Genomic DNA, 57,671 nt, shown 5'->3' with positions numbered 1-57,671 from the left:
GTAGCGTAGGGATAGTCTTGTTCCCCGACGATGGCGCAGATCCACAAGCGTTGCTGCGTAACGCTGACACGGCTATGTACCATGCCAAAAGCCAGGGCGCAAACCGCTATTTATTTTTTAATGACTCAATGAACAAGCAGGCGGTTAAACGGTTACAGCTAGAAAATTTAATCCGTCACGGCTTAAAAGAGGATCATTTTGTTGTTTACTACCAACCCAAAATGGATATTCTCAGTGGACAGCTTGTTGGCATGGAAGCACTGGTACGATTTATTACACCAAAAGGCGGTATTATAAGCCCGGCCAACTTCATTCCTGTGGCCGAAGAAACCGGCCAAATTATTGAGATTGGCGAAGTCGTTCTACGTAAAGCGTGTCTTGCGGTTAAAAGCTGGATTGATCAAGGTTTATTTCAGGGACGGGTAGCGGTTAATTTATCTTCACGCCAGTTTAGTTTGCCTTTTTTATGTGAACTAATTGATGATACTCTGCAGCAAACAGAGCTCCCTTCCTACCATTTGGAACTGGAAATAACTGAAGGAACAGTTATGCAATCGCCACCTCAAGCCATTGAGGTAATGAAAAAACTAAGGGCACGAGGCATTCATCTTGCCATGGACGATTTTGGAACTGGCTATTCCTCATTAGCTTACCTAAAGCAATTTCCGCTTAATACTCTTAAAATTGACAAAGCCTTTATCGACGATATGAACACCGCTCGTGGTCGTAATATGGTAGATACCATCATGACGATAGCGCACAACCTGAGCTTGAGTGTGGTTGCCGAAGGGGTTGAACTTGAAACCCAGCTTGAGATACTGCGTAAACTGCGCTGTGACGTAATACAGGGCTATTACTACAGTAAGCCCCTATCAGAAGATGGGTTTAAACAATTTTTGCTTGAGCAGAAGCACAAGCGCACTAAACTCACCGCAGTTCCAGCCTCCAGTTAGTGTTTGCAGACTCGCACTAACAAAAAAGCCCCTGTCAGAGGGGCTTTAAGCTAGTTAGTCGGAGTCTGTTTCGACGTAAGAAAAATCGTCACTGCCATCAGCAATACGTTTCTTACCAAACACGGTATGAAACTTACGCTTCTCCGCCAATCGCTGTTTATACTTCATCCAGGTTTTTTCAAACGCTGAAGTAGCAGGCTCTTCGCCTTTACACACTGCAATGAAACGTTGCTCTTCATCATTCACTGGCGCACGTTTACCCTGCTCCAGATCCTGCATTGCCACCCCATGTTTCTCTAGCATGTTGCCTTCTGCCAGAGTAAAGCGCCCGGACCGCGTAAATCCTTTTGGGAAATTACCGTCATCGAAAAAGCGACGGTTAGCGACAAAACTTTGCTGCATCACTTTTTTCCTCTAATCTCGTTGAATATCAAGCCAGCCTGTTTAAACTGTGCGGAGTATGGTTAACAAAATTACTGTCGTAAAACAAAAATTTTTTATCGACACCATAAATTTATAAAAGGATTCGATTTGGATACCGAACTGCTTAAGACCTTTATTGAAGTTCAACGCACACGACATTTTGGTAAAGCCGCTGAAAATCTTTATTTAACTCAGTCTGCCGTTAGCTTTCGCATCCGTCAGCTGGAACAACAGCTAGGTGTTAACTTGTTTAGCCGCTATCGCAATAACATACAGCTAACGGCGTCAGGCGAGCGCCTATTGCCTCATGCTGAAGCTATGTTGACCGCGTTGCAGCGTGCAAAGCAGGAGGTTGCTGTTAGCGCAGAACAGGCTATACAGTTGTCTATAGCTGCAACAGCGAATGTTTGGGATGCCTTTTTACTACAAGGCTTTATTAACATTCAGCACGCCTTACCGGGCCTTTCGTGGCGCGCTGAGTCGATGGGTAAAGATCAAATAGCAAGACAAGTATTAGAGCGTCATCTGGATTTAGCCTTGCTATTTGATGCCCCTAAAGTAGATGAAATGCAGATTGAAAAGCTGGGAGATATCAAGCTGCTTCCCGTAACGACCTTTAATGACACCAGCGCAAAATCGGCAATGCAACGCCAATATATTCTGGTTGACTGGGGCACTGCATTTGACATTCAACATGCCCGGTTTTTCCCTGAACTACCACCGCCCTATTTGCGAACTGGCAGTGCCCGTATCGCGCTTGAACTAATGCAGCACAGTGGTGGTTCTGCTTATCTACCTGATACTATGGTACACAGCTTGCTGGCAGATAAAAGTTTAACGCTGATTAACGATGCTCCCGTGATGACACGGGAGCTTTTCGCCATTTCTTTACCTAAAGCCGCTCAGCGAAATCAAATTAGTGATATCGTCACACAATTGCGCACAGCGCTGCAAACTAGCGGTAAATCAGGGGCGGAATAGTACCGTATTTCCGGCACGTATTTTGCGCAATTGTAGCTGTTTATGGCTGTTAAACAGCGGTAATAACAATGGACCCGTGATAAGCGCTGCCAGCGCCCATTTCATGGCTTTCATACCACTACGTAACGCTGCAATATAGATCCCTGCGGCGGTGATCAGCCACAAGACAGGTAACACTAGCACTTATTAGCTCCTTCAATACAACAAGGGCGCTATTATAGCGCCCTTGTTAAGCAAATATTGTTAACTTTTGGTTGTTTTTCGACCGTGATTACTGTCAGTTATAAAAGCGTTGCTTCTGTTCTGCCATGGTCACCAACAATGCCGCCGGGCTAAAACGAGGACCAAAACGACTTTCTAAATTGCGTAATTGCGCCACCAGATTGTCTGCACCCAACTGATCAATATATCGGAAAGGCCCGCCCAGAAACGGTGGGAAACCAATGCCGAAAATAGCCCCGATATCACCATCGCGAGGTGAAGCAATAATCCCCTCTTCTAAGGTACGCACAGCTTCATTTAACATTTGCACGATGCAGCGACTGCTAATTTCGTCAGTATTAAGCTTCGGAGCTGGCGTTAGTGATAAAACACCATAAACAGATTCGTCGACCTGCTTTTTGCCTTTTGCCGCATTTTTGCCATACAGATAAAAGCCTTTTTCAGTTTTTTTACCTTTTCGGCCATCTGCCAGTAATTTGTCAAAAGCCGCCGGCGCCACAAAACGCTCTCCCAGCTCGTGCGCCAGAATAGGTGATATTTTGGCACCTACATCAATGCCTACCTCGTCAAGCAGGGTTATAGGGCCAACAGGGAAGCCAAATTTAACCAGCGCTTTGTCTATCTTTTCAACCGGCTCGCCTTCAAGCAAAATGTTAGCTGCTTCGTTCATATAAAGCGCTAAAATGCGGTTTACATAAAAGCCTGCACCGTCTTTAACTACAATGGGCGTTTTACCCTGCTTACGCGCAAAAGCAACCGTTGTAGCGATAGTTTGCTCAGATGTGGTGTCGTGTGCAATAACTTCCACCAATGGCATTTTGTCTACCGGTGAAAAGTAATGCAGACCAATTACATTCTCAGGACGAGTTGCTTTGGCCGCAATTTGGTTAATTGGTAATGAACTGGTATTACTTGCAAAAATTGTGCTGTCATGACAATGTTGCTCAATGTCAGATACCATCTTCTGCTTTAAAGCTAAATCCTCAAACACTGCCTCAACCACAATATCTGCATCATGAAAACCACTGTAATCTGTGGTGCCGGTGATGCGTAGTAGCTGTTTTTGCATCTCAGCTTTGCTGATGAAACGGCGTTTAAACTTTTTCTGCAACAGCGAATAGCTGTATTTCAGTGCGTTACTAATACCTTCTTCGCTAATATCTTTTATCCGCACCGGCACACCGGCTTTGGTCGCCGTAACATTAGCAATACCACCGCCCATTAAGCCGCCGCCTAATACTGCAGCTTTAGTCACCTTTTGCGGTTTAGTATCACCGGCACCCGTTTCTTTTTTCATCTGAGTTGTGGCAAAAAACAGGCTTCGTAACGCCGCTGATTCTTTAGTCATGCAAAGCTCACCAAAGGCTTTGGCTTCTGCTGCCAAACCCGCTTGCATACCGCTATCAACACCGGTTTTTATTACATCCAGAATTTTAATAGGCGCGGGATAATTGCCCTGTGTTTTCTTTAATGTTTGTTTACGAGCTTGGTTAAAAAGCACATTTCGACCAAACGGGGTGCGTTCCAGTACTTTACCCACTAAATTTAATGCGGGTTGCTCGCGCACAATTTTGCCTTTTAAGGCACGTTGCACTGCCGCATCAAGCAAAATACTCTGTGGCACCACTTCATCTACCAAACCTGCTTTTTTGGCCTGACTTGCACGCAGTTGCTTGCCAGTTAAAATCATGTCTAAGGCTTTTTGTAAACCCACTAAGCGCGGCAAACGCTGCGTGCCACCGCTACCGGGTAACAAACCCAGCTGCACCTCAGGTAATCCCATTACGGTTTTGCTGTCAGAGGTTGCAACCCGCGCATGACATGCCATCGCCAGCTCTAAACCGCCGCCTAAACAAGGCCCATGAATGGCTGCTACCAGCGGGATTTTTAGCTGTTCTAGCTGATCAAACATCTGCTGGCCCATTCGGCCAATGGCTTCAGCTTCGGCTGCCGTATGGCAAGCATCCAACATGGAAATATCAGCGCCGGCAATAAAAGAATCCGCTTTACCGCTAATAAATACCAACCCCTTAAGTTGTGTATTGGCGTTAATCTCACTGAGTAGACTACTTATTTCATCAGCAAAGGCGGCTTTTAATATATTCATCGATTCGCCAGCGATATCCATGGTAATAACACCAATTTGATCATCGCGAATTTGCAAACTAAAACTGTTCGTTGTCATTATTCTGTCTCCACAATCATAGCTGCACCTAAACCACCTGCAGCACACGCCGTGGTTAATCCAACTCCGCCACCACGACGTTTTAATTCATTTATTGTTTGTACAATCAAACGTGTACCAGTTGCTGCAAACGGGTGTCCATAGGCTAACGACCCGCCCTGCACGTTAAATTTGGTCATATCAATATCACCAATCGCATTGCTTCGGCCCAGTTTCTGTTCAGCAAACTTTTTACTGGCAAACATTTTTACGTTTGCCAGAGTTTGCGCTGCAAAAGCCTCATGCATCTCTATTAAGGTTAAATCGTTAAGTGACATTCCAGCGCGGTCAAGCGCAATAGGCGTCGCATACGATGGGCCCATTAACATATCATCGTAAACATCGATAGCAGCAAAAGCGTAGCTGCGGATATAACCCAGCGGTGTGTAGCCTAATGCTTTTGCCCGGCTTTCTGTCATCATTAGTACTGCTGATGCACCATCGGTTAATGGCGTAGCGTTTGCTGCAGTAACACTGCCGTGGGCCCGGTCAAACACCGGTTTTAACTTGGCATAAGACTCAAGTTTTGACTCTTGCCGAATATTGTTGTCGATGGCTAAAAAGCGACCATAAGGTTCAACATGCGCTGTCATCACTTCCGCTTGCATTACACCACTTTGCCAGGCCTGTGCCGCCAACGTGTGTGAGCGATGCGCCAGTGCATCTTGATCCGCCCGGCTTATACCGTGACTTTTTGCCATCTGCTCTGCCGTATCTCCCATCGACAACCCTGTGCTGTATTCAGCAACTGCCGGAGGCACCGGCAGCAGGTCTTTCAAACCCAGACGACGAAAAATGGCCAGCTTTTGACCAAAAGTACGCGCTTTGTTTAAGTCAACCAGCGCCCGGGCCAACCTTTTGCTTACACCAATGGGTAACACCGAGCTTGAATCTGCCCCACCAGCAACGCCAATTTGCGTAATACCCGCCATCATTGACTCTGCTACACTCACCACCGATTGAAAACTGGTCGCACAGGCCCGGGTAACACTGTACGCATCAGTATGAACATTCATACCCGTGCCAAGCACAATTTCACGCGCGATGTTTGGTGCTTCAGGCATTTGCACAACCTGCCCATACACCAATTGTTCAACAAGCTTGACGTCAAGCTCACTGCGGATCAGTAACTCGTTGACCACCAATTTGCCTAAGTCCAGCGCAGAAACACCATGAAATTCTGTCGCTTGTTTAGCAAATGGCGTACGCAGACCAGAGACAATCGCGATTCGATCTCCCTGACGAGTTGTAAGATTGATTGGCGAGCTCATAGTGTTCCTCTTGTTATCAGCATCACAGGTCTGACCTGTATGGTATCAGTCGATTGTAACGACAGTCGTTAAAAATTAAAACACTTGTTTTAATGCAAACGGAACCTTATTTAAGATATAACGTCATAGCCTAGCTTGTTTTACAGGCTTGTGGTTATAAAACAATCAATGAAACCAACTAATTAAGACTGATAACATTATGGTGAATGCATTTTCTGGTTTAAAAGCCTATCTAGATAGCCAGGTATTAGGTCAATCCGAACTTACAGAAGGCATACTTCTCGCGCTGTTGGCAAACGGTCACTTACTGGTAGAGGGGCCTCCGGGCTTGGCCAAAACCCGTGCGGTAAATGCGCTGGCACATGGCGTAGAGGGGCAATTTCACCGCATTCAATTTACCCCGGATTTGTTACCCGCCGACTTAACTGGTACCGACATTTATCGTCCGGAAACCGGTAAGTTTGAGTTTCAAAGCGGCCCGTTATTTCACCATATTATTTTGGCTGATGAAATTAACCGAGCTCCAGCCAAAGTGCAGTCAGCCTTGCTTGAAGCGATGGCAGAAAAACAAGTTACTGTAGGGCGAAACACCTATGCCCTGCCAGAATTATTTTTGGTAATGGCAACACAAAACCCCTTAGAGCAAGAGGGTACTTACCCGCTACCAGAAGCGCAACTCGACCGGTTTTTGCTGCACCTGAAAGTGGATTATCCTGACGCAGAAACAGAGCTGGCTATATTGAAGCTAACACGTGGTGAAGCACTTGCCGGCACCACGACGAGTGTATCACCTATTAGTCAAGCTGATATCTTCGCCGCCCGAAAAGCGATATTGCAGCTGCACCTGGCAGACACGCTCGAACACTATATCGTGCAGCTTGTAATGGCCACCCGAAATGCCAAGGCGTATAGCGACAAACTGGCCAGCTGGATTGGTTACGGTGCAAGCCCCCGTGCCACTATTGCGGTAGAACGCTGTGCCCGTGCTAAAGCCTGGTTAGCAGGCAGAGATTTTGTTACGCCCGATGATATTCATGCTGTGTTTCACAATGCTCTGCGTCACCGCTTAATCTTAACTTATGCTGCTGAAGCAGAGGGCATTAGCACCGATGATGTGCTAACAGAAATTCTACGTTTGGTACCTTCTGCCTGATATGAGCCAGACGTTAACCCCCCAGCAGTGGCTGGAACAAAATGGCACCAATGGCTCAGCGCTCGGGCTGGCTGAACTGCTGTGGTACCAACGTTATACTAAGGTATTGGATTTAACCCCCGGCGTTGCTATCCACAACAAGCTAGCTGGCACCTACCTGGCAAAGACAAAAGGCCGTGGCATGGAGTTTGATGAGGTGCGCCATTACCAAAACGGTGATGATGTGCGCACCATCGACTGGCGTGTCACCGCCCGCACAGGCAAGGTGCACACCAAATTGTTTCGTGAAGAAAAAGAACGGCCGGTATTTATTCTTACCGATCTTGGTTCCAATATGCGTTTTGGCTCTGGTTTATTATTTAAATCAGTACAGGCGGCGCATTTAGCGGCGGTTATTGCCTGGCATGTTAAGCATCGTGGCGACAAGTTGGGTGGTTTGGTATTTAGCCAACATCAACATATCGAGCTAAAACCACAAAGCAGAAGCCATGGTGTGTTGCGTTATTTTCATGCCTTGACGCAAGTACATGAAGCACAATCTGGTGATAAAGGCCTTAACCTGAACGAAGCACTTAGCCAGTTAAGACGCTTAGTAAGACCTGGCAGTCTGGTACATATATTGTCTGATTTTAGCGACTTTAACGAAGACGGTTTAAGGCATATTCGGGCCATGCGTCAGCACAACGAGGTTAACTGTTGTACCCTAACGGACCCGCTTGAATTAATGCTGCCCGCAAATAGCCATGGCATTGCCGCCATCAGTGATGGCCAGCGTAAAGGCTTTATTGAGCTTGGCAATACAGCGTTAAAGCAGCGCTATGCGCAGCAGCAACTGCAAATGCAACAACAGTTAAAGCAGCACCTTAGCCAACTTGGTTGTAAATGGTTAGCCGTGAATGCTGCTGAACCGGTTTTAAGCCAACTAGAGAGAACCTGGCATGGCTGAAACACATTCTCCTTTGTCACAATTAGCCGATATTAGCGAGCCACCGCTAGCGTTAGGCTTTGCGTTTACGCCAATATGGTGGTTGCTAAGTCTGGTACTAATAACAGGCTTATTTTACGTCGCGCTTCGATTTTACCAACGCTGGCGTTTTTACGCCGCTAAACGACAAGCATTGCAGCTTTTAGAACAAGCCAGCGTTGAAAAAAATGCCGCATCAATGTTCAATCAGCTAATTAAACGCGTATTAGTGCATTATCAACCTGCGCATCCGGCACTTAGCTTGAACAGCAAACAATGGCAGCAATGGTTGGCGGCACAGCAAGAAATGCCACTACCCGACTTAACACGTTTATTGTATCAAGCTGACACCGACAGGGCTGGCACTGAGCAGTTTTATCAGTTTGCCAAAGTTTGGCTAACACACTACAACGCTAACGCCCCACTAGTAACACCACAAAAGGAGACCAGTAATGCTTGAATTTGGTTATCCCTGGTTGGCATTTCTGGTGTTTTTACCGCTATTGCTGCGGCTAAAACGGCGCGCAACGTCGGAAGCCACTTTAACCTTACCCGCACTGGCTAAACTAGCAACAACCTCGCCACAAACTCAGTATCGCGGCTTTACTCTACGCTCAATTCTGGCACTCTCCGTCTGGTTAATGCTGGTTTTGTCCGCCACGCAGCCTCGCTGGTTGGGTGAACCTATAACGTTACCGCAACAAGGCCGGGACCTAATGCTGGCGATGGATTTATCCGGTTCAATGGAAATAGCCGATATGCGCTATCAAGGTCAGCGCCTGGAACGACTAGATGCCGTAAAAATTGTGATTAGCGATTTTATCAAGCGCCGTCAGGGTGATCGCATCGGTTTGATTTTATTTGCCGATGCCGCTTATCAACAAACACCCCTAACGTTTGATTTAGTTACGGTTCAGAAAATGCTCGATGAAAGCGTGCTACGTTTGGTTGGAAGTCGCACTGCAATCGGCGAAGCCGTTGGTTTGGCCGTTAAAAGGCTAAACACCTACGATAGCTCGAACAAAGTACTCATCCTATTAAGTGACGGTGCCAACACGGCTGGCAACATTCAACCACTGGAAGCACTCCAGTTGGCCAAAGCTGCAGGGGTTAAAATTCATACTGTCGGCGTTGGTGCAGAACAAATGACCAATTCGCAGGATTTGGATGAGCGTTTGTTAACACATCTGGCTGAAGAAACTGGCGGTCGCTATTTTAGGGCGCGCGACCTTAACGAACTTAATGCAATTTATAAGTTAATTGACCAATTAGAACCTATAGAGCGCGATAGCGTAACGTACCGACCACAAACAAGCTTGCTACATTGGCCGTTGGCTTTGGCATTATTGTTGTCGTTCTTGCTCGCGTTACGCAGCATTGATTGGCGCGGAGCCTTTAAACATGCTGAGTGATTTTCATTTTCTACGCCCCCTGTGGCTATGCGCAGTAATACCGGCCTTGGCATTTGCTTTTATGCTGTATTTTTACCGTCGCGAACAAAGCCCATGGCATCATTTAATTGCACCTCATTTACACCATGCTTTGCTGGGTGGACAGCGACTGCTGAGAAAACAGCCGCTCGCGTTACCGTTAGTTCTGATCTGCTGGTTGGTAACAGCGCTTGCACTTGCGGGTCCCAGCTGGCAAAAATTGCCGCAACCTGCGTTTGCATTAAAAAAAGCCACTGTATTGGTGTTAGATATGTCGATGTCAATGCGCGCCACAGACATGGCACCGGACAGATTAACGCAAATGCAGTTTGCTGCATTAGATTTCGTCGCCCAGGCCAGCGAAGGTGAAATTGCACTACTGACGTTTGCCGGTGACGCCTTTATTATTACTCCGCTTACGGCAGATCCAAATAACATTCGCTTACTTATTTCAGATTTAGCACCTGAGATTATGCCGGTTCAGGGTTCAAATATGCTGGCGGCGTTGCAACAAGCTGATCAATTGCTAAAGCAAGCGGGTTATCCAAAGGGTGACGTGATTGTTATGACCGATGGTTTTGACGATAACAGTTACAGGGACATTCAAGACGTCATTAATAACTGGCCACACAGACTGTCAATTGTCGGATTTGGTACTGTGGAAGGCGCCCCGGTAAAATTGAAAAACAGCACGCTGCTAAAAAGTGCTACTGGTGCAGTTGTGATCCCTAAACTGCCACAAGCACAGCTGGCCGTGCTGGCCAAAAGTAGTGGTGGTATCTATGTGCAGGCAACTACTAACGACGATAGCGCAGAACAATTGCTGCAACTACCGCCTCTAATCGCACTTGATGAGGCAGACAAGCAACGTCAAATTCAGGGCGACCAATGGCATGATAACGCCATTTATTTAGTCTGGTTGTTGCTACCCTTAGTACTGCTTAACCAAAAATACAGCAGTTTATTGACCATTAGTGTATTGATGTTGCTGCCGCGCCCTGCCAATGCGGTAGAGTGGCGAGATCTTTGGCAAACAAAAGATCAACAAGCGCAACAAGATTACCGTGAAGGCGACTTTAGCGCTGCCGCAGAAAAATTTACAGACCCCTTATGGCAAGGTAACGCCGCGTATCGCAAAGGAGATTATGTTTCAGCAGAGCGCGATTTTAAGCGCGCATCAGAGCTTAATCCGTCAGTAGATGCACTGCACAATTTGGGTAATAGTCTGGTGCAGCAACAACGTTACAAAGAAGCTTTAGACGCTTACCAACAGGCGCTACAACTCGACAATACGTTTGCTCCGGCAAAACAAAATGCCGAACTGATGCAGCAATTACTGCAACAGCAAGAACAGCAGCAACAAAACAAACAACAGGGTGAAAACCAGCAATCTGAAGGCGACGAACAACAATCCGACAGCGAGTTTCAAAGTGAAAAAGATGCCGGTAGCGAAAATGAGGCCAATAATTCATCAGAGCAGCAACCATCTGAACAAGATCAAACATCCGCTGAAACAGCTGAATCTAAGCAGAATACAGAACAGCAAACTGCTGAAGAACAAGCAGCAAATGAATCGGATAAAAACATAGATGAAACCGCGCCGGATGAACATTTAAAAGCCGTCCATGAAGCGTGGCCCAATGCATCTGTTGAAGAACAACAACAATTGGATAGTTTACTGCGCAAAGTACAAGATGACCCTGCCCTGTTACTGCGCAGTAAAATGTATCAGGAGTATTTGAAGCGGCAACAACAGCGTTTGCCCAAAGGAGTTGATGAGCAATGGTAAAACGTGCACTACTGACAATAATCCTGTTGTTGAGTTTGCCCTTACAAGCGCTGACGACACTTAGCGCCAGTGTAGATAAAAACCCTGTTTTACAGAACGAAGCTCTGACACTCCAGATTATTGCTGACGATGCTGTTGCCGCTGATGCCCTTAGTTTTAGAGCACTGGAGCGAGATTTTACGGTAATGCTGCCATCAGTTAGCAGTAACAAAATGGATATAAATGGTCAAAAAAGCCAAAGTACAATCTGGCGCGTGGTATTACAACCCAAAACCAGTGGCGACATCACAATACCGGCCTTTACCTTTCAGGGTGCAAGCTCCGAGCCTATCAATTTAACCGTGCTCGATGCCGCAGCCAGCACACCATCGAACACGACACCTGAATTATTTTTAGAAGCAAGCATTTCTAATGACAAGATTTATATTCAACAGCTTAGCTACTATCAAGTAAGAATTTATTACAATGGCGATTTGCAACGAGGCTCGCTATCAGCACCAAAGTTAGACGGCGCTTCCATTGCAGAGCTTGGCCAGGATGTTGACGGTAGCGAGTTAGTAAATGGTATTCGCTATCGTACTTTCACCCGGCGTTATGCAATTAAACCTCAGCACAGTGGTAATTTTACTATAGAGCCCCCCACCTTTGTTGGCGACTTGATTGACAGAGACAATGCCCGATATAACTACTATGCGCGCGCTAAAAGAGTTAGCCAGCAGGCTCAACCGATTGATGTAACAATAAGTCCATTGCCCGATAACTTCCCTGGCGACTGGTTAATTGCTGGTTTGGTAACGTTGACGGAAGAATGGGTGCCAGATCTTGATGAACTAAAACAAGGTGAACCGGTAACCCGCATTATCACGATCTCTGCCGTCGATGTAGCCGAAAACCAGTTACCAGAACTTCAGCAAGGCTTTCCAGACGGTATTAAGCTGTATCAAGAACAACCGCAGGCAAAAAGCGCAGAGCGCAATGGCCGTATTGTAGCTCAGAAGGTATTTACTACTGCTGTTATTGCCAACAAAGCGGGTGAACTAGAACTGCCAGAGATTAAATTGCCATGGTGGAACAGTCAGACCGATGAGCTCAATTTCGCTACCCTGCCAGCACGTAAGCTAAAAGTGATTGGCACGCCAGCTAGTCCCGCTAGTGCTGTTGTTCCATCACAACCAGCATTAGCACCAGGCGAAAATTCAAGTCCATCTTTAAATCCCTCTTTGATAACGCCAACTGCTTCTGTATCACCCTGGCAGTGGAACTACCTTAGCAGCGTACTCTTTGCACTTTGGTTACTGAGTCTGTTTGTGCTGTACATACAGCGTCAGCTTCAACCTCCCAAAGTGACCAAATCACAACTACAGAACCGTGTTGCATTTAATAGCTCAGATCTTAAACGTGCTTGTCAGCAAGGCAATCCGCAGTTGGCTAAAACAGCACTACTTCGCTTTGGTCATCAACAATTAGATGCTCGTTGTCACTCACTTTCACAATTAAGCGAGGTTGTTAACTCTGCGACATTGGCACCGCATTTTGCACAATTAAACAAGGTACTTTACAGCGGCGACGAATCTGATTGGCAAGGTGAAGCCTTTTGGCAAGCTTGGCAGGAGTATATTGCAAATACCGGTTCACCGAGCGAAAGAAACACACTGTCATCGTTATACCCGCAGTGAGTATACAGACTTAAGTTTGCACTACTGATGCCCTTATACTTTGCCTGCCTACCGCTTAACGCTGGTAAGCAGGCAGACATCTTGTTAGCATGAAGTTTCACTGAAAGCCTGATCCCGTATCGGGTATTTTTTTAACTGAGTTTTGGTTAGCCCGTGTTAACCAAAGCTTAGCAGCTGTCAAAAGGAGAATCTGTTTTGGAAACAGGCACAATTATCTCATTAGCATTGTACTTTATTGTGATGCTGGCTATTGGTTTGTATGGTTATAAAACCTCAACTAGCGATGTATCAGGCTATATGCTAGGCGGCCGAAAAATGGGGCCTGCCGTAACCGCGCTTTCCGCCGGTGCGTCAGATATGAGTGGTTGGATGTTGATGGGTGTACCGGGTGCAATGTATTTATCTGGTGTAAGTAGCGGCTGGATTGCCGTAGGCTTGTTAGCGGGGGCTTTGATAAATTATTTGATTGTTGCGCCAAGATTACGTGTGTATACCGAAGTCGCCAACGACTCTATTACTATTCCTGATTACTTTGAAAACCGTTTTGCAGACAACACTCGCATTCTACGAATCGTATCATCTGTTGTTATTGTGCTGTTTTTTACCCTATATACGTCCTCAGGCGTTGTTGCAGGCGGCAAACTATTTGAGAGCTCTTTTGGCCTAAGCTATGAATTAGGGCTTTATGTTACGGCAGGTGTCGTTGTCGCTTATACCTTGTTTGGCGGTTTTATGGCGGTAAGTATTACCGACTTTGTCCAAGGTTGCATTATGTTTGTTTCACTTATACTGGTACCGGTGGTAGCACTGGATCATTTAGGTGGTTTTAGCGCAGTGATGACTCAGGTTCAGGACATTAATCCTACATTTCTCGATCCCTTTGTCGACGCAAGTACTGGCAAAGCATTGTCTGTATTAGGCATTATTTCGTTACTGTCCTGGGGCTTTGGTTATTTTGGCCAACCACACATCATTGTGAGGTTTATGGCAATTCGTTCTGTTAAAGATATTAAAGCCGCACGCCGAATCGGTATGAGCTGGATGCTGGTTACATTGCTAGGTGCGGTAATGACTGGCCTGGTGGGCATTGCCTATGTAGCAAACACCAAGATGACATTAGATGATCCTGAAACCATTTTTATTATTTTTTCCCAGTTTCTATTTCACCCGCTTATTTCGGGCTTTTTGTTAGCGGCCATTTTGGCCGCAATTATGAGCACTATTTCGTCTCAGCTATTGGTAACGTCCAGTTCACTGACTGAAGATTTTTACAAAACCTTTGTTAAACGTGATGCCTCACAGCAACAATTGGTGTTAGTTGGCCGAGTATCCGTATTAATTGTAGCTTTGGTTGCCATTTATCTGGCCTATGACAGAGACAGTTCTATTTTAACACTGGTGAGCAATGCGTGGGCCGGTTTTGGTGCGGCATTTGGCCCACTTGTTGTGTTTAGCTTATATTGGAAACGTATGACGTTTAGCGGCGCGTTAGCTGGTATTATTAGTGGCTCAGCAACGGTACTGTTCTGGATTTATGCACCAATATTAGAAAACAACGCAACGCTTAGTAGTTTGGTATATGAAATTCTACCTGGTGTGCTTGTAAGTAGCTTCTGTATCGTTGCGGTAAGTAAACTGACAAAAGCACCGTCAGAAAATGTGACCAGCCTGTTTGAACAAATGAAAACAGAACTACAACGTACATAATTTAACCATATCAGCAAAGATTTAGCGGGGCTGACAAAAATTATATGCCCCGCTTTCATTTTTTTGCTAAATTATCACTTTAGTGTTCATGTCGAGATAGAACATCTATGTATTTTTATGCCGCACGACAACCAATACTTGACCGCAACAAAGAACTGTATGCCTATGAGCTGCTGTTTCGTGATGGGCTGGAAAATGCTTTTCCAGACATTGATGGTGATGAAGCAACATCACGTATTGTTGAAGGTAGCCAATTAAGTTACGGCCTGGACGATTTTCTTGGTGATAAACCTGGTTTTATTAATTTCACTTTAGATACATTAATTAAAAAATACCCGAGCATGTTACCTAAAGAGCAGATAGTTGTGGAAATACTGGAAACAGTGCAGCCAGGAAAAAGGCTATTAGCTGAATGTCAGGATCTGAAGGAACAAGGTTACGTAATAGCTCTGGATGATTATATTCATCAGCCCGTTTGGCGTCATTTTTACCCGCACATTGATATCATAAAAATCGACTTTCGCTCTACGTCAACAGACACCATCAGTGAAATTAAACAAGCAATCGAAAACTTTCCTCATATAAAGTTACTAGCAGAAAAAGTAGAAACAAACGAAGAATTCCAGTTGGCAATGGATATGGGGTTTAGCTACTTTCAAGGCTATTTCTTTTCCAAGCCAGAGATGATGCAAAGTAAAGCCTTATCCCCGGCTCAAATGACATTAGCAGAATTACTTTACGAAACCTCTAAAGCAGAAATGGATCTTAACAAAATCACAGACGTATTTCAGCGTGATGTGCATTTATCTTACAAACTGCTTCGCTACAGCAACTCAGCAATATTTAAGCGCCGCGCAGAAATCGAAACCATTAAACAAGCCTTGGTGGTTTTGGGGCAAGCTGAACTGAAAAAGTTTTTGTCATTACTGTTTACGGCGCAAATCAGTAGCGATAAACCTGCAGAACTTATGCGGCTTTCAATGACACGGGCACGGTTTGCCGAAGGTCTGGCCCAACTCCACGGAAAAGTTGACACTGCCAAGGCATTTCTTACCGGACTAATGTCTTTAATGGATGCTATTTTGGATGAACCCATTGAAAGTGTAATGAGTAAATTGCCGTTAGCCAAAGAGATTAAAGACGCGCTGGTAGAGAACCAAGGTTTATTAGCTGACTATATTTCGCTGATTAAACATTATGAATCGGCACATTGGAAAGAAGCCAATCAGGCTATTGTTGCCTTGCAATTACCCAACGAAAAAGTACCAGACGCATACCATACAGCGGTACAATGGGCCAATGAGCAAATGAAAGCCCTCGGCGATTAATTGCCAGGGCTTTATACAAAAATTAGCCTAATTAAAGCTTAAATACGGACTTATTTTTGCGGCGAGCTTGTCACCAATGCCTTTTACTTCAGTAAGTTGCGCCTGATTCTTTATACTGCCATTACTGGCAATGTAATCGATAACGGCTTGCGCTTTCTTTTTTCCAAGACCAGGAATAGCTTCCAGTTGTTCTAGCGTCGCTTTATTGACCTGAACTTTCTGTACATTATGAGACGAAGCGCTTGATTTGGTTATTTGCGCCGGGGCTTCTGTTTGTGCTGCGCATACATTCACAGTGAAAACTAACGCCGTCATCACTAATGCGAACTGTAATCTCTTCATGATATTTTCCTTTTTATTGCTCTCTTTCCCTGATGACCACTAAAACCACACTTGCCTTTTGCGGGTTGGCTTGTTACCACACAGGCAAACTAAACAACAAGTATTGGAGAGAATTCACTGCCAACTAATTTAAATTAGTCAATATTTTTACATTTGCAATATATTTGCAACTTTATTTATTGCCTTTATTTTTGTGTTCAGCGCTAATTAAGTAAAAGCCGCCTATTCTTCTCCAATATAAAGAACATGCAGACAATGAGAAGGTCGCTACAAGGTGCTGATATACAACAGCTAAGATAATTGCTGCTGATTGAATAGTTCGGTAAAGTAACACTACTTCAGATGGAGAGAACAATGTTTCGAACCCTATTTATTCTGCTCACACTGACATTAATACTGACTACAGTACCTCAAATATCTGTAGCAGCCGAGAAGGCCCAGGTGAACCGAGAGCAAGCGGTTGCGCTAGCTCAACAGTACTTTCCGGGTAAAGTTGTTAAGGTGCGGGCAGAGCAGAAAAGTTACAGAATTAGAGTGTTACAGGCCGATGGTCGCGTAGTTACCGTATTGGTGGACGGTCAATCAGGCCGGGTTAAAAAGGATGGGAATTAATGCGTCTACTTGTAGTGGAAGATGAAAGCCTGCTAGCGCAGCAGATTAAAGAACAGTTACAGCAGCAACAATTTAGTGTTGACGTGGCCGCAGACGGTGAAGAAGGTTGGTTTAAATTATCCGAGTATCCTTATGATTTAGCCATTATTGATATTGGTTTGCCTAAGATGGATGGTTTGGAACTCATTCGTAAAGCCCGACAAAAATCGTTAAAAACGCCTATTATCGTGTTAACAGCACGCGGTAGCTGGCAAGAAAAAGTTGAAGGGCTTGATGCTGGAGCAGATGATTATCTTACCAAGCCATTCCATACTGAAGAGTTATTGGCTCGTTGCAACGCTCTGATCAGAAGGGCTGCCGGACAGCCGGAACCGACATTATCGGCAGGTCCGATAGCGTTAAATAGCCGTACGCAACAAGTTTGGCTAGCTGAAAATGAGGTCAGCCTTACGGCATACGAGTATAAAGTACTGGAGTACTTTATGCTTAATCCAAACAAAGTGATCTCTAAAACAGAGTTAACAGAGCATATCTATGATCAAGATTTTGATTTAGACAGTAATGTGATCGAAGTGTTTGTATTACGCTTACGTAAAAAGTTAGATCCTGAGGGTGAACATAAGCCTATTGAGACACTTCGCGGAAGAGGCTACCGCTTTACCATGAACGTAGCTTGATATGTCACTTTCGCTAAAACTTCGGCAGCTTCTGGTAAGTGTATTTTTGCTACTTTTCTTGCTGCCTAGTTCTTTTATTGCCATAGACCGAGCATTTTACACACAACTACTGACCAGTACTGAGCAGAAACTTGAAGTACACTTATACGCAATATTATCTGAGCTTGGCGTATCAGAGGACAAAGTTGAACTGCAAAACAACGCATTAGCACCAGACTTTTATCGACCAGACTCAGGACTAAGTGCCTACATTACTCATGAGCAAAGCACTGTGTGGCAATCGGACTCTTCGCTCAATCAAGAGTTTTCCCCTCCTATTGAAGCGCTGCCGCCGGGAGAGCATTTATTTCAATCAGTACAGCAACACGGCGATACATTCTGGGTGCTATCCATCTCACTGCTGTTTGATGCAGAAGACTACACCAGACCGCTGACAGTGCATGTTGTACAAACCAATAAACGCCTTATCGCCCCTCAATTGACGTTCAGAACAACATTAATTCAGTGGTTTTTCGGTATTGGGTTTGTGTTACTGCTGTTGATGGTATTGGCTTACTATTGGACAACAAAACCCCTATCTCAGCTTGACCATGAGATCCGCAAGGTGGAAACCGGGGGGCAGGAAAAACTTATTGGCAAATATCCGGCTGAATTGTCCATGATTAAAGAAGATCTTAATTTACTTCTTGCGAACCAAAATAGGCAAAAACAACGATATAGACATCATTTAAGTGATCTTGCTCACGCGTTAAAAACGCCGGTAGCGGTATTGCAAACCTCAGTGCTGAGTCAGCAACCTGAGTTAAAAGAACAACTCGACCGTATAACCTCAATGATAGAACATCAATTAAAGCGAGCGGCCAGTTCAGGGCAAGACGTTTGGAAAAAACAGATTGCGATTAAGCCATTGCTCGACAAACTGGTTTCAGCTTTAACAAAAATTTATCGTGATAAGAATATTCAGATTGAGCTTAACTGCCCCGAGAACAGTGTATTTCGCGGTGATGAGACAGACTTAATGGAAATACTGGGCAATTTATTGGATAACGCCTGTAAAGCCTGTCGTCATCAAGTCTCTGTTACTATTAACCAGCTGCCAGAGTTAGTATTGTGTATTGAAGATGATGGACCTGGTGTACCTGTAGATAAGCGACAACAACTCTTTGTTCGGGGTACCCGGCTAGATACTTATCACGAGGGCCATGGCGTAGGTTTAGCAATAGTGGCTGAACTGGTATCGTCTTATTCGGGCAATATTGCACTTGATGACAGTGAATTAGGCGGGGCACGATTTAGTCTCCGCTTTAGCTAAATCCAATAAAGTACGCTGATCGAAACATCGGAACCCAGCGTAAAGTCTACGTAGCATTAACCCCTAGCAGTAAACCTAAGTGGAATGAGATACATGGAACTGAATAACCCAGCAATTATACAAATTAAAAACCTGCGTTTACGTACTTTTATTGGTATTAAAGACGACGAAATTAACAATAAACAGGATGTTGTTATTAACGCCAAAATACATTACAGCGCTGCAGACGCTGCTAATAGTGACAACATGGAAAACGCATTGAACTACCGCACTATCACAAAAAAAATCATCGCTTTAGTAGAACAGCAACGTTTTTCTTTATTAGAAAAGTTAACCGCTGATGTACTCGCTATTGCCTCTGAACATGCATCGGTACGCTATGCTGAAGTAGAAATTGATAAACCCCATGCCTTACGATTTGCTGATTCCGTATCGTTAACACTGTCAGTTAATAAATAACTTCTATACTTAACCCACGTTAGTGGTAAACCGCACTGAGCACTATGCACATATTACTTACCGGTGGTACAGGCCTTATTGGCAGCGCTCTGGTAGCGCAATGGCAACAGCAGCACAAACTTACGGTGTTATCCCGATCAGCTGAAAAGGCTCAACGCCGTTTGGGGACTAATGTTAAAGTTATTTCGACGCTGACTGATGTCGATTTCAACACTGTTGATGTGGTGGTAAATCTAGCGGGCGAACCTATCGTGGGTAAACGTTGGACTGCTGCGCAAAAATTGGTGTTATGCAATAGTCGCTGGCATTGTACTGAACAAATTGTGTTAGCAATTAAAGCTGCCTCCAAGCCTCCCAAACTGCTTATCAGCGGCTCAGCCATTGGGGTATATGGTGCACAACAGTCCCAATGTATTTCCGAAGACTACAGCCACTATCATAATGATTTTGCGCATCAACTCTGCCAGCGTTGGGAAACGCTTGCTTTGGAAGCCGAAAGCCCATCAACTCGTGTATGTATTCTTCGTACAGGTATAGTGCTGGCTAAAGCAGGAGGTGCACTGAGCAAAATGTTACCGGCATTTAAATTGGGTTTAGGCGGTCGTATCGGTAGTGGTGAGCAATATATGTCGTGGATCCATATGCGGGATATGTTGCGATTAATCGATTTTTTATTACTCCATCCAACTTTACAAGGCACATTTAATGCCACCGCCCCTACTCCGGTAACTAACAGCGCATTTAGTCAGTCGCTAGCAGAGGTATTACACCGCCCAACATTGTTACCCATGCCAGCTATTATATTAAAATTCGCCATGGGAGAAATGGCCGATTTATTGTTAACGGGCCAACGGGTAATACCAGCAAACCTGAGCAAAGCTGGTTTTGAGTTTACATTCCCAACCTTAACACCGGCACTGCAAGAGCTGCTTAAATAAGCAGCTCTTGCGCAGTAAATTAACCTTGCAGCACGCGACGCATTAACTGAGCTCCGGGGATGCGCAGTAAGCGTTTTAGTTGCCACCACCCCAATGTTGTTACCAAAATGACACCTAGCAAAGGCCCGAGCCACCACAAGGTGTAATGCAATGTAAAGGGCAAGTTAAACACACGCTGTTGTACAATAAGTAGCATAGCTTCTGCTAACACCGTAGCAAAAACACCCGCCATTGCGCCTAACATAGCAAACTCTAATACAAGCGCATTTCGTAAAAATGCGTAGCGTGCACCTAATGTTCGCAGAATAGCCAGCTCTTGTTCACGTTGCTCTAAGGTTGCCTGTACCTGCGCGACCAACACCAGACCCGCTGCGAAGCAAATAATCACCAAGATAAAACTTAACGCGATAGTAACCTGATCGATAATGCCATTTACCTGCTTAATAATGTTGTCCACACTGATAACGGTAACGGTAGGCATTAACCTTGCTAATTGATTCAGCAATTGCTCTCTACCCGCTTCAAGGTAAAAAGCCGTAATATAGGTTGCAGGAAACTCTGCAAGTAAATCAGGGCTTAATATCATATAGAAGTTAGGCTGCAGGCTATTCCAATCTACTTTACGTATGCTACTTACTGACGCGCTCAGTTGCTGACCGCCAATAGAAAAAGCCAGGTTATCACCAAGCGATATATCTAGTCGCTGTGCTAACTCAGACTCAATTGATACCTGTGCTTGCGCATCGGCACTAAACCAACTACCTGACGTTACTTGATTATTTTCAGGGAGTGCCGCCAACCACGTTAAGTTTAATTCCCGGCCAATACCAACGCGTTGTTCACTTCGGTCTTCTTTTGAACTTTCCTGCTGTAACTTTTCATCATTAATCGACAACAGACGACCACGCACCACAGGATAATACTTATCCAATGTTATCTGATGGGTTTGAGCAAAATCATTTAGGATGCTACGTTGCTGCTCAGTAATGTTAACAAGGAAATGATTGGGTGCGCCTTGCGGGATCTGTCTCTGCCACTGGCCAATGAGCTCTGCACGAAGAAAATATAACAACAAAGCTAAAAATATCGCTAGGCTAAAGGTAATAAGTTGGAAACTATTGGCCCACAGCCTTCGGCGCAAATTTGCCAACGCCAGTTTACCAGCACTGCTTTGTCCGGCAGATGCAGGCTTAGTCAGCTTTACCAACGTTGCCGCAGTAACCATTAGTAACGCCGCAAAAACAGCACACAATAAAAACAGCCCAATACTTAATACCAGCTCACCACTAAACAACCACATCAACCCCCATATCGCCAGAGCGCCGGTGATTAATTGTAACTTATCCAGCACGAATTGCGTTTCGGGTTGTTTAAGCACTTCAATTGCAGCAGTATTTGCCAACCGCCACATTGGTCTGGCGGCGAATAACGTTGCACAAACCAGACCGGTTAAACAGCCTAGCCACAACGGTCGCCAACTAAATTCAGCTCTATAATCAGTTAAATACTGCTGAATACCTAACTGTGCCCCGCTAACAGCCAATTGGCCTGCAATAACCCCGCATAGCAAGCTGAACAGCACTACCAACAATAAGTGACTACCATAAATCAGACGGATTTGTGCTGTTGTCGCCCCCAATGCCTTAATGACGGCAACTGCTTTAGTATGACGTTGCGCGTAACGACTTGCTGCTACGGCGGCAGCGCATGCAGCCAGAACAATACCGAGTAAGCCAGCCAGCAACAAGAAGCGCTCTGCGCGTTCCAACGCGCTGCCAATAGCCGACTCTCGATCCATTTTTTGCCAGCGTTGATGTACTGACAACTGCGGTTCGACCTGCGCTTCAAACTGGGCTAAATCAGCATTCTCTCCAGCAAATAAATAGCGATAAGCAATTCGGCTACCCGGCTGAACAATTTGTGTGGCAGCGACATCATCTATATGCATCAGGACTCTGGGAGCACCACCGAACACACTAAGAGGCGCATCGGGTTCATTTACAATAACACCGCCAACAATGAAGTTAGACATACCCAGCTCCAGAGAATCACCAACGGTTAGCTTTAGCAAATCAAATAGCCGCGCTTCCAGGTACAAATAACCTGGTCTAAGTTGCGCCTGTTCGCCAACGCTAATGTTATCCGACTGTTTTAACTCTAATGTGCCACGCAAGGGGTATGCATCGTCAACCGCCTTAATCGTCGCCAACTGCATCATGTCGCTGGCAAAAAGCATAGAGTCAAATTGCATCTGTCTTGCGCTTTGCACATTAAACTGCTCAGCTTGTGCGATAAGCTCCATATTAAAAGGCTGACTGGAGCGCAGCACTTTATCAGCTGCAGTAAACTGTGCACTGCGCTGCATCAATGCGCTTTGCACTCCCTGGGTAATACCGCTTAAACTTACTACCGAGCCAACTGCCAAAAACAAAGCAAAGGCGATGACCCATAATTCACCACGGCGTAGCTCACGCCAAAATAAACGCCATGCAATACTAGCCCACATCAGCTATTCCTTGAGTATTGATATCTAGAAAACGTCCGGCTTGCATCTGATACTGGCGTTGGCAGCGGTCTGCTAAGTCATTATTGTGAGTAACTAAAACCAGAGTCGTACCTTGCTCGGCATTCAATTTAAACAACAAGTCTTCAATTTTTTGCCCGGTTGCGGCATCGAGGTTTGCTGATGGTTCATCAGCAAATAAGACCGCTGGCTGGGTAATAAATGCCCGTGCAATAGCAACACGTTGTTGCTCGCCACCAGATAATTGTGCTGGAAAAAAATCAGCTCGCTCAGACAGTCCCACTTGCAGCAACAAATCGAGCCCTCGACTGCGGGCGTCTTTAACGCCAGCTAATTCGGCCGGCAACGTAATGTTTTCCAGTGCAGTTAAGCTGGGCAATAATAAAAAAGATTGGAACACAAAACCGACATTTGCAGCGCGGATCCCGGCACGCTCATCCTCAGACAACCTATGCAAAGGCTGCTGCCCCAGAAACACTTCCCCTTGAGTTGGCGTATCAAGTCCGGCCAACAAGCTCAGTAACGTTGACTTGCCTGAGCCCGAAGCGCCAACAATAGCAACAGACTCACCACGATTGATTGTAAGGCTGATATCGTGCAGGATAGTTAGGGAACCATCGGTAACTTTGACACTCTTAGCCACGTTAACCGCTTTAATATGAACTTCAGGTGTATTCATGATGCGTATTTTCTTCTTTATATTATTCAGTTTAATAAGTTTGACTGCTTCAGCACAAAAAATGCTGATCCTCGGCGATAGCTTAAGTGCCGCCTACGGCATGAAGCAGCAGCAAGGCTGGCCTCATTTACTTCAACAACGCACACAATGGCAGTTAGTCAATGCCAGCATTAGTGGTGAAACAACAGCAGGAGGCTTAGCGCGTTTGCCCGCACTGCTTGAACAACACCAGCCAGACGCAGTAATGATTGAACTTGGCGGTAACGATGGATTACGTGGTTTTGCCATAAACTCAGTTAAATCAAATTTGAGTGAAATAATTACATTAGTTCAACAGCATAAAGCTACGCCTGTACTAATGCAAATACGCATACCACCAAACTATGGACCACGTTATGGACAACAGTTCAGTAATATTTATCCGCAACTGGCAGAAAAACATCAGATAACGTTATGGCCTTTCTTCATGGATAACATTGCGACAAATCAAGATCTGATGCTACGAGATGGAATACACCCCAACATTGATGCTCAACCGCTTATAAGCGATTTTATGTACAATTTATTGGAAAAGTTTCAAACCGAATGAAATAAGTAAAAATACCGAAATTTGTTATTAGATGTATTTACAGAATTGGGTAATAAAAGAAGTGGCGTCCCCTAGGGGATTCGAACCCCTGTTACCGCCGTGAAAGGGCGGTGTCCTAGGCCTCTAGACGAAGGGGACATAGTAACAGATAAAACGTTAGTATAAAGTGGCGTCCCCTAGGGGATTCGAACCCCTGTTACCGCCGTGAAAGGGCGGTGTCCTAGGCCTCTAGACGAAGGGGACACAGTAACAGATAAAACGTAGAATGAAGTGGCGTCCCCTAGGGGATTCGAACCCCTGTTACCGCCGTGAAAGGGCGGTGTCCTAGGCCTCTAGACGAAGGGGACGCACTAAAAAATCTTGGTGGAGCTAAGCGGGATCGAACCGCTGACCTCTTGCATGCCATGCAAGCGCTCTCCCAGCTGAGCTATAGCCCCACACTTTTTGAGCCGCGAACTAACTTACGTTAGCGCTGAACTCGGGGCGCATTCTAGGGTGCCACCTAAAATGTGTCAACAGTTTTTTCAGCTCGATTGTGCGTTCGGATATTTTTTAAACGCAACGCTGTTTAATTCAACAATAGCCATTGAAAATACTGTTTTTCTAATAGCTTAATTGACAAAAACAACGACAATGCCCCAACAGAGAAATGTAACAACAAAAAACGACTACGGGAACTGACAGATAGCATCGTGTTCGTGCCACTTTTTGTATACACTAACAACGACGTGTAAGCTCAAGCCTTAGTGGCTGCATATAATGAAAGGATGATCAGCGATGTACGAAAAGTACTATGGATTCAAGGACCGACCATTTCAGCTCACACCTAGCCCTAATTGGTTCTATGCGAGTAAATTACACAAACGTGCCCTAGCCTATTTACAATATGGTCTTTCGCAAGGTGAAGGATTTATTGTGATTACCGGTGATGTCGGGACCGGTAAAACGACCATAGCTAACCAATTACTTAGTCAGTTGAGCCAGGATGAAATTATCGCTAAACAAATTGTCACCTCTAAGTTAGAGCCCGATGATTTAATTCGCATGATTGCATCCTGCTTTAATCTGGTCGTTACTGAGCATAGTAAAGCCAGTTACCTGGATGCTATTTATAATTATCTTAAGCGTTTACACTCGCAACATCGGCGTGCCCTGTTGTTAGTCGATGAAGCACAAAACTTGCCACTTGCCTCAATAGAAGAGCTGAGAATGTTGTCTAACTTTCAGTTTAACGGTAAGCCTTTACTACAAAGTTTTTTACTTGGCCAGAACGAACTTAACGCCATAGTACAAGCTCCCAATATGGAGCAATTCAGACAACGCATTATTGCTTCATCCAATTTGTCAGCTTTCCAGTTGGATGATACTAAAGCCTACATTCAATATCGAATTAATCAGGCTGGTGGTGAAACTACCATGCTACAAGATGACTGCTTTGCGCTGTTACATAGACAAAGTAAAGGTGTGCCGCGTAAAATAAATACGTTAATGGACAGGGTTTTACTTTACGGCTATCTGGAAGACAAGCAGCAACTTACCTGCGAAGATATCCAACTTGTTATTGAGGAAATAAACCAAGAGATTGCTAATGTCGCACCCGAGCAATCGTTACCGTCAATCCAGCAACCTCAACAAGCCATTTCAAGCCAGACGACTTTATCTTCAACATTAAATTCTGTTATTGAGGAGAAACTTAGGTTATTACAGGAAATGGATGAGTTGCTGAAGAAACAACATAAAGCCTTACAACAACGTGAAGATAAAACGCAATAAGTATTGCGTTTTATCTAGATAAACCTTGCCACTTCGACATTTACTTAGTCGAATCAAAAGTTATAGGCGTAAGTAACCCATGCCCGATTTTCTTCAAGATCAAACTCTTGCAGATTGGAATCACGTGAGACGCGTTGTGCATTCAGTGAAATATCTGAGCGGGAATTAATTTCAAAGCTAATACCCGCTTTAATTCTGATGCTTCTATCTGTTCGCTGTTCAGTAGAAAACTGCAATTCATACCAGCTATATTCCGTTGATAACTGCATCGTAGGTGATAATCGCCACTTACCAAACACGGTTACGTTATCTGTAATATTAAAGCGGTTTGTTTCGACATACTCGTCTTCACTCCGACTGAGACTTAAACCGTAAACGAGTCTGTTTTTGTCATAAACTAGATTGAAGAGCCCACTTTTTCGTAAAACAACACTTTCGTTGAATTCTATTTCATTGGCGTAGACGTTTTGCAGATACTCGCCAGGTAATAATTCATAATTAGCCGATGGAGGTAAAAAACAATCAGCAGCAGCGCTCGACCCACCGGGACAAACAAGCACACCAAGATTATTAACCTCAGTTTCTAAACCATTCATAACTCTAAGGCGCTCATTGTATGTTAACTGAGCAGAGACATGTCGTAAGCGATAACGACCTGAGACTTCAACTGAACGGCCATAATAGCGCTGATCTAAACTCACTTTAATTGACGAACGCCGCGTGGGCGCCAACAACATATCTAACGCCCAATAATCTCCGTCCTCAAGCAGAAGCTGATCCCGCCGAAACACGTTGTATGTCAAATTTATATAAGACGCTTTGCCGATTCTGTATTCTAAACCGGTACCCACTGAGCCGAATTCATTGTCAGCATTTGCGTACAGCTCATTTGACTCATAACGGGCTTTACTGACCCACGCCCATTGTTCTAATAAAGGTAAAGCCAACACCGCTTCAATGTTTTCAGACGTAAGATCGATAGCATTTTCACGAACATTTTCTGCATAACGGCCACTTATTTGCCAAAAAACACCGACAGTACGCTGTGCAGTGCCTAAAGCGAAATTCATCTCATAAAGCGCATTATCAAATGTGGCTTCGTTAAACTGAGGATCGTCATCATTAATTACAGGAAGTTCAGAATTAATCTTTCTGGCAGTAAAATTCACAGCGCCTTGGGTCGCACGGTGTCTGGCAGTACTTAACGCCAACGAAGTTCCCATATAACGAGTTTTACTCAGTTGCGAAAACCCGGTTATCTCATCCGCAAAAACACCGCGCTGCGTATTTCTAAGACGGTAACCTTCTCCGGCATTCAACGATAGCGCTACCCTATCATCCCAGGCAGATAATCGGCTGTTAAAATCAATATAATCTAATGTTTTGTCTGACCGTTGCGCGTCATCATAAAAAACATTTTTTTGCTTCCAATCCAGTACTGAAACTAAATATTTACTATCAAAAAGAAATGCAATATTTGGCGTTGCTGCGAGGGCGGCGCCCTCATCCCACTCACTACTTTGGGCTTGCTTAATCTGGTAGCCATACATATCAACGACAATACCAGGCTTAATTTGCAAATCGCCAGCAAGCAACATGTTACTGCTTATCAAGCATAGGGGCACTAGTAACCATACTACTCTGGGCAGTTTAGGCACCACCATAGTAATATCCGTATCCGTATTCTCCAACCTGAGTCCGATGCGCTTTGTTAATGACAAAACCTACAGCAATTTCAGGTGGTATCAGCGCGATAGATTGTTCAATTTCAGCCAATTTTGACTTATTTTCTTCAAGCACAATAAGCGCTTGACCACACATCATTGCTACAACTGCCGTTTCATTTACGCCGAGTAATGGAGGAGCATCAAACAACACAATACGATCTTTGTAACGTGTAGCAAACTCATCTACCAGCTCAGCCATTTTCTTACTTGCCAGTAGCTCGGTTGATAAATGGTGCGCTCTGCCGGCTGGGATAATCTTCAATCGCTCAACATTAGTTGATAAGATAATATCTTGCACGTCTATGTCATCAGAAGATAAATAGTCTGTAAGGCCAATACCACTTTCAAAACCCAGCGTCTTGGCCACTTGTGGCCGCAATACATCCGCATCGACCAACAGAACGGTTTTGTCTTGTTCCAATGCAATACTCAGCGCCAAATTAACAGACGTAAACGTTTTTCCTTCACCCGGCCGTGAACTGCTTACCAAAATAAGGTTTGGATGCTTAAGAGACGAACTTAACTGACCAAATGCATTATTAATAAGCTTGCGCTTTATTACGCTAAATTCTTCATTGATAGCGCGACGCTTGGACGATAAGGACACGAAATGGCGCTGCTCTAAATCTTCAAGGTCCAACTCAATACTGCGAGAAATATCATTTTTAAACTTACTTGCAACATTTAACGAAGCAGGTTGTGTAACCTTGCTCTCCGCAGGCTTATCGATTTGTTCCAACGACTCAATGGTTGAAAATTTTGCTTCTTGCTTCACAGTTGTAGATTTCGCTGACAACTGTTTATCAAGTGCTTTTTCTATGATACTCACTTTAAAACCCTCGATATTGCTTCAGCGGTACCACCAAAAAGCAGTTCATTAACCATTATGGTGGCATACAACGTTAGTAACAGCCCTGTTAACAATACAAAATAGATGAAATGCAAACGAATACGGCGCAACAACTGCGGCTTATTAGTATGCGATACAAAGCCAAATACCGGAATTTCAGAAATCGTTCTAAGTTGAGACACGGATATCAGCGTAGGCGATATTTGACTACGAATGAATGCGATCATGACACCAAGTCCAAATGCACCTATCAATACAGCAGTATAGAGTAATAAACGCTTTGGCCCTGACGGTGTAATGGGAACACGCGGTGGATCAATCACTCTAAATTGGGCATCTTGTTCAGAAACGTCGGCTTTTCGTGCCAATTCGGCCGCTTCACGACGTGTCAAAAGCGCTTCATATTGTGAGCGGTTAATCTCATAATCCCGGTTTAAACCAGTGTATTCTGCCTCAATTTCTGGTATCTGGCTTAATCTGCTTTCAAACTCAACAACTTTTCGTGAATACGCGGCCACTTTTACTCTGACTGACGCCACTTGCGCTTCCAGCTCTGACACATTCATCTTGAGTTGTTGTACATACTCATTTGCCACACCGGCACTCTGGTCACTGGATGCAACCTGAGTCAACATTTCTTGGCGCTGCTGTTTTAAAAAACTAAGCAACCGCTGGGTTTCAACAACATCAGGATGGTTCTCGGTATACTTAATTAACAAACCATCAAGACTGGTATTAAGTGAAGCAATTCGTTCATCAAATGGCGTAACAAAGTCTGGTGATACCGTCGAACCACCGTCAGAGGAGCCAGGAGCAAGCTGAGCCTTAGCTAGAACTAAACGTGTTTCTAGTTGCTGCAATTCTAACGTAGCAGATTCCAGGTTTTGCTTCTCAGCACTTAAGCGAGAATAATAATTGCTTTCTGAACTGGGCATCATAAACATTTTGTTTTTCTTAAATTCAGATAGCTTCCGCTCAGCCTCAACCAATCTGGTCTCGTATTCAGCGATTTGTTCACTTAAAAACTTTTCAGCACCCTTAGAGTCAGCTCTGGAAGAACCCAGATGATTTTCTACAAAAGTATTTAATGTTGCTTGCACGACTTTAAGTGCCAACTGGGGGGATTTATTGTGATAACGAATCACATAGATGTTTTCACGACCGGAAGATTGTATTTTTATGTCTTCCATAAGCGTATCAATAAGCGATTCATATTGTTTATCGTTTACCGCTTGTAAATCCAGATCTGTTTCTCGCGCTATTTTCACCAAATTAGGGCGACTGAGCAGGGTTTTAGCGAGTAACTTAATTTCCTGATCCGGATTGTTACGAATCGCAATACCTTTAAGCAACGGCTCCAACATTGTTTGTGTTTCGACGTAGAGTTTTGATTCAGATTCATAAACAGGTGGAAGCTGATGTACAACATACCAACCTAACAAACATGCCAACCAGGCAGTAATAATTACATAACGTCTATGTAACCATACCCCCCGGCTGTAGGTTGTAATTTGCTCAATAGCCTCTGTGAGTTGTTTCATCTGTCACTCCATGACGGTACTACAAAAAATAATCGCGCTTAAAACCAAGCTTCAGGAATAATAACTACGTCACCTGGCAGTATATCTACGTTAGCGGCAATATTTCCATCACGGATAAGATCATCTAACCGTAAATCATACGTGACTTGAGAGCCATCTGTTACACGAACTAACTTGGCACTATTACCTGCAGCAAATTCGGTTAACCCGCCAACAGCGATCATCAAATCCAGTAACGTCATATATTCGCGATAACTTATTGCCTGAGGGTTTGTTGCGGCACCTATAACTCTAATTTGTTCACTGTACGGCCCGACGAAGTTAGTCACTGACACCGTAACTACAGGGTCGCGAATATACTTGCTTAATATTCCTTCCATTTCCCGTGCTAGCTGAGTTGGCGTTTTACCACTAACTGGCACATCTTCTACTAATGAAGTTGATATCTTGCCATCAGGGCGAACAATAAAGCTGCCAGAAAGCTCAGGGTTGCGCCAAACGAAAATTGTAACACTGTCGTTTGGACCTATCAAATATTGGTAATTATCGACAGATGTTGTCAGAGAGTTGTGTACGGTAGCGTTTGGCAAGTACGTACTGCCGCAACCTACCATTAAAAAACAAAAAAATAGCGCTAAGCTACGCTTTGCCAATATTGCTAATGCCATAATAATGCTCATCCTTTTGCAAATGCATTACTAATATAGCGCATAAATCTGCGCTTTTGCTGCAGAAAATGCAAATTAATTTTTCGTTTCGTTCTGTAAACTTCAACCGAACTGAGCTAAACTAGCCTAGTTAGTACAGAGACTATGTCTCGATAGTCTTATCGCAATGGATGCACAAGGATGTTGTCAAATGAATGCAAGTCGGTATGGAAGGAAATCTGTCGCTGACAAACTCTTTTTGTTTGGTGAATTGACACTGCTTTGCCTGTCAAGTTGGATTGCTATATTAATTCACAATACCAGCCACGTTGTTGTCTCCGCTGAAGCGAGTTTAATTAACATTTCTGTTTTTGCCGCTACGGTAATGCTCTGTGCCTTGTCGGTTGGGTTATACGATCACAAGCTACGTGAAGGCCACAAGGGTGTAGTTAAGCGTGTTATTATTACTCAGGTGTTTAGTACGATAATACTTCAGTTTATCGTGTTTCAAGTATTCCCCAGCGTTTACATAAGCGCATTATACCTGCTGTGCGCCTCAGTTATCGCAGCAATTAGTGTGTCGTTGTTTAGAGCGTTCTGTCAGATGCATGACATTAATCGAATCAGTCGCCGCCGTATTTTAATCTTGGGTGCAGGTAAGCGCGCTTCCATAATAGAGCGTCGTATACGCCGTAACGTTGACCGTCGCGATTTCGAAATCCTCGGCTACGTTTCTATAGAGGGTGACGAAGAAGCTTCGATACAGCAAAACCGGCAAATAAGTCTGGATTACAGTAATAACTTGTTTAAATTCGTTATGGAAAACAAAATTGATCAACTGGTTATTGCCTGTGACGAGCGACGTAACAAACTCCCGGTAGAAGACTTGTTCAAATGCAAGACGCGTGGCGTTGATATAATAGAGATACTTGATTTTATAGAAAATGAAACAGGACAAATTGCCGTAAATCTGATTTATCCTAGCTGGATAATTCATTCAAATGGCTTAACGTCTAACCGCAGATTCAGAACCAGTCTTGGTTATGTTTTAAATGTTGTACTCGCCGTTATGTTACTGCTTTTTACCTGGCCTATCATGCTGATTACGGCTTTACTGATTTATCTAGAAGATGGTAGAAAAACATCAGCGCCCGTATTTTATAAACAACTGCGTGTTGGAATAGATGGCAGCCCATTTTATATTTTGAAATTTCGTAGTATGAAAACCGATGCGGAAAAAGACGGCGCGCAATGGGCTTCGAAAAATGACAACCGGGTAACCAAAGTTGGTAATTATATTCGCCGTTATCGAATTGACGAATTGCCGCAGTTATTCAATGTTTTAAAGGGTGAAATGGGATTTGTTGGCCCTCGTCCTGAGCGTCCTGAGTTTGTTGTGGAACTTGCTAAGAATATTCCCTACTACAATAATCGTCACAATGTAAAACCAGGATTAACCGGTTGGGCGCAACTTAAATATCCTTATGGTGCAACAGCTGAAGATGCACAAGAAAAGCTTAAGTTTGATTTATATTACATTAAGCATCGCAGTTTAATATTGGATCTCGTTATTCTTATCAGGACTGTCGAAGTCGTGTTATTTGGTAGAGGCAGATGAACGAAGACCGATGCAAATAGCTTGCAAGCTTAGCACCTTGCAACTTTAGATTCGGTAAAGGCAATTGCGGTTGCCAATGATGTGACTTTACTTTTACGATAGGCGTCTCACTTAGCATGACAAATGATAAAGCGCTAAAAAGTAGCGTGTTGCACTCGCTGAAGTGGGTTGCATTAGGTAGAGCGACAACCCAAATACTGCGTTGGATACTTACCTTTTGGGTCATTAGCATTTTAACGCCAGAAGACTATGGGATAGTAGCAATAGCAGACATTTTGTCGAGCTTATTGGTCACGATGGCCTCAACAATCGCGATAAGCCCTCTTGTACAAGCGCGAACGTTGGACAAAGCTGCTATTTCATCCTATTTTGGTATAACACTTTGTATATACTTTTTACTTTTTTGCTTTCAGTACTTACTTGCTGAACCAATTGCTACTTTATACAAAACTCCATATGTAGCAGAGGTACTCAAGGTCAGCGCTTGGTGTTTCTTGCTAATGGCTTTTGAAACAATCCCTTCAGCGCTATTAAGACGTGCAATGGCGTTTAAAAAATTAGCATTAATAGACGCCATGTCAAATATCATAGCCGCTATTAGCACTTTGCTTTTTGCAATTTACGGATACGGTTTTTGGGCATTAGTGTATGGAGGAATTGTTGCTGCTGCAGTGAGGGTAACATTGCTACTATATCACCACCCAGCACCGTGTTTACCAAGCTTCAACGTTAAACATTCTCTACCACTCATTCGATTTGGCGGTTCAATTTCAGTTTTCACCTTGCTTTGGTACATTTTTATCCACTTAGATATTACAATTGGTGGTTTACTACTCAGCACTACAGAAATTGGCATATTTACAGTAGCGCTTAACATTGCAGTAATGCCTCAGAGAAAAATACTTCCTCTAGTAAAAGAAATTTCGTTTCCCGCATTTTCACAATTACAAGATGAGCCTGCTAAGATTTCATATTTTATTGTTAAAGCCCAACGCTTAGGTTTACTATTTACCTTACCTATTTTCTGGGGTTTAGCTGCAGTAAGTGATTATATTTTACCTATTATTCTAGGCCAAAAATGGGAAGCAGCGATTCTTCCAACCATGTTAATCTTAGTTCTGATGCCTTTACGCTTTAGTGACGAATTATTTCAGCCGGCCGCTAAAGCGCTAGGTAAGGTATCTTATTTGATTACCAATACTCTCATAATGATAGCGATAATTGCTTTAGCACTGTTTATAACAGCAGATTTAGGCGCTACTGGCTTGGCAATGGCGTGGCTGCTTGGTTTTCCTCTCATCTATATTATTGTACTTATAAGATATAGTCGGCTGTTTAATTTCCAGTTAGGTACATTTTTATATAGCATCAGCAAGATAGTGTTAAGTGCGGCTTTGATGGTTATCAGTGTCATAGCGACCAAACAGTTGTTGGGTACACCGAGCATCCTAAACTTGTTACTGTTGATATCAGTGGGCGGAGTAAGCTACCTCCTGGCATTGTTTGTCGTGGAACGAAAAACATTGAAAGAACTTAAACAAGCAATTTCAACACGTTAATTACAACAGTAGTTTTATTAGGATAAATAACATTGGGATGCTTAGTACAGCAATTCCAACAATACGCCAGATAATGTAATTTAACCGCGGTAGAGCAACTGCATTAAATTTCGCAATTTGGTAGTACTGTGCAATTGCGATACCTGCAAAAATATAACCAACCACGGCATATGTACGACTTAGAAAAAATATGGTACTGGCAAAACCTAACATAGAATAAAATAAACAGTCACTTAACCGCTTTTGCGCGCGTACCCGGGTAAAATTGTGGTTAAATAATTCTTCTTCACGGTCAGTGGCAAACTTTTCTGGTTTAACCGGTAACATAAGAGTATTAATTTTGCGTTGAGGGTAAACCATATACAGTGTTAGCAGCAAAAAAATCATCCATAATACATATCCAAAGAACCCTAGCTCCGCCAGTGTTAGAACATATGAATTGTGGGCCGTAATGTAGTTGTACTCCAAATAGTTTCCCTGCCCGATGCCAAGTACCGGTCGCCATAAAAACAGCTGCACACCTTCATACCATGAATCCACCCGCCCAGCTGCCGACTCTTCGTCTACATCAATCGAGCGGAACTTCATAAAGACAAATATAAGCCCTGGTGAAAGCAAAGCCGAAGTTATTATCGTTTTTGCTTTACCCCAATTCAAATAGCTAAAGACTCCGGCCATCGCAACCAACGATACCAAAGCACCTCGAGAATTTGTTAGATAAACACCATACAAAATATAAGCAGCAACCGCAGAAAAAATGCACTTGGTAATGAAGTTACCCTGAAATAGAAAGTACAACGCAAAAGGCAATGTCATAACAAAAAACATACCCAAATCGTTTGGATCGTTAAACACACCGACATAGGTTATTCGATCAAGCCATGATAATGCACTTCCACTCCAGCCAATACCAACTGGACTGTTTTTTTGAGAAATGCCATTATTCACCATAACTAAAGAGGCCAATATCGCTATTAACATCAATACCTTACTACGCTTTACTGTTGTCGCTAACCCGCTAAATATAACAATCGGCAAGACTGACGAAATAATAAAATCAGATGCACTTTGCACCCCCCCCATCGCCCAGCCATTACGAATTCCTGACAGTAAAATAATTACCGTCAACGCCATACAGCATATTGTTTGGGGTGCGAGATACTTGTTTTTTTGCAATGCAATGTAACTAAAAAAAGCAAGTAGAAGCGACAAACGGATTATAGGTAGATCTTTTAACTCTGCCATCCATTCCTGTGGACGAACTAATACCAGTACCATATAGGTACACAGAAATAAAAACGGGACCAGTGCGTCCAACTGTACTTGCTGAATAATTCGTCTATTAGTGTTTGTTCCCATCATTTACTGCAACATCCTTTGTTTCAATTGTTTTAGCAGCGCTAAAGTATAACGAATCACATTGCTATAGCCGTTAAGCTGATAACACTGAACCTGCTCAGTACCATAGTCGGCTTTGTAGCTGAATTTATCACCAAGCATAAAATCATATTTCGCTCCGATACTTTGTTCAATTACCCAGCAGTGCAACATAGCCGAAGGGGACCAGCGGGCAAAATTATCGTGCCAGCCAGCCTGATAAAAATGTACGTTATCTCTGTCTAGCAAATAGTAATGTATTGCTGCTATTTCATTGTCTATCCGAAGTATTGCCAATCTTAAGCAGTCTGGCTGCTTTCTGGCAAACCCCAAATGAAAGCGGGTAAATGCCGGCGCGATAAATGCGCCTGCTTTTCCTTTCGCCTGCCAGCGCTTTTGATGCAAATTGGTTAATGTAGGCCAAAATGTTTCAACTTGCTGTGCATCAATCCAATTAAATGTCGCACGGCCATTAGTCTGTAATTTTTCAAACAGTTTCCACTTTCGCCGAGTTTGAGATGACTGTAGTGTTAACGGTCCACCTACAACCTGATACCTTAACCCTGCAGGTTTAACCTGTGTAAAACGAAGCAAACGAGCTAGCTGCAAAATGTTGGCATCGGCGAGAATAGCTCGCCAACTTATGTGGTAAAAATGCTCAGCATTTAGCTGTGCTGCCAAACCATGCAGTACCATTAGCGGAAATTCAGGAGCCAGCAGTAAATCAATAAATTCTGAAGCAACTTCAGCTTCTTCTGACTCACCTTGTCCCAACGGGTACAATACACGCCCAGCTCTTGTGCCTGGCTGGCTGTATGTAGGCAGCAGCGCGACAAGTTGCCCCTGCTGCTGATAAGCCCACACCTCCAGTTTCCAGTCATCCTGCCAGTAAATTGATATCCAATTACAGATCCATCTTGGGTCACAAAATAAGCTGCTGTCACATTGCTGATTTAGCGCTGACCAAGCTGACACCACAGAATAAAGCTGTTCTAAATTACTGATTTTATACCATTTATCCAGGGGGAGCATCTACTCCCCCATCGATTTCAAACAGCCGCAATGGTAAAATGTGATTGCGTTTAGCTAGCAAATATAAACCAATTATGCACCAGGCAAACTCTTCGTCAGCAAGATACTCTATCGGGCAGCTAAAAAACACCGTAGCTTCCCTACCCCATGTCGCCAGAGGGCCCTTTAACCAATTACTGTGCGGCACCGGAAAACCATACTTGGGTAGGTACATTAGTGATGGTGTAAAATAACGCTCACCAATTTTACGTAGTACTGGCTTAACAGATTCAATACCGAAATAGCTGGTATCGCTCAGACTAGCCGCATAGGCCATGACAGGCTGGCAAACAAAAGGGCTTATAAGTTGAATACTATTATCTGCAGCTAAAGACTCCAATTCATAGAAATGATTTATCACACTGCTGGAAAAGATAATTTGTTTTAACTGAAGCAGAGCACGCTCATAAGTATCTACTGTAACGTTGCTGACGTTAAGCCCCGCTTTTATCAGTTCCTTGTCTAAAACCAAGCGGTCATTTAAACTTGCCTTTAGCGGTTCCTGCAACACAATCTGATTTACTGCTATAGCCTCATTTAGCGCATCAAACTGCAATAAGTGCCTCAATTTATAAGGTAAAGGCAAAACTTTAAACAGCCAGGGCCAATAAGGTATATAACGAAACACCTTCTTAAGCCGTTGGTTTTTTTTAAACCGTAAAGCAAAATGCTTTACGGCTTTGGAACCAAATAATGTATCAGCGCCTTCACCGTACAAAATTTTATCGAAGCTACCTTTAAGCTGCCTTAGAAGAATTAACAGCGATACCGCACTATGACAACGCGGTGGCACACCAAGCAACTCAACAACGTCAGCATAATGACGGGCAACGTCAGCTTCCTCTACCGCTATAATTCTGTGCTCTATGCCCAGCTCAGCAGCAAACGTTTTTGCCGTTTCCAATTCAGGATTGTGATGTCCTTCATGTTGTGGAGTAATAGCAACTACATTGAGATTAAGATCACAGCATATTCCTAGCAAAATGGAAGAATCAACACCACCACTCAAAAGAACCGCGACGCGATCGCCAGGACGAACAGATGCTCTGATATTTGCCAATAATAATTGATGAACTCTGTCAGCATGAACTTGCAACGATTCATCAGTTACTCCAGCTCGCGCCTCTGGCAAAATACCATAACGGACTAAAGTATGAATTGAGGAGCCTGGCGATAACTGACACACCGCAGCGTGCGGCAACTTATTAATATCTGCAAATGGCGTTGTTGTTCCGCTTAACCAGCGATAATTTAACAGTTCCATAACAGCCGGCACAGAAAAATTAGTGGGGGTACCGTGACCGAAGTTCGCAATATTGGCAAGTCCTGTAAGGCTTGGACTTAACCAAATCCCCTCTTGAGTCGACCAGTAATACATACGCTGGCCACCAAGCCGGTCAGTAACTACGGAGATGCTATTATTAACCTTATTTAACACTAATAGATTATAGGCACCGTTTAGCTGGTCTAGTGCTGCCACTAACATCGGTGCGGGTTGTTGTAACAACGTTAACCAGTAAGCAGGGCTTATCAATACATCTGGATTATGGATATAGCCAAAAATCAGCACTGCAGCTGTACTATCTTCGGCAAATTGAGAGGGAGCAAAGGCTGACACCCGATAAGTACCAATTGTGCATTTTACCGGCGCGTTAGGCAGATACTCGTTACCAAGAAATACTTTGCTATCATTAATCATTGTTTTAACCTGCTCAGCAAGGCTTTACCCATTTGTTTCACTTGCTGCAGCAACATGTACATCGCAGGTAAAGGATCCCACCAGACAAAGTAGATAAATACATGCTTCTGCCGAGCGTTACGGCAATAATCTCGTAATATTTCCATTACGCTCTCACCATCCTTACGCCTGGAAAAAAAATCTTCATACAAACTGACAAATATCACATTACTTTGCATCTTAGGGTTTACAGGCAAAGTTTCGCCCTGCAACAGCTGATAACTCGCAAAAGCATTATTGATACCACAATAGGTATCAAAGTAATTGCACATCCCAAGCCTTGGGTTAAGTTCAATATAGTAATACTCTCCGTCTCTTGGGTCTCTTTTAAACTCTAACATTGCTGGACCCACATAACCCAGCGCTTTCCCTATTGTCCGGCATAGCTGAACAACCTCTTCATTTTGCTGACTTCGTGCATAACTGGTAACACCAAAGTGCGATGGGGACAATCTTAACCGGTTAAAAGTAAACGCCTGCACCAATTCATTATTCTGATCAAAAAAACAGTTACATACCCATTGACAACTGTCATCACCCGGCACAATTTCCTGAGCAATTAAGTGCTGTAATTGCAACTTGTATTGGCTAAAAAACGTTTTCACTTGAGTCACAGATGTCAAAATCCGGTTTTTACTTCCCAATACCATATGCTTATGCGACCGTGGTTTAATAATTATGGGCAAAGTTAAACAGGCTAACAATGACGACGCATCCTGTAACACCTGTACCGTTTTAGGTAAGGCACAATAACTTGCGATAAACTGCGTTTCCCATGCTTTATCAATCAGCATCTCTGTAATTTGCGCAGGAGCTTCCAGATACAGCAACTTGGGTTTTAATTGTGACGTGTGCTCAGATAAAAAACTCACAAACCAATCGGAAGTTGGAATGACAATAGTGCCAAAAGCTACATCACTCAATACCGCCAGCAGACTAGCTTCTGAGTTGGCGTCAAGCACTGTTTTTCTTTCAGGTAAACGGGAATAATTAATAACATCCAACGACGAGGTGCTGATAACCCAAGGTTTTATTCCTTTGAGGTATAAACTTCGTGTCACCCCTAGTCCGTTTGGGCCAGCACTGAGTACGACAACGGAAGGGGTCATATCAGTTGCTCATAAACGAAAAAGACTTGTTGACCATTTGCTTCAATTGCCAGACAGACGCATTCTCATCAATAGAAAAACGACAAAGGGAATAACGGTTATCAAATCCTAGTTTTGCATTTATCCCGGGGATAAATGTGAATGCCAATTTATAGCCGGCTTGCTGTGCTACATTCAGCGTGTTGCGAGTGAAAGTATCTGATCCACCTACAGGATACGCAACTGACAATATCTCTCTGTGCAACATGGTTTCCAGACGCTGCTTAGATTGTGTTAGCTCAACCAACTGTTGCTCGGGTGTAAGGTGCGCAAGTATGTTGTGAGATAAGGTATGAGAGCCGATATGCATGCCATTATCTGCCATCTCTTTTAGTTGTTGCCAGTTAACTAACAACTCTGTCGGCTCAGGCATGCCAATATGGTCTAACTGCAAGGCAACCTTAACTTGCTTCAGTTTCTCCTCCATCGGCAGGCTGTTGTCTTGCTTAACCGCTTTTAGCAAACGCCGAACCCGCATCCCAATTGCGCCGTCGACAATATTGATTGCTGAAGGCCAATGCGCTAGCTTAACACTAGCGTTACCAGAATGACGTACTATCCAACCCACTTCATCCCACCAAGGGATCTGAGGTTTATCAATATAATCTGTCGAGACAAAAAAAACGGCTGTTAATCCAGCTGATTTCAACATCGGGTATGCGAGTTGATAGTTATCTATGTAACCATCATCAAAGGTCAAGAGCGCCAGACGCTCAGACACACGCTGCTGACTGTTGTGCAATGAAATTAATTCATCAATGCTAATCACATCAAAATTCGTCTGATACATGCGAAGATGTTGTTCAAAACGTTCAGGCGTGCAACTGTAAACGTTGGGATCGAACTCGGAGTCGGCAGCAGAACCAATGCGATGATAGTTAAAACAATAGACCCCACCAGGGCGACGTTGCCATTTCAACGCCATGTGCCCCGATAAGACTTCAATCGCAGATCTGCTGCAGCCTTTAAAATTCATATTACATTCCCTTTGTACCCAATTCCTTTTTGAGTAGCGGCATATTCTTCGGCTTTGCGATTAGATAATCCCTAAAATTGTTAGGATTTCCACTCTCGCCAGCCTCTGCCGCTTTCGCAATGTTATACATCTCTCTCGCGCTTACATAATGCAGAACATAATTGTCGCCGTCATTGTACTTGGCTTGTAAATGCGCACACATATTGGCAAATGGCGCCCCCAACAGCGTGTCCATATCTTCTTCCTGAGTACCGTGAGTGTGTACTTTAACAAACACCCATTCTGGTCTGCCGGCAACATGAATATTAGAGTTAACCCATAGATCAACACGTTCAGGCGTTGGCGGCATACTTTTGCGCACGTCGGCGTTTTCTATTTGTGGAAAGATACCCTTTTTTCTGACCTTCCAGTTCAACCCTATCGGCCCGGTGATTAACATTAAATCACCCCATGGCTTGCCGTTGACCTCGACCAAACGCCCGGTGTTATGTGAGTTTGGCTGACCTGGTTTATCTTTGGCATAATAAATGGCATTAACCATCGCAGGTTGAGTATTGCTTGGCGCTGAAGGAAACGTGAAGTCGGCATAGCAACCGGTTTCTTTTAATACAATAAGTTCATCATTAACGCCGCACCAACGTCCGTCTGGCCGACAATTATTTAGTGACCAATTGCCATGTATAAAGCTATAACTTAATGCTCCGGTAGCCTCATCTCTGACAAAAGCACCATGGTCACGATGCAGTAACTCGGTAAAATTAGTCAGTGTCTTCCGTAAATTGTCACTGGTATCATTGTCATGATGCAGATGCACTTCAATTTCGCCAAAACCGCGGTAGCATAAGTCAGATATTTTGGCAAGATGCTCAAATCGATATTCTTCTTCAGGATAATAAAAGCAATGTTTAGGGTAGCAGCCATCTGCATCTTTAAACTGGCCTGCAACAGCCGGGTAGTCATTGAACCAACGGTCTACACGGGCCCTTTCCTGTTCAATAGAAATCTGACGCCCCCACTGAGGTTCGTAATGATCGACAAAACAAAATAGCACATGCTTAGGACCGTTAACGGGAACCTGCCGTTTTAAAATATGACGGATATAATTGCCCAGCCAGTTTTGCATATTTTTCTGGCGAACAATGGCCCAAAAAACCGCACCAAAAAGCATTACACCCAATACAAATAACATCAACATTACCTTTCTGTCCTCTGCCAACTACCCTGAATATTTGTGGTGAAATAACGTACAAAGCCAACTAAAAGTGCATAATTCATCGACGTAAAAAACACCATAAGGGACATTATCGTGGATAATCGTCGTCCTTTAATATGCTGGGCATAACCGTAAATTGCTAAACAATAAAAAACTATCTGTAAGACAAATAGCGCGATATAACGGCTATCCTGCAATAGAAACAGGTTACTCACTAATGTCAGTATCATTAAATGTGGTACAAACCAACGCAATAATTTGTGACTGATAAAGCTAAAGAACCGCCATCCATTAAACGGGTTCATTAGCCACCCCATTTGAAAGCATGCTTGATAATTACCTAAGCCAATGCGTATGCGACGGCCCATTTCAGCGCCAATCGTTGGCGCGCTATCTTCGATAGCGACAGCTTCCGGGTCATATTTAACCTTAAACCCTCGGCGCGCGATATTCATCGCAATGTGGAAGTCATCAATAATGGTATTGGTAGCTAATGGCTGGTACAGCTCAGTACGAATGGCATAATTCGCACCATTTGCCCCCAACAGTGCATCGAATCGAGCTTCGTGAAATTTCAACACTCTTTCGTATCGCCAGTAAACGCCGTCGCGGTTGTTACCACTTTGGGCATCGACAAGTTGTAACTCGCCACAAACTACCCCTACATTGTCATCGCTAAAATGCCGTGCTAAGTTTCGGATAGTATCTGGCTCAAAAACGGTGTTGGCATCGGTTAGCACGGTTATATTGCTGCTCACTTGGGCCATCAAATCGTTAAGTACACTTACCTTGCCACGATTTTGAGTAAACAAACATGCCGTTAATCGAGGATCGGTTATTGCCGCAAGAATCTTAGCCGTGTCGTCCTGACTTCCGTCAGAACCTACAATTAATCTTAATTTATCTGCAGGGTAGTTTTGGGCAAGAATGTTCTCAACCCTTGCAGCTATGCAGCTTTGCTCATTATATGCAGCAATAACAACCGTGATATCGGGTAGTAAATTATCATCATGAACCGCCACAACACGCCTTGGCTGTGCACTCCAGACAAAACGATTGTCACACCACAATTGCAGTACTGCACTACAGCACATTAACAGTAGTGGATACAAAGCATAGCTATAGAGTATCGCAATGATACTGACCCAAAAAACCCATTCCATGGTAATGCAATTTCCTTATGTTAATTCAACGCACATAGGGTTTAGCCGGAATACCCAACATAGTAACTGCCGCTGGTGCCGATTTAGTTACTACCGCATTAGCGCCTATTTTCACGTGTTCACCAATATTTACCGCACCAATGACTTTAGCGCCAGCGCCGATAAAAATATCGTTTTCAAGTACCGGAGAACGGCCTTTTTCATCACCTATTACTACGCCACTTTCAATTGTGATATTAGCGCCACCACGCACTTTAGAGTTAATCACGACGCCAATGGGGTGCATTAAAACGAAACCGGGCCCAAAATCTGCGCCTACGCCAATAACACAACCATTGAAAAATTTGTTGAGCTGGTAACACAGGTAGGCTAACGGCGATAATCTGGTGACAGCACACCAGCGCATCAGTCGATATAAAACGTTTGCTAAGGTGCCATCTGCCATTACCACTCTTAGCATGCTAACAGGTGCGCCATCGTTATGAAAAATTTGCTGTTTTCTTATCAAATCCGCCTTTAAATTTTTCATTTTGGCAGTAGACCCAGCAGTTGCTCAGCATTATGTTTCCACTGCCGATGTTGCTCGATATAAATACGGGCATTTTTACCAACCTGACGCTGCTGCGTTGTATCTTCGACAAGCTCTAATGTTCTGTCTATACAGGCTTGGCGATCATTCGCCGGAAACAACCATCCCGTCTCGTTATCAGCAACCACCTCTACCACTGGCGAAAAGTCTGGAATAACCATGCCCTTTGCCATAGCCATAAACTCAAACAGCTTCATCGGCGAACCATAATCATTTGAATCAGGTAAAATGCCATAATCCATTGCGCCAATGTAAGTGGCAATTTCACTATGCTCAACCCGACCTGTTAGCAAAATTTGTGATGAAACTCCGGCGCTTTCAATACGTTGTTTTATTGGTTCAAAACTCACGCCATCACCAACCAATAGCAAGACTAACTTTGGATAGGCTTTGATTTTATCAACCATTAAATCTACAAACCAATCTATACCATGCCAATGAACGAAGGCCCCTACGTACCCCAAAACCACTTTATCCGCTATGTCTAAACGCTGTCGTAATTGCAGCGATGCAGCATCATCAATGATAAATTGTGATAAATCAGCGGCATTAGGAGACACCACTGACGGCGCAATCTGGGGATGCCCTGTCATGGCAACTTGTTGAAAATGGCCAGAAATAAACACCAAACCGGTCGCATTTTTAAAAATCCAACCTTCAACTTTCCGTGCCAGCGTCCGAAAAAACAGCGACCTAACCCGATGTACCAGACATGAGTCGTTTATTTCCAAAATAATAGGCTTGCTGTTACGTCTGGCCCACCATACCGAAGCGAACATAAACAGGGAATAACGCTCATAGATAACATCAATCTGGTGAGTATGCACAGCCTTGCGCAAGCGTAATAATGCAGGAAAATTGTAAGCCAGTTCAAATAACTCGAACACCGCCTCTGGTACATAACGCGTTAAATCAAGCAGCCATCGTAATACCGGATTGCCCTTTTTAGCCCCGGGGTTAGTTGCTGTAGAAGTGTTATTTTGTGGCGTACTTTCTGGGTCTGCTCCAGGAAGCGATAACAAGTGCACCTTATGGCCTAGCTGACGCAAGCCATTAGTCACACCCATAATATGCACACCTTCTGCACCTTTTCCGCGTGTTCGGTGATGGAACAAAATGTTCATGCTATCACTCTGATGTTGTCTGTTGATCGAACATAAGTATTAGAAATGGATCAAAAAAACTTTGATAAGTTAAGTTTTTATCACTACCTGCCAACATATATCGTTTTCTCCTTCTTTAACTTATAGCTATTTGGGCATACTAATTTATTAATGATATACCCCTACCAACTCAGGCATTGAAATTACTTTCATTTAATAAACACTGTAATCGGTGTTTGTTTTCTTGCCAGGTAAACTGCGAGGCATGCTGAACAATGTCAGACCGACACCAGTCTTTTTGCAGCGCAAGTATTAGTGTTTGTGTTAAAGCCGCTGCGTCGGCACTAGGGACTAATAAGCCACTGAGTTCAGGCTTTACAACTTCAGGTATGCCACCTACAGCTGAAGCAACAACGGGAGTACCAGCAGCCATCGCCTCCAGTAAAACGTTCGGGACACCTTCATGATAGCTTGGCAGCACCAAAAGCTCTGCATGCTGCATTAACTGAGGTAACACACTATGCGCAACACTCCCAAGCAGTTCAACTTTATCTCTAAATACCTGCCCACAAAGATACTGCTCCATGCTTTGGCGCATATCGCCCCGACCTGCCACCAGCAGTTTCAGTTTTGGATAACGCAGGCTAACTTCGCCAAACGCCTGCAACAGCTCCATCACACCTTTATCTTTTTTTAAGTTACCAACAAACAGCAAATAGTTCTCTGGTATCGGACGTTCACATTTCTGGCTGAATAAATTATGGTCAACGCCGTTATACACTACATGAATTTTGTCTCTTGCAATACCTAATTGCACCATTTGCTGCTTGAGCTCGGCTGAAACCGAAATAACACCCTTCGCCTGCTTTGCTGCTGCTACAATTTGCCTAGCCCGTGCCTCTTCTTCACCATGCAGATGAATATCAGAGCCATGAACTTTAAAAAAGAACCTGCATCGATACAGTTTGGCTAACCAGCTACTTGCTACCGCATCAGGAAATGCCCAGCTAGCGAGAATAATCTCTGGCTTATGGCGGCGTATCCAAAGGCCCGAGTGCAGCAACAATGATAAATACATAAAATAAGAATAAAAGCGACGGCCAAATTTAGGTGTAAAAAAATAAGGTACATAGCGCAAAGTAGCACTTTGCTTAATTTGCCGGATGTTTTTAAACCATACAATAAAACTCACTGGTACCAACACCGACATCTCGAAGGCATCTTCAAGTTGAGCAAACTGCTGACGGTTAAATGTGGCTCTTTCAGGCTCCCAAGGTAACGGATACAAATTAGATATAACCACTAATCGAGTGCGCGACTTCAATTTAAACCTCGCATATAGTTACCCGGTACTTACCACTCGCCGTTAGCGGGATATCATCAACAAACTTAAAGGTTAACGTAAGCTCATGCGCTGCATAACGGTTTATTTCATTGCAAATGGCCAACTTATCGCCATCGGCTAAACCGTTTTTTGTCACAATACAGATAATAAGCTCGTCAATATCTGATTGTCTCACTTGAAACTTATCAATACTGGCAAATTCTTTAAACAGATGTGGAAACAGCTCGCCAGGGATAAGTTTGCCTGAGCGCGTTTTTATAACGTCCAACTTACGTCCGTCTATGCTAGACATCAGAGGCAACGGATTGCCACAGCCACAAGCAGCATTATGCAAGGTAGCCCGATCACCATTTTGGTAACGTATAAGTGGCATGCCATAGTTAAATAAATCTGTCAGCAGTACGTCGCCACTTTCACCATTGTTAACCTGGCCATCTTGATTGACAGTTTCTACCAGTAAATGATCAGAGTTTATATGCAGCTTTTTATGTGTTTTGCATTCAGCAGCAATAAGCATGACTTCACGACAGCCGTAGGTATTATAAACCGGACAGGAAAAAGCTTTTTCAATCGTGTCGCGCTGGTATTCATATAGCGGCTCAGCACCGGTTAAAATACTGTTCGGTCGGTGTACTACAATATTTTGCTGCAAAATATGTTTTGATAACTCATATAATGGATTGACATAGGCCACCATTGCATCGGGTCGATACGCATTAATTTGCGCTATATACTGATGCATATTGTCGGGTGCCATAGAAAATGAATTCAGCATTTTGCGGTTATAAAGACCATGATAAAGACGCTCTTTTATTTGCCTGGCGAAGGACACCTGACCAATACCGGCGCCCCACAAGTACAACGTGCGAACCCCTAAACCTGCACCAAGCCAGTCATAACCCCGCCACATAATTGCTTCACGCCGGGTATTGCTGTTAGCGTCCAATTCAAACCTTAATGGTGTCCCCGTAGAGCCACCAGTAGATTTAACAATATTGTTATCGAAGTTTTTTGCTTTTAGCTGGTCATAATGCTGCTGAATATCCGCTTTAGTCAGTATCGGCAATTGCTGAAACTGCGCCATACTATCTACAGTACGTATATCGTCAACACCGGCTTTTTGCCAGCGCTGATGGTAGTAAGGGCTATTGTCAAAACAATGTTTTAAAAGGCGTGTTAACGACTGCCATTGCAGTGCGCTAAGTTCATCCGGCGACAGAGCGATATGCTTGGAATACTCATTTACATAGCGAATTAAAGGTTTACCTTTAATCACTGCCAGCAATGGCAAGACAACACCTTGTAATAGGTGTGGGTACAATTTCATATATTACGCATCCATTCGCAATTTCAACTAACAAAACATTTATAACAGTGAATCACTGAGCCAACAAAATTGAGTATAAACGAAAGATAAGGAGACAACCAACAGTTGATTATTAATGACTTACAGTTCAAACTCAGCGAAGGATGCCTGAGTAAGCTTAATACTCTCTGGCCGTTAGTATTCACGGAGCGTCATGGATGACAATTAAACATGCCAACACCCTGTTTTTGCTGCAAATCATTCTTTTAGCTTGTAGTTTACTACTCTATCCTCAAATCGTGGTTGATTGGCGCACTTACAGTTTTGATGATGGAACTTACTCTCACGCCTACCTGATGCCGTTTATTATCATCACCTTACTATGGCAACAACGCAATAACGTCCAACTTCGGTTCAACCTCCTCTTTCTTGCTACTACCTTAGGTTTAGCACTTGTGTTAGCGGTTAGCATAACCTCGCAATTGATAAGCCTGACCAGACTGTTATTTCCGATGTATGTCATTTTACTTTTCTGTAGTTTGGTTAAACCAAGTAAAGGCTTAATAGTGCCACTGGCCTTATTGTGGTTTATTTCACCGGTATGGGGCAGCCTTATCGGACCACTGCAGTACATCGCTGTTGTAATAACCACTTTTTTCATGCAGCTAACGCATATTCCCGTTTATGTCGAAGGTAATTTTGTTCAAATTCCACAGGGCGTGTTTGAAATAGCTGAGGGTTGTAGCGGGCTGCGCTATTTCATTGTTTCACTGGCACTAAGTACGCTGCTATGCCACCTTCAGTTGCGTAAAGTTAAAAACATGCTGCTGGTGACCTTATGTGCGATATTTGGTGCAATTTTGGTCAATGGCATACGGATAGTGATGATTATCCTTATTGGGTACTATAGCGATATGCAAAGCAGCATTGTTAAAGATCATAATATGTTTGGTTGGTTCTTATATATTCCATTTATCATGGCGCTTTTTTATCTGGTCGGTAAACTGGAACCCCAGCCAGCAGATGATAACAATGCCTACAAGCCACAGCAATTAAGTACTCGCAGCAGTATTGTGGTCATGTTCATGGTAGTCGCCTGCTCTGGATTAAGTCTTAGAGCGCTAACAAATCAACATCCTCTGTTTAGTTACACGCCTATTACTATTACACCAGAAGCTTCATCCATGCAGCCATCTGCGTATATTGCAGCTTATAGCAATAAAACCCTGCAACACCTTACGGTTAATGACCATGAAATAATTAATATTCGCTTTGAATTTAATGGCCAGCATGAGGCCAATCGTCCAGATTATTACCTCAACGAAGTTATTCCGAAAGGCTGGAATAAGGTCAACAGCGACCTTACCGCTACTAGCCGCCTTGTGAGATTGACCAATTTGGCCGGAGAACACGCCATCTTGCAATATTGGTATGAGGCCAATGGGAATAGCACCGGTTCTCTGGCTGTTTATAAACGGTATAGAATTCACCAGGCGTTCAAGCTAAATGCGTACTCCGCCATGCAGTGGCAGTTTGTGCTGTGTCAGACTACGCTGTGCACTGATGAAGCCACTATATTAACTATGTTGGCGACAAAAAATCATTCTGGGCAGTAATTTATGTAGCACGCCACAGCAACGTGGCATTAACTGTAGATTCGGACAATTAAAATAACACAAGGAGCGGACATGAAAAGGTTCACCATTCTTAGCACAGCGGTTATTGTCGGTTTATCACTAGCCGGTTGCGGCCAAAAAAGCAGTGAGGAGCATTTTCAGGCTGCACAGGTATTTTTAGCTGACGATCAGTTAAACAGTGCAGTCATCGAGCTTAAATCAGCACTGCAAAAAGACCCTGAACGCGCTGAATACCGGCTGGCATTAGCCGATGTATACAGTAAAGCGGGTTTATTGGATGATGCAGTAAAAGAATATCAACGCGCGTTTGAATACAGCACTGACCATCAATCTTTCATTCAGCGATATACCAGTACCTTATATCTGAATGGAAACCACAGCGACATTTTACAAATAGTCGATAATATCGATAACTATCCACAGCCTTTGCGCGACTATCTGCTGTTTTATAAAGCGCTGGCCGAAGCAGAGCTTGGTAGCAACGAAAACGCTACAACGCTATTCACTGAATTATCAACGTCAGATCAGGCCGACATTTCTAACTTTGCTTCAGCATTTTTAACGCTAGCAAAAAATGAATTTAATGAAGCTAAGCAGCTACTTACAAACATTGAATCCACATCTAGCTTGTATTATCAGGCAATATATTTACGAAGCAAGATAGCCCTAACCGAAAACGACATGGTCAGCGCAGTTACATTACTTCGTGAATATACCAAGGTACACCCATACCAATTATTGCCGCAGTTGTTACTGGCGCAATCTCTGGTCAAAACCGCGCAACTGGATCAGGCTGATGAGCTACTAAAACCACTGTTAAAAAAAGTACCTCAGCAACCTTTGGCAAATTATTTTGCAGCGGTATTAGCTTATGAAAACAAACAATTTGAACAAGCCCGTATTTATATTGATACCGCCATCGCTAACGGTTTTAGTTCACCTCAGGCCAGAATTTTAGCAGCGTTAGTAGCCGTTAACCTGAAATTAGATAATATCGCCCTAAACCATTTGGATGTCGCTAAAGACGCTTTGCATATCTATCCGCCTGCGCAGCGCCTTTACGCTGTGTTAATGCTCAAGACCGGTAATACCGATGTTGCACGTCAATTCTTATCAGAAAAAGAGCTGCAAAATACTGACATTCAACTATTGTCTGCCACCGCATTTGAACTGACAAAACAAGGTAGTGTCGAAGCAGCGCAAAACTTACTCGAGCAATACAAAACTAATAAACCTTTATCAGCCAACGAACTAGCAACGTTAGGCGCCGTTCAGCTACAAATGACAGGCCAGCGCAGCACGGCAATTCGCTCATTAGAACAAGCGCTACAGTTAGACCCTGCCACCGATCAAGCAAGGATCATGTTGTTAAGTGCCTACATCAGTCAGCAACAATATAGTAAAGCCATGGCATTGGCTGACGAATGGATTGCGAATGAACAACGTAAAACGGCTGGTCATAATATGAAAGCTTATGTCGCACTGGTAAGTGAACAACTCGACGTTGCGGCCAAAAATATTGGAATTGTGTTACAAACTGAACCGAAAAACAGCCTGGGAAGATTGCTAAACGCTTCTTTACTAGCTGCACAAGATAATCTGATTGAGTCAGAAAAACTATTCCAAGCATTATTGGATGATGAACCGGAAAACGTGCAGGCACTAGAACAATATTTAGCATTGAGTCGCGGCAAAGGTGACACAACGGACGTTTTACAACGAGCCCGTAAAGCACATCAGGCTAAGCCCGACGATGCCAACCTTACATTGTTGCTCGCTAGCATAGAACATAGCAGCGGCGATTATAAAACGACCTTAGGTTTGCTGAATAACATCGATGGCGACTCCCGAGACAGATCCCCCAAGCATTGGGCATATCTGATTGATACTCAACTGCGGGAAAAAAGCTTCGCACAAGCCCTGCAATCAGCAGAAGAATGGTACAACATACAACCAAATTCACATATAGCAGCGCAAGCCTATATGCAAACACTGTATGTCAACAAAGATATTCCTGCTGCAATTAAAATCGTAGATAAGTTACTAGCCGCACAGCCTGAGCATATCCGGTTTATCAACATTAAATTACAAATGCTTGATGAAGCATCAATGAACCAGCCATTGCTCGATTATGCCAAAAGCTTACCTGTAGCTGTTCAACAAAGGCCTGAAGTACTCTTGGTGAGAGGCAAGGCTTTGGCACGCTTAAAACAGTATGGTGAAGCCGAACAATTATTAACACAAAGCTATGCGAAACAGCCGCAGGTAAATACAGTCATTTTTCTGGGAGAACTCTACAGCAGGGTTAATAAAACGGCTGAAGGCATCGCCTTGCTAGAGCGACATATCGCAACGCACGGTAATAATACTGCAGCACAAACAATGCTGGCTCAGCTTTCGCTAAGCACCGATGCAGAGCGCGCAGTCAAAGCCTATCAGACAATATTAAATGACCAACCTGACAACGTTCTGGCACTAAATAATCTAGCATGGTTGATGTTAGAGAAAGATAATGTCACAGATGCTTTGGTTCATGCCGAAAAAGCTTACCAATTACGCCCAGATAATGCCGATGTATTGGATACCTATGGCAAAGTACTTCTCAATAATAACAACATTGAGAAAGCAAAAACCATATTGGAAGCAGCACTAAAAGCCAGGCCTGAAGATGCTCAAGTACAATTGCATTATGCAGAGGCTTTAGTTCGTTCAGGCAATAATGAAAAAGCCAAAGCTATATTACAACAAGTAGAACAAAACCAAGAGTTCACCGATAAGGTAGCCGCGTTTAAAGCAATGTATAAACTGTAATTAACACAATAAAAAACTGGCATGTTTCGCATGCCAGTTTTTTTATTTTTTACGTTGTTCTATTTGATAAATTTACGACGATTTAACAGCAACAAACCTAAACCTAAAATACCAAGTGTAGCAGGCTCAGGCACTTGAACTTCACGTGCTGTAACCATAGCCTGTACAAATAAGGTATTTTGTCCGCCTTCTCGAGTGTACAAGGTATTGTCATCAACAATAAATCCTTCTCCCCCCTGTAAACGGAAAGTAAAGGTGTACACTATTCCATCAATTTCTACAACAATTGGCAGCGGTATGCCAGAAATAGAAAAGAAATCATCGCAGGCAGAACCGAGTGGATTCGGCGCGGGACAACCACCTTGGTTTGGTGTCTCCGTAAAGCCGATATTAAATGCCCCCACTGCTGGACCAAATGCAAATGGTGAAGTGATACTAAATTCAGAACCTAAATTCAAATTGCGTAGCGTAGTCGCTGGGCTTGGCAAAGAGAAGTTTCTATGAGTAATAACCCCGGTATCAAACCAACCACCATTCGTTACTAAGGTGCCAGAATTAGATTGTATATCTAACCCGCTAGGACCTTGACCGCCATTACTAAACCAATTTACTGTGGTATGGCCGTCGGTAATTTCCTGTAATCCAGAAAAAGTTAAACCACAACCATTAGCACCAGGTAAAGCTCCCACAGCACAATTAAGATTAGCATTTGCACCAGAATCATAGGTTACTGCTGTGCCATCTGCCAACCATCCGCTGGCTGTATCAAAATCAAACGCCCCGATTAGGGCCGCTTGCGCGCTGCCGCTGAGTAATGCTAAACCTCCAACGGTTGCGAGCAAAGTTTTTTTACTTTTCATAACGCCTCCATTTGTTATTGGGTCTATGCCAGTCATCGACTGCGCTCTGCTGACTGGTACAATTACAGTACTTGCATATAGCGCGCCAATAGTAAATTATTGATGTTTTTTAGCCATTTAGTAAACTCAATGTGACATGACTAAGGGTGGGATGTAAAAAAAGCAGACGGCTATTTGGTGATTCTTGGCAGTATATCGTCGAGTAAGAGCCGACATTGATGCTTAACTTGTTTGAACAATTGCTTCCATTCATAAGCCCGACACAGCTTGCTAACAGCATTGGCTATAGGTTCAGACCGGTGTAACTTGGCATAATGCTTAATGTCATGCCACATATGATACTTACCGGGCGTCCAAATTTTAACCGAACGCAACTTGGCAACATTATCCAGCGGCGGTAACGACGCTGAATGTTTGCCTATTACCGCCAAAGTCGCCATGGTCCGCAAACACTTCTCGCACTCACCACAATTAAATTGGTCTGACGCATTACACACTCGCAAAAATGCCAGCGCTTGATCTGATTGGGCAATAGAAATAGTTTTTTCAACCCGACTTATCATGCCATGGTGCACTACCTTAGTTGCGCCATTAGATAACAACGGGTCTGTTAGCGGGTGGGAGCGAAATGGTTCAAGTTCCTTAGCATCATGACTGGCAGGTACATAAAGGGTGTCTAATCCCAATGCCAGGCTATAAGTTATTAGCAAAACTATCTGACAACGCCGCGCAGATAGATTATTAAAAGCCGTTCTAAAATTGGATTCTATTACAATTAAGTTTTTACCGTAGTGCTGGGCAAACTTATTTGCCCCCTCAAGCGCCTTTTGACAACGTGCCAATTCATGCAGTTGGATATCCAAACCCAGACAGAAAATAAGATGGTCAATTTCAGGTTCAAGCTGAAAAAATGAATAGCTGGCGTCTACACCACCGGAGAAAAATACCGCGGCATCAGAACTCGTTAGCGGTATCTGACGAAACTGGTTATCAGCAATAACAATATCTATAAGCTGTACATCATCAAACCAAGAGACAAAAATGCGTTGAAACTCGTTCAGGTTTTGCCTTAACGTCGAACTAATTGAAAAAGTATCGTCTACTTCCAGCGTTTCACCAAGCAACATAGCGGGTAACATGCAACTGGCCAGTGCTGCATCCGCAGCGCCAGGAAGCGCATCACTGCCCGTGTATGACAGCTGCAAATGTCTATCATCAGCATACCAACTCATCACAAGTTTGTTTTCGCTGATGTTAACCTGTAAATCAGACAACCGCATTGATGCTCCCCAAAGCACCCACGCTACCTCATACTGAGATAACTTGGTACCTTAACATATAAAAAAGCCAGCAAAATGCTGGCTTTTTTAAAGTATCGATTAGGATCTGGTTCTACGCAGGCTTAACATCATTAAACCTAAACCAAGTACAGCAATAGTTGCCGGTTCTGGTACTGTTACCAAACGTGCTTGCACAAGTAAATCATTGTCCGAACCTTCTGCAGTACGAAGCAAGTTGTCTTCAATTAAGAAACCTGACCCTGGAGCACCCCATAACCGAAACTCAATGACATACTTTTTACCATCATACGTAAATTCGATTGGTAGTGGTACACCAGAAATATTGAAATAATCATCACAAGGGGTATCGGTAAATTGGATACTCGGATCACAAATACCATATTGATTGTTAAATGTTTCTGTGAAAGAGATACCGAACGCTGCACCTCTTTGCGCAATAAACGGGCTAACAATATCAAACACCGTATACAAATTTATCTCTGACAGGGTTTTGCTACCGCTTCTTACTTTACGATTACGGTGAGTAATCATACCGGTATCAACCCAACCAGCGTCGGCATCTAATACACCGTCATAGGAGTCAACATCCAACCCACTAAACTGTCCAGCTGTTACCGGGTTACCCCAGTCTACCGAGGTATATCCCATGGCAATACCATCAGCAGGATTGTAAAAGGATAAACCACAGCCATTAAGAGCATCTGTTGCACCCGCTACACAGTCATACTCTGTTTCAACGCCATTGCGTGAACGTGTTTGCGCTGCGTAACCACCATAATTTAAACCGTCTGCTAACCAACCACTTGAAGTCTCGAATGACAGACTAAATGTTGATGCCGATGCGCTGTTTACCAGTAAAACTGCACTTCCAAGTGCCGCTACCAAAAAACCTAATTTTGATTTCATGACGTCTCCATGTTTATACAACCCACTTCGTTAACGCGTGCGGCATTACTGCTACATCACTTCACGATAATTAAGCACTATTTATGCCAACATTTATAATTGATATTAATCAATAACTTAAACGAAAGACCTTTTTTAGGTAATTAGGAGGTGTAAAGTTTTACGACAGTTATTTGCTAACAATATAACGGCCAGGAGATAGCACGTTATCAGCATCAAACACCTGCTTTAAGTGCTGTAGCAGTTGTTCATATTCTTGTGCACTGTGCTTTGCCATAAACGACATCATGCTAATATCAATTCGATAAGGGTAATAGCCCACTTGCAGCAAGGTTTGATAAAGTTGTTTTCTGCACGTCTCTGCCCGCGAGTCCCATGCGATACCATCGTCAGAGTTACGATTAAAACTAATACTGATAACCGCGTCGAGACAACGTTCACTTAGCAACGTAAAGGTTATTCCAGCATCGAAACCCAAAGGCATTAATACCTGTTGTACAATTTGTTCGATACATCGCGCATGCCCGCCATCTGCGGGTGCCACAACAGCACACCACATTAAACCAACACCATCAGTATCAAGCGCGTACCCCGATTTAGGTAGCGTTGGCATGCGCCAGTATGCACTGGACAAAAAAGTGTCACTGGGCTGACCTTTCATCATTAAATGAACGGGTTTTAAGACCGCAAGCACCCGAGCCATATCCCTACGTAGCAAAACTGACAATAGCCATTGATATTTTTCGATAGCATTTAACAGGCCATCACTAACAAAATTAAGCTGTATATTGTTAAATTTACGAAACTGAGCTTTCAGCGCTGCTTTTGCAAGTTTAACCTGTGCACGTTTACCGTATAAGGCTCCAGAAACGTGCCACTGACCGAGCTGCCAGTGTTTTCTCAGGCCGCTCAATCGGGCCTTTGATAAAGGATATTCCTTTATATCCGTCGCGTCGGCAGGATACTGTTGCAAGCCGGGTAGTACCCGGCAAGTATTAGCGATATGGGGCAAACTGGTTAGATAACCTTCACGCTTTAAAGACGTGAGGGCTTCAACCAACTTTTCAAGCTCGTCATTCGGCGATGTGACATAAAACGCCAAGAAACACTCAGGCTTAGGCATTAGCCACAGGGTAATACTCAGTACAACCCCCAAATTTGACTGAAAAAACAGTCCATCTAAAGCAGGACCAAGGCCGGCTTGGTATACTCCGGCGGCTTTGGCATCATTAAATCGGTGCAGGCCAGTACGGATTATCTGGCCATTTGCCAGCATCACTTCAATACCGCATACATGCTTTACATGCTCGCCATAAACCGTATGGCCAAAACCACGTTCTAGCGTATTACCTACGACACTGCAGCTGGCGCTGGAGCCGGTGCAATCCATCCAATGAAGATCCCCTTGCCGCTTTAAAAACTCAGCAAGTTCCGCTTGAGTAACCCCAGCCTCTACGCTCACCACGCCGTGCTTTTTGTCATAACTCGCAATGGTTTTAAGACGATTCAAATTGATGATTACGCTGTTAGATTCCACAGGGACCTGAGATCCGTATCCCCAATTTTTACCAGAACTAACAGTATATACGGGCTGCTTAAATTCCCGGGCAATCTGTAAACAGGCTTTGAGCTGGCTACGCTCCGGATACAACACTGCTAGTACACTGGCATTGGTAGCAAAGGTCGCTGTTGCGGCGGCTAATAAATCAGATTCATTAAGTGTAATTTGCTCTGTAGACAATAGCTGTTGCCAGGCTTTTAATGCCCCGTTGAAATTGGTATTCACTATCTAATCCCTTAAAAGCAAAACCTTACAGATCAAGTTAACTGAAACGCAAACCCCAACCAAACCCGGGGAATTTTCGTTTTAGTGGTCGTGGCTTATCATTTGGATAAAGTTCACGCTCTATAGACTCAAGTAACTTAACATACCCTACTGACAAATTTTTTCTGAACATTTCAGGATTGATATAGTACGCAGCCCTCTTGCCGTGATATTCGATTGGATCTCCCAGCTGTTTAAACACAATGCCGACAAAGGTTAGACTGCGCGCTAATCTGGGCTCCATCATCACAAAAACATGACGCTTATTGTTGTGTAACGCCATCAGCGCAGCAGACAAATAAAGACATATTGCAATGTAAGGAAAGCAGCGCAATTCATGTTCTGAGAAAAAAACTTCGTTAATAACACCTGTCGCTGCACCTTTAAACTGATCAAACTTTCTGCGCCTAAAGGTTTCAGGTACCGCCAAACGCGAAATCTCACAAATTTCATTGCGTGGGAATGCAGCAGGAAAAATAGTAGGATCTGTTATGGCATGCATACAATTTGCTTCAATAGGCAATTTTTCGTCGCCATGCCCTGATGTAATTATTCTGACCGTGCCGGCGACTTTTCCGGTTGTCACATGCCGAATAAGACTATGAAAAGAGTGACTATCGAACTCATCCTGTTCAAGCTGATTTTTACGTTCATCTTCAAAGTGAAGTTCTTCACAATATACCTGATGACGGACGTTAAACACCTCAGCCCTTAAATCCTCACTGGCGGCAAGCTCTACCCGTAAGAATTGTGAGAAATGCTTTGAAATGGCATTAGCATCATTACTGGCAAGCCTGGAAATGGCTTTATTCACAAGGTGCTTAACCACAGGAATCTTTTGTATGATTTTAAGATGTTTCATCTTTCACCTGCGATACTGCGACAGCAGAGGTTAATAAATAGGGTTGATGAACAAGGTGAATTAACGTTAGCACAAGTTTGTCCTTTCTGCGGTGTTCATTGCGAATTTACACATGACAACAAACGGCAAAATCAGTGTGCTTGCTGCCCCGACGAAATAACGTGCTCAAGCCAAGGTAACTCACTAGTCGTAGAGTACTCCCAGCCAAATTTTCTTGGTGGCTTAACTTTCCAATATGGCTGGTTGTCTTTTAGCCTAGCTTGTTTGTTTTTACAGGGTGCTAATAATGCGTGAAATGTCGCAGCTGCTTCTGTCGTCACGGTATCACTAAGATAATCGTGGTAGAACGACCCATTACTGAGCCGCCCCCACACAGATCCGGACGTGCGGAATTACCGCATCCGGCTCTTCAGTTATATATTCACTCGTGTAAAACACGCCCTTAATACCAGTCAACATGGATAATTCGCTT

General features: G+C 43.7%; 48 protein-coding genes and 4 tRNA genes (1 of these 52 running past the window's edge). 21 read left to right on the top strand and 31 right to left on the bottom strand.

All coding sequences use genetic code 11. From position 1 onward, the window contains the following. A protein-coding gene (locus H595_RS0108615) for a putative bifunctional diguanylate cyclase/phosphodiesterase (RefSeq protein WP_027670847.1) crosses the window boundary here: on the top strand, positions 1 to 953 show its final stretch. 1,297 nt of this gene lie to the left of the window's left edge; only the last 953 of its 2,250 coding nucleotides appear in the window; the start codon falls outside the window, past its left edge; it ends in the stop codon at positions 951 to 953. Between the two features lie 54 nt (positions 954 to 1,007). On the opposite strand, the gene H595_RS0108610 is transcribed toward H595_RS0108615, so the two are convergent. Then, positions 1,008 to 1,355, bottom strand: a complete 348-nt coding sequence (locus H595_RS0108610) for a MaoP family protein (protein ID WP_027670846.1) — start codon at positions 1,353 to 1,355, stop codon at positions 1,008 to 1,010. 129 nt (positions 1,356 to 1,484) lie between these two features. Here H595_RS0108610 and hdfR point away from each other — a divergent pair, with 129 nt between their 5' ends. Further along, the gene (hdfR, locus tag H595_RS0108605; protein ID WP_027670845.1) at positions 1,485 to 2,357 is read left to right on the top strand and encodes an HTH-type transcriptional regulator HdfR; all 873 of its coding nucleotides are present in this window, start codon (positions 1,485 to 1,487) and stop codon (positions 2,355 to 2,357) included. Here the strand turns inward: hdfR and H595_RS0108600 are convergent. From H595_RS0108600 to fadI, 3 genes are all read right to left on the bottom strand, one after another. Beyond that, complete coding sequence (locus H595_RS0108600) at positions 2,343 to 2,540, bottom strand: hypothetical protein (RefSeq protein WP_027670844.1); 198 nt, start codon at positions 2,538 to 2,540, stop codon at positions 2,343 to 2,345. The genes hdfR and H595_RS0108600 overlap by 15 nt on opposite strands. A gap of 94 nt (positions 2,541 to 2,634) precedes the next feature. Next, positions 2,635 to 4,764: a fatty acid oxidation complex subunit alpha FadJ gene (gene fadJ, locus H595_RS0108595; protein WP_027670843.1), complete on the bottom strand. Its 2,130-nt coding sequence runs from the start codon at positions 4,762 to 4,764 to the stop codon at positions 2,635 to 2,637. Next, positions 4,764 to 6,074, bottom strand: coding sequence for an acetyl-CoA C-acyltransferase FadI (gene fadI, locus H595_RS0108590; RefSeq protein WP_027670842.1), 1,311 nt, complete (start codon positions 6,072 to 6,074; stop codon positions 4,764 to 4,766). Before fadI ends, fadJ begins: the two co-directional genes overlap by 1 nt. A gap of 199 nt (positions 6,075 to 6,273) precedes the next feature. Here fadI and H595_RS0108585 point away from each other — a divergent pair, with 199 nt between their 5' ends. From H595_RS0108585 to H595_RS0108550, 8 genes are all read left to right on the top strand, one after another. Further along, positions 6,274 to 7,227: an AAA family ATPase gene (locus H595_RS0108585; RefSeq protein ID WP_027670841.1), complete on the top strand. Its 954-nt coding sequence runs from the start codon at positions 6,274 to 6,276 to the stop codon at positions 7,225 to 7,227. A gap of 1 nt (position 7,228) precedes the next feature. Beyond that, positions 7,229 to 8,173, top strand: coding sequence for a DUF58 domain-containing protein (locus H595_RS0108580; protein WP_027670840.1), 945 nt, complete (start codon positions 7,229 to 7,231; stop codon positions 8,171 to 8,173). Next, positions 8,166 to 8,651, top strand: a complete 486-nt coding sequence (locus H595_RS21925; RefSeq protein ID WP_051219801.1) for a DUF4381 domain-containing protein — start codon at positions 8,166 to 8,168, stop codon at positions 8,649 to 8,651. The genes H595_RS0108580 and H595_RS21925 overlap by 8 nt, the downstream gene beginning before the upstream one ends. After that, positions 8,644 to 9,603 carry a vWA domain-containing protein gene (locus H595_RS0108570; protein ID WP_027670839.1) on the top strand — a complete coding sequence of 320 codons (960 nt, stop codon included), beginning with the start codon at positions 8,644 to 8,646 and terminating at the stop codon, positions 9,601 to 9,603. The genes H595_RS21925 and H595_RS0108570 overlap by 8 nt, the downstream gene beginning before the upstream one ends. Continuing rightward, on the top strand, positions 9,593 to 11,410 hold the full coding sequence (locus H595_RS0108565) for a VWA domain-containing protein (protein ID WP_027670838.1): 1,818 nt from the start codon (positions 9,593 to 9,595) through the stop codon (positions 11,408 to 11,410). The genes H595_RS0108570 and H595_RS0108565 overlap by 11 nt, the downstream gene beginning before the upstream one ends. Further along, entirely contained in the window at positions 11,404 to 13,086 is a 1,683-nt protein-coding gene (locus H595_RS0108560; protein ID WP_027670837.1) for a BatD family protein, read from the top strand. The genes H595_RS0108565 and H595_RS0108560 overlap by 7 nt, the downstream gene beginning before the upstream one ends. Positions 13,087 to 13,281: 195 nt before the next feature. Further along, complete coding sequence (gene putP, locus H595_RS0108555; RefSeq protein ID WP_027670836.1) at positions 13,282 to 14,793, top strand: sodium/proline symporter PutP; 1,512 nt, start codon at positions 13,282 to 13,284, stop codon at positions 14,791 to 14,793. Positions 14,794 to 14,900: 107 nt separating this feature from the next. Next, on the top strand, positions 14,901 to 16,121 hold the full coding sequence (locus tag H595_RS0108550; RefSeq protein WP_027670835.1) for an EAL and HDOD domain-containing protein: 1,221 nt from the start codon (positions 14,901 to 14,903) through the stop codon (positions 16,119 to 16,121). Positions 16,122 to 16,148: 27 nt separating this feature from the next. On the opposite strand, the gene H595_RS0108545 is transcribed toward H595_RS0108550, so the two are convergent. After that, positions 16,149 to 16,463 carry a ComEA family DNA-binding protein gene (locus H595_RS0108545; RefSeq protein ID WP_027670834.1) on the bottom strand — a complete coding sequence of 105 codons (315 nt, stop codon included), beginning with the start codon at positions 16,461 to 16,463 and terminating at the stop codon, positions 16,149 to 16,151. Between the two features lie 354 nt (positions 16,464 to 16,817). Between H595_RS0108545 and H595_RS0108540 the strand changes: the two genes are divergently transcribed. The 5 genes from H595_RS0108540 (at position 16,818) to H595_RS0108520 (ending at position 20,461) form a co-directional block, all read left to right on the top strand. After that, positions 16,818 to 17,075 (top strand): PepSY domain-containing protein, encoded by a 258-nt coding sequence (locus H595_RS0108540; RefSeq protein WP_027670833.1) that lies wholly within the window; start codon positions 16,818 to 16,820, stop codon positions 17,073 to 17,075. Then, a complete protein-coding gene (locus H595_RS0108535) occupies positions 17,075 to 17,752 on the top strand; it encodes a response regulator transcription factor (protein WP_027670832.1) in 678 nt (225 codons plus the stop codon). The genes H595_RS0108540 and H595_RS0108535 overlap by 1 nt, the downstream gene beginning before the upstream one ends. A gap of 1 nt (position 17,753) precedes the next feature. Further along, complete coding sequence (locus tag H595_RS0108530; protein WP_027670831.1) at positions 17,754 to 19,064, top strand: ATP-binding protein; 1,311 nt, start codon at positions 17,754 to 17,756, stop codon at positions 19,062 to 19,064. Positions 19,065 to 19,157: 93 nt separating this feature from the next. Further along, the gene (gene folX / locus H595_RS0108525; protein ID WP_037054184.1) at positions 19,158 to 19,523 is read left to right on the top strand and encodes a dihydroneopterin triphosphate 2'-epimerase; all 366 of its coding nucleotides are present in this window, start codon (positions 19,158 to 19,160) and stop codon (positions 19,521 to 19,523) included. 44 nt (positions 19,524 to 19,567) lie between these two features. Further along, entirely contained in the window at positions 19,568 to 20,461 is an 894-nt protein-coding gene (locus tag H595_RS0108520) for a TIGR01777 family oxidoreductase (protein ID WP_027670829.1), read from the top strand. A gap of 19 nt (positions 20,462 to 20,480) precedes the next feature. Here the strand turns inward: H595_RS0108520 and H595_RS0108515 are convergent, their stop codons facing one another. Further along, complete coding sequence (locus H595_RS0108515) at positions 20,481 to 22,967, bottom strand: ABC transporter permease (protein ID WP_027670828.1); 2,487 nt, start codon at positions 22,965 to 22,967, stop codon at positions 20,481 to 20,483. Then, complete coding sequence (locus tag H595_RS0108510) at positions 22,957 to 23,664, bottom strand: ABC transporter ATP-binding protein (protein WP_027670827.1); 708 nt, start codon at positions 23,662 to 23,664, stop codon at positions 22,957 to 22,959. Before H595_RS0108510 ends, H595_RS0108515 begins: the two co-directional genes overlap by 11 nt. Here H595_RS0108510 and H595_RS0108505 point away from each other — a divergent pair. Beyond that, positions 23,663 to 24,253 carry an arylesterase gene (locus H595_RS0108505; protein ID WP_240474859.1) on the top strand — a complete coding sequence of 197 codons (591 nt, stop codon included), beginning with the start codon at positions 23,663 to 23,665 and terminating at the stop codon, positions 24,251 to 24,253. The genes H595_RS0108510 and H595_RS0108505 overlap by 2 nt on opposite strands. Before the next feature lie 62 nt (positions 24,254 to 24,315). Here the strand turns inward: H595_RS0108505 and H595_RS0108500 are convergent. The 4 genes from H595_RS0108500 to H595_RS0108485 all read right to left on the bottom strand — a co-directional run bounded on the left by H595_RS0108500 (position 24,316) and on the right by H595_RS0108485 (position 24,690). Next, positions 24,316 to 24,391: transfer RNA gene (locus H595_RS0108500), tRNA-Glu, on the bottom strand. A gap of 29 nt (positions 24,392 to 24,420) precedes the next feature. Further along, positions 24,421 to 24,496: transfer RNA gene (locus tag H595_RS0108495), tRNA-Glu, on the bottom strand. Positions 24,497 to 24,524: 28 nt separating this feature from the next. Continuing rightward, positions 24,525 to 24,600 (bottom strand) — tRNA-Glu (locus H595_RS0108490). 14 nt (positions 24,601 to 24,614) lie between these two features. Beyond that, positions 24,615 to 24,690: transfer RNA gene (locus H595_RS0108485), tRNA-Ala, on the bottom strand. Positions 24,691 to 25,030: 340 nt separating this feature from the next. On the opposite strand from H595_RS0108485, the gene H595_RS0108480 reads away from it, so the two are divergent. Further along, positions 25,031 to 26,026: an ExeA family protein gene (locus tag H595_RS0108480; RefSeq protein WP_027670825.1), complete on the top strand. Its 996-nt coding sequence runs from the start codon at positions 25,031 to 25,033 to the stop codon at positions 26,024 to 26,026. A 53-nt stretch (positions 26,027 to 26,079) separates the two neighbouring features. On the opposite strand, the gene H595_RS0108475 is transcribed toward H595_RS0108480, so the two are convergent. Genes H595_RS0108475 through H595_RS0108460 form a run of 4 tightly spaced genes read right to left on the bottom strand, consistent with a single transcriptional unit; the run spans position 26,080 to position 30,812 of the window. Next, positions 26,080 to 27,690 carry a porin family protein gene (locus H595_RS0108475; RefSeq protein WP_156885948.1) on the bottom strand — a complete coding sequence of 537 codons (1,611 nt, stop codon included), beginning with the start codon at positions 27,688 to 27,690 and terminating at the stop codon, positions 26,080 to 26,082. Then, positions 27,677 to 28,582 (bottom strand): XrtA-associated tyrosine autokinase, encoded by a 906-nt coding sequence (locus H595_RS0108470; protein WP_027670823.1) that lies wholly within the window; start codon positions 28,580 to 28,582, stop codon positions 27,677 to 27,679. Before H595_RS0108470 ends, H595_RS0108475 begins: the two co-directional genes overlap by 14 nt. Continuing rightward, on the bottom strand, positions 28,579 to 30,144 hold the full coding sequence (locus tag H595_RS0108465; protein WP_027670822.1) for an XrtA system polysaccharide chain length determinant: 1,566 nt from the start codon (positions 30,142 to 30,144) through the stop codon (positions 28,579 to 28,581). The genes H595_RS0108470 and H595_RS0108465 overlap by 4 nt, the downstream gene beginning before the upstream one ends. A gap of 38 nt (positions 30,145 to 30,182) precedes the next feature. Continuing rightward, a complete protein-coding gene (locus tag H595_RS0108460) occupies positions 30,183 to 30,812 on the bottom strand; it encodes an XrtA/PEP-CTERM system exopolysaccharide export protein (protein WP_027670821.1) in 630 nt (209 codons plus the stop codon). A gap of 190 nt (positions 30,813 to 31,002) precedes the next feature. Here H595_RS0108460 and H595_RS0108455 point away from each other — a divergent pair, with 190 nt between their 5' ends. Beyond that, positions 31,003 to 32,409 (top strand): TIGR03013 family XrtA/PEP-CTERM system glycosyltransferase, encoded by a 1,407-nt coding sequence (locus H595_RS0108455; RefSeq protein ID WP_027670820.1) that lies wholly within the window; start codon positions 31,003 to 31,005, stop codon positions 32,407 to 32,409. A 116-nt stretch (positions 32,410 to 32,525) separates the two neighbouring features. After that, on the top strand, positions 32,526 to 33,968 hold the full coding sequence (locus H595_RS0108450; protein WP_027670819.1) for an oligosaccharide flippase family protein: 1,443 nt from the start codon (positions 32,526 to 32,528) through the stop codon (positions 33,966 to 33,968). On the opposite strand, the gene H595_RS0108445 is transcribed toward H595_RS0108450, so the two are convergent. From H595_RS0108445 to H595_RS0108390, 11 genes are all read right to left on the bottom strand, one after another. Then, positions 33,969 to 35,330, bottom strand: a complete 1,362-nt coding sequence (locus tag H595_RS0108445) for an O-antigen ligase family protein (RefSeq protein ID WP_027670818.1) — start codon at positions 35,328 to 35,330, stop codon at positions 33,969 to 33,971. Continuing rightward, on the bottom strand, positions 35,331 to 36,377 hold the full coding sequence (locus H595_RS0108440; protein WP_027670817.1) for a GNAT family N-acetyltransferase: 1,047 nt from the start codon (positions 36,375 to 36,377) through the stop codon (positions 35,331 to 35,333). Further along, positions 36,361 to 38,115: an asparagine synthase-related protein gene (locus H595_RS0108435; RefSeq protein ID WP_027670816.1), complete on the bottom strand. Its 1,755-nt coding sequence runs from the start codon at positions 38,113 to 38,115 to the stop codon at positions 36,361 to 36,363. The genes H595_RS0108440 and H595_RS0108435 overlap by 17 nt, the downstream gene beginning before the upstream one ends. Further along, the gene (locus H595_RS0108430; RefSeq protein ID WP_156885947.1) at positions 38,112 to 39,263 is read right to left on the bottom strand and encodes a carboxylate--amine ligase; all 1,152 of its coding nucleotides are present in this window, start codon (positions 39,261 to 39,263) and stop codon (positions 38,112 to 38,114) included. The genes H595_RS0108435 and H595_RS0108430 overlap by 4 nt, the downstream gene beginning before the upstream one ends. Position 39,264: 1 nt before the next feature. After that, on the bottom strand, positions 39,265 to 40,278 hold the full coding sequence (locus H595_RS0108425) for a polysaccharide deacetylase family protein (RefSeq protein ID WP_027670814.1): 1,014 nt from the start codon (positions 40,276 to 40,278) through the stop codon (positions 39,265 to 39,267). A gap of 1 nt (position 40,279) precedes the next feature. Next, positions 40,280 to 41,467 (bottom strand): hypothetical protein, encoded by a 1,188-nt coding sequence (locus H595_RS21920; RefSeq protein ID WP_205623197.1) that lies wholly within the window; start codon positions 41,465 to 41,467, stop codon positions 40,280 to 40,282. A gap of 5 nt (positions 41,468 to 41,472) precedes the next feature. Continuing rightward, complete coding sequence (locus tag H595_RS0108415) at positions 41,473 to 42,654, bottom strand: glycosyltransferase family 2 protein (protein ID WP_027670813.1); 1,182 nt, start codon at positions 42,652 to 42,654, stop codon at positions 41,473 to 41,475. Between the two features lie 25 nt (positions 42,655 to 42,679). Beyond that, entirely contained in the window at positions 42,680 to 43,183 is a 504-nt protein-coding gene (locus H595_RS0108410; protein ID WP_027670812.1) for a serine O-acetyltransferase, read from the bottom strand. After that, a complete protein-coding gene (locus H595_RS0108405) occupies positions 43,180 to 44,367 on the bottom strand; it encodes a glycosyltransferase (RefSeq protein ID WP_027670811.1) in 1,188 nt (395 codons plus the stop codon). Before H595_RS0108405 ends, H595_RS0108410 begins: the two co-directional genes overlap by 4 nt. Positions 44,368 to 44,536: 169 nt before the next feature. Beyond that, positions 44,537 to 45,670 (bottom strand): glycosyltransferase, encoded by a 1,134-nt coding sequence (locus tag H595_RS0108395; protein ID WP_027670810.1) that lies wholly within the window; start codon positions 45,668 to 45,670, stop codon positions 44,537 to 44,539. A gap of 1 nt (position 45,671) precedes the next feature. Further along, positions 45,672 to 47,018 (bottom strand): phenylacetate--CoA ligase family protein, encoded by a 1,347-nt coding sequence (locus tag H595_RS0108390; protein WP_027670809.1) that lies wholly within the window; start codon positions 47,016 to 47,018, stop codon positions 45,672 to 45,674. A 197-nt stretch (positions 47,019 to 47,215) separates the two neighbouring features. Between H595_RS0108390 and xrt the strand changes: the two genes are divergently transcribed. Both xrt and prsT read left to right on the top strand, forming a co-directional pair. After that, entirely contained in the window at positions 47,216 to 48,613 is a 1,398-nt protein-coding gene (gene xrt, locus H595_RS0108385; protein ID WP_027670808.1) for an exosortase, read from the top strand. A 72-nt stretch (positions 48,614 to 48,685) separates the two neighbouring features. Continuing rightward, the gene (gene prsT, locus H595_RS0108380) at positions 48,686 to 51,445 is read left to right on the top strand and encodes an XrtA/PEP-CTERM system TPR-repeat protein PrsT (protein ID WP_027670807.1); all 2,760 of its coding nucleotides are present in this window, start codon (positions 48,686 to 48,688) and stop codon (positions 51,443 to 51,445) included. 59 nt (positions 51,446 to 51,504) lie between these two features. On the opposite strand, the gene H595_RS0108375 is transcribed toward prsT, so the two are convergent. The 5 genes from H595_RS0108375 to H595_RS21915 form a co-directional block, all read right to left on the bottom strand. After that, on the bottom strand, positions 51,505 to 52,305 hold the full coding sequence (locus H595_RS0108375) for a THxN family PEP-CTERM protein (protein ID WP_027670806.1): 801 nt from the start codon (positions 52,303 to 52,305) through the stop codon (positions 51,505 to 51,507). A 170-nt stretch (positions 52,306 to 52,475) separates the two neighbouring features. Further along, on the bottom strand, positions 52,476 to 53,585 hold the full coding sequence (locus tag H595_RS0108370; RefSeq protein WP_027670805.1) for a hypothetical protein: 1,110 nt from the start codon (positions 53,583 to 53,585) through the stop codon (positions 52,476 to 52,478). Positions 53,586 to 53,684: 99 nt separating this feature from the next. Then, a complete protein-coding gene (locus H595_RS0108365; RefSeq protein ID WP_027670804.1) occupies positions 53,685 to 54,512 on the bottom strand; it encodes a THxN family PEP-CTERM protein in 828 nt (275 codons plus the stop codon). Positions 54,513 to 54,681: 169 nt separating this feature from the next. Further along, positions 54,682 to 56,298 (bottom strand): FAD-binding oxidoreductase, encoded by a 1,617-nt coding sequence (locus tag H595_RS0108360; protein WP_037054176.1) that lies wholly within the window; start codon positions 56,296 to 56,298, stop codon positions 54,682 to 54,684. Between the two features lie 37 nt (positions 56,299 to 56,335). Beyond that, positions 56,336 to 57,199, bottom strand: coding sequence for a PEP-CTERM/exosortase system-associated acyltransferase (locus H595_RS21915; protein WP_051219800.1), 864 nt, complete (start codon positions 57,197 to 57,199; stop codon positions 56,336 to 56,338). Positions 57,200 to 57,671 lie beyond the last annotated feature (472 nt).

The organism is Rheinheimera baltica DSM 14885, from assembly GCF_000425345.1.
Lineage (GTDB): Bacteria > Pseudomonadota > Gammaproteobacteria > Enterobacterales > Alteromonadaceae > Alishewanella > Alishewanella baltica.
Note: the sequence above shows the minus strand (reverse complement) of the source record. Positions and strands in the feature narration are given on the sequence as shown.

Excerpts from the sequence above, each read along its gene's own strand:
- H595_RS0108610 (WP_027670846.1), bottom strand. The coding sequence starts at position 1,355 with ATGCAGCAAAGTTTTGTCGCTAACCGTCGCTTTTTCGATGACGGTAAT.
- fadJ (WP_027670843.1), bottom strand. The coding sequence starts at position 4,764 with ATGACAACGAACAGTTTTAGTTTGCAAATTCGCGATGATCAAATTGGT.
- fadI (WP_027670842.1), bottom strand. The coding sequence starts at position 6,074 with ATGAGCTCGCCAATCAATCTTACAACTCGTCAGGGAGATCGAATCGCG.
- H595_RS0108585 (WP_027670841.1), top strand. The coding sequence starts at position 6,274 with ATGGTGAATGCATTTTCTGGTTTAAAAGCCTATCTAGATAGCCAGGTA.
- H595_RS0108580 (WP_027670840.1), top strand. The coding sequence starts at position 7,229 with ATGAGCCAGACGTTAACCCCCCAGCAGTGGCTGGAACAAAATGGCACC.
- H595_RS21925 (WP_051219801.1), top strand. The coding sequence starts at position 8,166 with ATGGCTGAAACACATTCTCCTTTGTCACAATTAGCCGATATTAGCGAG.
- H595_RS0108570 (WP_027670839.1), top strand. The coding sequence starts at position 8,644 with ATGCTTGAATTTGGTTATCCCTGGTTGGCATTTCTGGTGTTTTTACCG.
- H595_RS0108565 (WP_027670838.1), top strand. The coding sequence starts at position 9,593 with ATGCTGAGTGATTTTCATTTTCTACGCCCCCTGTGGCTATGCGCAGTA.
- H595_RS0108560 (WP_027670837.1), top strand. The coding sequence starts at position 11,404 with ATGGTAAAACGTGCACTACTGACAATAATCCTGTTGTTGAGTTTGCCC.
- H595_RS0108550 (WP_027670835.1), top strand. The coding sequence starts at position 14,901 with ATGTATTTTTATGCCGCACGACAACCAATACTTGACCGCAACAAAGAA.
- H595_RS0108545 (WP_027670834.1), bottom strand. The coding sequence starts at position 16,463 with ATGAAGAGATTACAGTTCGCATTAGTGATGACGGCGTTAGTTTTCACT.
- H595_RS0108540 (WP_027670833.1), top strand. The coding sequence starts at position 16,818 with ATGTTTCGAACCCTATTTATTCTGCTCACACTGACATTAATACTGACT.
- H595_RS0108535 (WP_027670832.1), top strand. The coding sequence starts at position 17,075 with ATGCGTCTACTTGTAGTGGAAGATGAAAGCCTGCTAGCGCAGCAGATT.
- H595_RS0108530 (WP_027670831.1), top strand. The coding sequence starts at position 17,754 with ATGTCACTTTCGCTAAAACTTCGGCAGCTTCTGGTAAGTGTATTTTTG.
- folX (WP_037054184.1), top strand. The coding sequence starts at position 19,158 with ATGGAACTGAATAACCCAGCAATTATACAAATTAAAAACCTGCGTTTA.
- H595_RS0108520 (WP_027670829.1), top strand. The coding sequence starts at position 19,568 with ATGCACATATTACTTACCGGTGGTACAGGCCTTATTGGCAGCGCTCTG.
- H595_RS0108515 (WP_027670828.1), bottom strand. The coding sequence starts at position 22,967 with ATGTGGGCTAGTATTGCATGGCGTTTATTTTGGCGTGAGCTACGCCGT.
- H595_RS0108505 (WP_240474859.1), top strand. The coding sequence starts at position 23,663 with ATGATGCGTATTTTCTTCTTTATATTATTCAGTTTAATAAGTTTGACT.
- H595_RS0108510 (WP_027670827.1), bottom strand. The coding sequence starts at position 23,664 with ATGAATACACCTGAAGTTCATATTAAAGCGGTTAACGTGGCTAAGAGT.
- H595_RS0108480 (WP_027670825.1), top strand. The coding sequence starts at position 25,031 with ATGTACGAAAAGTACTATGGATTCAAGGACCGACCATTTCAGCTCACA.
- H595_RS0108475 (WP_156885948.1), bottom strand. The coding sequence starts at position 27,690 with ATGGTGGTGCCTAAACTGCCCAGAGTAGTATGGTTACTAGTGCCCCTA.
- H595_RS0108465 (WP_027670822.1), bottom strand. The coding sequence starts at position 30,144 with ATGAAACAACTCACAGAGGCTATTGAGCAAATTACAACCTACAGCCGG.
- H595_RS0108460 (WP_027670821.1), bottom strand. The coding sequence starts at position 30,812 with ATGGCATTAGCAATATTGGCAAAGCGTAGCTTAGCGCTATTTTTTTGT.
- H595_RS0108455 (WP_027670820.1), top strand. The coding sequence starts at position 31,003 with ATGAATGCAAGTCGGTATGGAAGGAAATCTGTCGCTGACAAACTCTTT.
- H595_RS0108450 (WP_027670819.1), top strand. The coding sequence starts at position 32,526 with ATGACAAATGATAAAGCGCTAAAAAGTAGCGTGTTGCACTCGCTGAAG.
- H595_RS0108445 (WP_027670818.1), bottom strand. The coding sequence starts at position 35,330 with ATGATGGGAACAAACACTAATAGACGAATTATTCAGCAAGTACAGTTG.
- H595_RS0108440 (WP_027670817.1), bottom strand. The coding sequence starts at position 36,377 with ATGCTCCCCCTGGATAAATGGTATAAAATCAGTAATTTAGAACAGCTT.
- H595_RS0108435 (WP_027670816.1), bottom strand. The coding sequence starts at position 38,115 with ATGATTAATGATAGCAAAGTATTTCTTGGTAACGAGTATCTGCCTAAC.
- H595_RS0108430 (WP_156885947.1), bottom strand. The coding sequence starts at position 39,263 with ATGACCCCTTCCGTTGTCGTACTCAGTGCTGGCCCAAACGGACTAGGG.
- H595_RS0108425 (WP_027670814.1), bottom strand. The coding sequence starts at position 40,278 with ATGAATTTTAAAGGCTGCAGCAGATCTGCGATTGAAGTCTTATCGGGG.
- H595_RS21920 (WP_205623197.1), bottom strand. The coding sequence starts at position 41,467 with ATGTTATTTGTATTGGGTGTAATGCTTTTTGGTGCGGTTTTTTGGGCC.
- H595_RS0108415 (WP_027670813.1), bottom strand. The coding sequence starts at position 42,654 with ATGGAATGGGTTTTTTGGGTCAGTATCATTGCGATACTCTATAGCTAT.
- H595_RS0108410 (WP_027670812.1), bottom strand. The coding sequence starts at position 43,183 with ATGAAAAATTTAAAGGCGGATTTGATAAGAAAACAGCAAATTTTTCAT.
- H595_RS0108405 (WP_027670811.1), bottom strand. The coding sequence starts at position 44,367 with ATGAACATTTTGTTCCATCACCGAACACGCGGAAAAGGTGCAGAAGGT.
- H595_RS0108390 (WP_027670809.1), bottom strand. The coding sequence starts at position 47,018 with ATGAAATTGTACCCACACCTATTACAAGGTGTTGTCTTGCCATTGCTG.
- xrt (WP_027670808.1), top strand. The coding sequence starts at position 47,216 with ATGACAATTAAACATGCCAACACCCTGTTTTTGCTGCAAATCATTCTT.
- prsT (WP_027670807.1), top strand. The coding sequence starts at position 48,686 with ATGAAAAGGTTCACCATTCTTAGCACAGCGGTTATTGTCGGTTTATCA.
- H595_RS0108375 (WP_027670806.1), bottom strand. The coding sequence starts at position 52,305 with ATGAAAAGTAAAAAAACTTTGCTCGCAACCGTTGGAGGTTTAGCATTA.
- H595_RS0108370 (WP_027670805.1), bottom strand. The coding sequence starts at position 53,585 with ATGCGGTTGTCTGATTTACAGGTTAACATCAGCGAAAACAAACTTGTG.
- H595_RS0108365 (WP_027670804.1), bottom strand. The coding sequence starts at position 54,512 with ATGAAATCAAAATTAGGTTTTTTGGTAGCGGCACTTGGAAGTGCAGTT.
- H595_RS21915 (WP_051219800.1), bottom strand. The coding sequence starts at position 57,199 with ATGAAACATCTTAAAATCATACAAAAGATTCCTGTGGTTAAGCACCTT.